Here is a 46,521-nt window from a genome sequence, read left to right as displayed (position 1 = left end):
TTTAAGTACTTCCGTATTTCCATGTACAGGCTATTGCATATCCTCCGCCTATCGGTTATCGCAGCACAGGACCGTCGGTGAGTCCGGTCCATCGGAAGCTGTTCCGCAACCGTCGCTATCCTGCAGCTCTCACTGTCCCGGAGTGGTAATGGTACACAGTCATAGCAGGCGGTCATGCAGTCATCACTGTGCTCAGTGGTAATGGTGCATCCTTGTGTAGCCAAGGGGCATTGTCATCTAAATACCCATCGATGAATGAAGTCCATTCAGCGGCTGCCCGCAACTACGCTGTAACAGTCCCTCCAGTTTTACAATGCATTCATCTTCCCGCTCATTTCATAAGCCAAATGGAAGTAAACGTTCCTTTTACGATGAAGGGCTTACAATAGGTTGGCTAGCCTGCAACATTATTATTGGACAATCGTTTGCATTCTATAATCTCTTTTTTACTTCGATTTACTATTGTATTATTGTTAAGTTAATTTAATGCATTATAAATCATACGCATGAAGATATCTTTTTGGAGCACAAAAGCACAAGTCTGTTTATTGATGGGGTTGGCTTCTCCTTTTATTTTTCAACCCACTCGAGTTGACGCTAAAGTAAGTACGATCAATTATTATAATACAATAGGTCGCGATCAAGGCAACCGTATTATCACGATTCAGAAAATTAATCCGACAACAGTCGAGATTGTATACGATAATGGTCAACGTCTGACTTTAGATTTCTACGGTAATCATATTTTTAGGATGTTCCAGGATGTTCATGGTGGTATTATCCGTGATCCCGAAGCAAAACCCGAAGCAAAAATATTGGTAGAGCAACCTCGGAAAACAGTCACCGGGCTTGAGGTAAAGGATGAAGGTAATAAGGTCAGCATCTCCACTAACGATATTCTTTTTTCAATGGATAAACAGACTTCTCAGTTTAGTATCCTCAATCGGAAAAGCAATAAAATTGTCGTTGAAAGCTTAAAACCAATTGTTTTCGAAGAGAAACAAGTAAGCGTTGAATTGAAGGAAAATGCGGATGAATACTTTTTTGGTGGCGGCGTTCAAAATGGGCGTTTTTCACATAAAGGAAAAGTGATTGCAATCGAAAATCAGAACAGCTGGACCGATGGTGGTGTTGCCTCTCCAACCCCTTATTACTGGTCAACCCAAGGATATGGTTTTATGTGGCATACTTTTAAGAAGGGAAGTTATGCCTTTGGAGCCAAAACCCCTGGGACAGTAAAATTGGCGCATGACACAGATTATCTGGATGTCTTTTTTATGATTAATGACGGGATAGTACCTTTGCTCAACGATTTCTATCAATTGACGGGCAACCCAATTCTTCTACCGAAATTTGGTTTATATGAGGGGCATCTTAATGCCTATAACCGCGATTTTTGGAAAGAAGATGAAAAGGGAATTCTATTTGAAGACGGCAAACGCTATAAAGAAAGTCAAAAGGACAATGGCGGAATCAAAGAATCGCTGAACGGTGAGAAAAACAATTATCAATTTTCGGCCCGCGCTGTAATAGACCGGTATAAAGCACATGATATGCCTTTGGGCTGGATTCTTCCAAATGATGGCTATGGTGCTGGCTATGGCCAAACGGAATCTTTAGATGGAAATATCCGAAATTTGAAAGAGTTTGGTGATTATGCACGTAAGAATGGTGTAGAAATCGGTTTATGGACACAGTCCGATCTCCATCCGAAAGATAGTATAAGTGCATTACTGCAACGTGATATTGTAAAAGAGGTTCGGGATGCGGGTGTAAGAGTCCTAAAAACGGATGTGGCCTGGGTTGGTCCAGGATACTCCTTTGGTCTCAATGGGGTCGCCGATGTGGGACATACTATGCCTTATTATGGTAACAACGCTCGTCCATTTATTATTTCATTGGATGGTTGGGCAGGCACACAGCGCTATGCCGGTATCTGGTCGGGCGACCAGACTGGAGGCGTATGGGAGTATATTCGATTCCATATACCAACATATATTGGCTCGGGACTTTCAGGTCAGCCCAATATTACCTCCGATATGGACGGGATCTTTGGTGGTAAAAATTTTAAGGTCAATATTCGTGATTTTCAATGGAAGACCTGGACACCAATGGAACTCAATATGGATGGCTGGGGATCGAACGAGAAATACCCACATGCTTTGGGTGAGCCGGCTACTTCTATCAATCGTCTGTATCTGAAATTGAAATCTCAATTGGTTCCCTATAGCTATAGTGTTGCGAAACAAGCAGTAGATGGACTGCCCATCATTCGTGCTATGTTTTTAGAGCAAGCAAATAGTTATACGCTTGGAAAGGCAACGCAATACCAGTACCTCTATGGTCCAAATTTCCTTGTAGCACCGATTTACCAGGAAACACGTGTGGATGAGAAGGGAAATGATATGCGCAACGGTATCTACCTGCCTGATGGTGAATGGATTGATTATTTTACGGGCGAAAAATACCAGGGAGGGCGTATTATCAATAACTTTAATGTGCCTATTTGGAAGCTGCCTGTTTTCGTGAAAAATGGAGCCATTATTCCGGTGACCAACCCAAATAATAATGTGCTGGAAATCAAAAAAGATCAACGTATTTATGAAGTATACCCTTATGGAAACTCTAGTTTCCTGGAATATGATGATGATGGAAAGACAGAGGCTTATCGTTATGGTAAGGGGGCAAATACATCCATAACTTCACAGTTAAACAACAATAAAGTTGTTTTTGCGATTGCTCCAACGCAAGGCGAATTTGACGGCTTTGAGAAAATGAAGTCTACGGAAATTCGTTTCAACGTTAGCAAAGCACCGAAGAAATTGACGGTAAAGGTCAATGGGAAAAATAGCAAACTTAAAGAAGTGAATAGCATAGATGCGTTTAATACTTCTGAAAACGTATATTTCTACGACGCACAACCAAACCTGAATCAGTTTGCAACCAAAGGATCGGAGTTTGAAAAAATACCACTGGTGAAAAATCCGATGTTGCTGGTACGACTAGCCAAACAGGATGTCTCATCGACCGCAATAGAAGTACAATTGGAGGGTTTCGAATATGCTCCTGCTGACAACTATCTGGCTCAGACTGGTGCTTTGACTTCGCCCAAAGCTGTTATCACAGATCAACATACACAAGCATATACCTTAACGCCAACCTGGGAAAAGGTTGCAAATGCTGATTATTATGAAATTGAATTCAATAATCTGATCTATTCGACCATCAAAGACAGTCAATTGCTATTCGAAGGATTGGCCGCGGAAACGGATTATCAATTTAAAATTAGGGCTGTCAATAAATCTGGTGTTTCAGATTGGAGTACATTTGCCGCAAGAACAAAGGCAAACCCGTTGGAATTTGCCATCGAAGGTATCAAAGCAGAGACTTCTGTGGATAACCAAGGTGGAAATGGTATCAATAAATTGTTCAATTATGATGAGGGGGATATGTGGCATACAAAATGGGGACAGACTGCAGTTCCGTTTGATATGACCTTAGATCTAAAATCCGTTAATCAATTGGATAAGTTTGAGTACCTTCCAAGAACCGATGGCGGAAATGGTATTATTTTAAAAGGAAAAGTATTCTATAGTAACGATAAGGACACCTGGACGGAAGCTGGTAGTTTTGATTGGAAACGTGATGGCGAAATGAAACGTTTTGATTTTGGAACCCATCCGGTGGCCCGATTTGTCAAAATTTCAGTTTCTGAAGCTGTTGGAGGTTTTGGTTCAGGAAGAGAATTATATGTGTTTAAAGTACCAGGATCGTCAAGCTACTTACCGGGCGATATTAATAATGACCGATTGATCGATCATAATGACTTGACTTCCTATATTAACTACACGGGATTGCGACTGGGAGATGGAGATTTTGAAGGTTATGTCAGCAATGGTGATGTCAATAAAAATAATCTGATTGACGCTTATGATATTTCCAATGTCGCTGTTGTCATTGAAGGTGGTGCAAAACCAAATAAAGAAGAAAAGGTCAGTGGTAAATTAAAATTGATTCCTTCAAAAACGACCTTAAAATCGGGTGATATTGTGGAGATCAGTGTTAGTGGAGAGAATCTTAAAGCTGTCAATGCACTTAGTTTTGCTCTTCCTTACAATCAAGGCGATTTTGAATATGTCGGTATTGAGTCCGTACATTTAAAAGAGATGAACAATTATAGCAACGATCGTCTTCACACCAATGGAAGTAAGGCTCTGTATGCTACTTTTGTTAATCTAGGCAACAAGGAGACTTTGAATGGCTCTGAAGTTTTATTTAAGATCAAATTGAAAGCAAAACGTAATGTCAACTTCAATCTGAAAGCAATAGATGGGATTTTGGTTGATAAAAAGCTGAATTCCGTTACTTTCTAAAATATAAATAGCCTTAACAAAAAGGGGAGCCTCATAGGCTCCCTTTTTTGTTAATTGATGTCTAAATAGTGCATCTAATTAGTCCAATATCATACTGAGATCCATCAGTAGGATTTCAGTATCTGCTGAGGTCACTTTCAGGTTAATTTCAGCGACATCCCATATTCCAAAGCCATCTCTGCTTTCTAATTCTTGTCCTTCGACAGTAACACTACCTTTTATTACAAAAACATATACACCATTTCCTGCCTTTTTGATCTGGTATTTTGTTTGGACGTCCTTGTCAAAATGCCCCATGGAAAACCAGGCATCCTGATGGATCCATACACCCTCGTCTTCTGGATTTGGAGAAAGAATTTGCTGGAATTTATTCTGTCTTTGTGTTATATCCAATGTAATTTGATCGTATCGGGGGCTCACATTCCGTTGATTAGGGTACACCCAAATTTGAAGAAACTTGACCGCCTGATCGGTGTTTTTATTATATTCACTGTGTATGATGCCCGTTCCGGCGCTCATGACCTGAATATCTCCCTTCCGGATAATAGCTTTGTTACCCATGCTGTCTTCATGTTGCAAATCACCTTCCAAAGGGATACTGATGATTTCCATATTGTCGTGAGGGTGTTTGCCAAAACCTCTTCCTTCAGCCACCATATCATCATTTAGCACACGTAACACACCAAAGTGCATACGTTCGGGGTTGTGATAATTGGCGAAGCTAAACGTATGATTGCTATCTAACCAACCATGATTTGCATGACCGCGTGTCGCCGCTTTGTGAAGGACACTATGGTTTTCCAATTTGTCTGAATTATAGTTTACAGCTTCGGCATCCAGCGTTTCAAGCGGCTCTATCTCGTCAATATCATTCTTCAAGATATCAGCTGAAGACACTGTTGATGCAAATATTCCGGAACCCAAAAGTCCCTTTTTTATAAAGTTCTGTCTGTTCATGATTCTATTATTTAGTATCCAAAATTAGCCTATTAGCCACCTATTTCTATTGATCTAGTTCAATAAAGAAAGAGTTTTAACGGTTTTCGGTTGTTTTTCTAGGGGGCTATTGCTATGGCCTATGCTTTATTAAACGGAGAGTAAGTCTGGAAAAAGACTATAGACTTCATTTTTTAGAAGCCCACTTCCACCGCCATAATGTTTGATCAGACCAATCGGATAGGTGAGCCGCGTAAGGTGATCTGTTATTTCATGCTCTTCCTGAGGAGAAAGTCCCGAACTCAATAATAAAACATCTACAGGGACATCTATTAGCTGTTTTTTACAGGCATCCAAATCGTATTGTATTGTTGCATTCCAGTTGGGCGTGTTTTCAATGATTCTCTTGAGCGTGAGGAGAATTTCTTCATTTTTACCAAATATGAGAAAGGTTAATATTTTCATGATGTTCTTGTTTAAGGATTTGTCCTGATGAGCGTATTGACAATGGCATTACCCTTTAAAATTTTTGAAATGGGACATTCTTCGGCAATTTGTTGCAGGCGTTCTCGGGTATCCTCTGCTAAGATTTGTCCAAAAGCTATCTCGCGATCAAAATATGTAACCACTTGTCCTTTTTCAATTTTGAGGTACATATTTGAACTGACTGAAATTTCTGGAATATCAAGCCCTTTTTTATCGATGTACATGCGTAAAGTAGCTAAGGTACAAGATACAAGCGATGAGATGAGAAGGGTGTAGGGGTCAGGACCAAGATCTTTGCCACCAAGTTTTTCAGGTTCATCCGTAATAAACTCTCCATTTCTCCATTGTATTGTGGTCTTATATTTCTGCTCAGTAATATGGCCAAGGATAGGGTTTTCCAATATATATTTCATACGGATTATTCTTTTGTTTGTAATACAACAAAAATAAGCCTGAATTGATTCATTTCCATTGATGTAGTTCAATAAATATAGTCATATTGTCTCCCGTATTTTTTTATTGGCTGATAAGATTGATGGATTTCCGCTGATGAATACACCTTATCGTTACAGAAAAAATAAAGATTGGAGTAAGTTGAATCACATAAATTTTCTTACTTTTAACAATCAAATTCACTCAATTTTTTAAAGGATTTTAATTTAATATTTCGGTTATGATGAAGAGATTTTTACTTGTCGGACTTTTTGCTGGTATAACCCATTTTATGGCTTTCTCGCAATCTCATGAACTACGTGTGGGTGTTACCTCAGGTGTATCCAATTTTACGGGATCGGGAACCGAAGCAAAGAGTACGTTGAATGGATCTACGCAACAGGACTATTATACCAATAATCCCTATGGAAAAAAATATGGAATCAATATTGGTGGCGCTTTAAACTACCGTTATGTTTTTGCCAACAACCTAATATTAGGTTTAGAGGGTGCATATGAACGATTGCAGACAAAGATTGATTTGGAAGGCAATGAGTTTATGAATGGAAGCCGTGGTCAGACCCGTCTAAATCAACAATTTATCAATTTTAATCCTTTTGTTGGCTATCGTGTCTTTTTTGAACCGATGACAATGGATATTCAGCTGGGTATGGATATTGCCAAAACGCTGAGCATCAAAGAAAATGGTAGCATTGAAGATAAACAGGGGAATAAAACAAGTTTTGATCGTGACCGCGGCAAGGTTATTGATTTGGATCTACGCCCTCGTTTACAGTTTAATGTAAATTATGACCGTTATACCGTGTTTGCCGGTTATTCATGGGGAGTGAAGGATTATAACAACGGGATGCTTGGTGCTGATCCCGGTGTGGCACGATTAAATGTATTTCGCTTAGGCCTGCAGTATCAGCTATTAACTCCGATCTTCAAAAATGACTAAAGGCAGGTTAGAAGCATTCAGTGATGGCGTTTTGGCCATCATTATAACGATTATGGTACTTGAATTAAAAGTACCTGAAGGATTTACTTTTGCTAGCCTTAAACCATTATATCCTAAAATTATCTCCTATATCGTTAGTTTTGTTTACGTTGGACTGTACTGGAATAATCACCATCATCTCTTTCAAATTGTTCGAAAAGTAAATGGAAAAGTTCTTTGGAGCAATTTGAATTTATTGTTTTGGCTATCATTAATGCCGGTTACAACAAATTGGATTGGTGAGTCACATTTTGAAAGGGATCCTATTATCGCTTATGGCTTTGTCCTGATCATGTGTTCCATATCATACAATATCGTTGAATATTTTGTGATTCAAATCGAAGGGGAAGAATCTGCACTTAAAAAAGCGGTTAAATCGAAGGTTAAGGAAAATATTTCTACAGCGCTGTATTTTTTGGGGATAGGGCTGTCTTTTATTAATCCCTATATCAGTTTGCTCATGTATGGAACAGTCGCTATTATGTGGCTTATACCTGACCGCCGTATTGAGAAAGAAATGCGGAATCAATAGTTTTGCTGTTCCAGGGCTTTCAGGATGAACTGAACGCGATCGTTTACCGTTGTTTTTGGAACCTCAATGGTTTCATAACCGAGTTGTGTATAGGTCTCTTTCATTATCTTGAAAGTGTTTTCGGCCTCCCGCCAAGTTTGTTTCCGCTCGTTGTCATTCGCATAGATCTCAGCCCAAGGCGGTAATATAAATACTTTTTTATGATAACGTCGACCTTTTGCTTCGTGAAGCAGTTCTTCTTCGATTGAAAGACCTTCCATCGCAATATATGCCAATGTATCTGGAATTCCGCGGTCAAAAAAAATGTAGTTTTGGTGATCTTGCCTCACCTGCATCAAATAGCTGGTTGATGAAGCGGCCAACATGAGTTTGGCATAGTGAATTTTATTTTTCCAGGGCAAACCATCGGCATCAGCTTCCAATTGTTCTCGGATGATGCGCCGGGCATCCTCTTCCACAATGCTGAATCCCTGCTTATTTAATTCATTTAATAAGGTAGTTTTACCGACTCCAGGTCCTCCTGTCAGAACGATAAAATAATGTGTTTGATCCATAATGATTAAAATGAAATGCTTCCCGAAATGGAGAAAATTGGGGTAATGACTGATTGTTGGCTACGATTTTAAAAATTAGCTGTATTGTTTTGCGATTTTCTTTTCGGGTTCGACGTAGAATGTATATAAGAAAAATAAAAATATATATTCTAGTGGTTTCATCAAAATATAAGTCACATTTGATGCGCTGTTGGAATTAATTTTGACGGAGATATTAAAACCATATTTATCGTAGCAATATCTGACATAGCGATGTAGTGCTGGTGATACATCGCTTAATATTTCTTCGAATGCGTTGGCCACCTGAAGCTGTCTATTGACAATGATCGTGTTGCCATGTCTTGTGCCCAGCCGTAGGGGTTTAACAAGGGCAGGATCTCCTTTTGCCGCAACTGTACAGAGGTAATGGCCCTGATGATCGAGGATAGGAGGGTGCATTTTTTGTGAAAAAGCCCAAGTAGTTGTTTCTGTGAAAACTTTCACCATTGAATCCCGATCCTGCCCCAATAGGACAAGGATGATAGTTAGTAGGAGAAAGACCGGAACAAGTAAAATAAGAGCCCATGCCGGATAATTCAGTTTTGAGGAAAGCAGGTTATTGATTTTATTGAGCGTGCTGTTGGCATAGCTTCTGTTCATAGCGTAACCCCGCTCTTCAACGATGATTTTACGGATTAGCCCAATGCCCATAATCAAGCAGCATATTGGCGTGAAAATAAAGAATAAAGTTCCTTCGTTGCCAATATACATATCCAATGTGGACGTATCGTGGTGACTGACCTGAAAGAGCACAAACAGACTGATAATATTACCTATCATTAACATAATCAGCATCAGAACAAGAGGAATAGGAGGGATTTTTCGTCCCTTGAGCCAAATCGCTATTGCTGAAATATTGAATGCAATAAAATAAAATGATAGCGATACAAGGTGTTTTCCGCCGAAGGGAATATAACAATCACCATCTACAGGATCTACGGCTTGATTATATTGACTCGAGTGGAATAATAGCCCTACTCCGCTTATCATTAATGAAATCAGGTAGCCGATGATAATGGCATACTCAGCAATTGTTATTTTCCGCTGTTGTTTTTTGACAGCCGAACGAAGCAGATATACAATCCCGAACAGCGTAAGAATAATAAGGAGAAGAATGATGATCATAATGGGGTGAGCAGTTATAGTTCTAAGACGAATATCGTCAAATCATTTGTTTAATTCAGATACAAGGCAATCAATTGTTATTGGAATATATCCGTATAACGGATTGAATCCAAAATTATTGAAGTGTTCAATGGGTCGGAATTCAAGATTTCTTCAACAGTGTAGATGCTATTAAAGGTATCTATAGTGCCAATGTCCAGCTGAGACCAGCGCCTAATTTTTACCGAATAATCTGTTCCAAAAATTCTTTTTTTTGCTGCTTTGAGAGCTGTCTGTGGTTTCAAAATGTTTAGGGTCTGCATGGATTGTCTCTGTTTTGACATTTGGTAAAATCTCATTTTCTGGAAGTCCATTGCGTTGTTCTATTTCCTGAATCTGTTTTAATGCTGTTGTCTGATATAAAAGTGGTCCTTCTTTGTCGCAGTTAAAAAGGTTGGAGTAACTTTTTGATTCATTCAGATCAAAAGGTTGTGGTTCTACAACTTCTGTTGCTTCCAAGAGACCCAGGTTACGATCTTTGGCATATTGCAGTGCATTGAGGAAAATAGAAATACGGTTATCAGAAAATAGCGTATCTAATTCAGCCTTGATCGTCGGGTCACTTTGGTAATCTATCAACAATTGCGCGACTTTTTCTGCGGGGATAAAGACACCGGAACAATAATTTTCTACAAGCTTATTTTCGATATTATTGGTTAGAAATTCTTGTTGAACAAATTGTTCCCACTGTTTGTAATAGCTGGATAAATGGTCATTTTTGGAGAAGGACAGTGCTCCACCTCGAACATAGAAGTATTTTTCGAAAAAACCTTGGACAACAGCAATGAAAAAACCATGGGTTTTGTCAAAATAATCATTTTTGTCGGTTTCCCGGCCCGCATTTAAGGTGTCTTGGTATTTGGTTTTATAGAAGTCTTCTAGTTGGTGAGTTGCAGAAACTTCCTCAATCTTTTCAGGATTTTTGAGCAAGTCAAAATACCAAGTTTCTATCTGCTGTTCTGAGATGGGGTGGTAACTAATATCATAGCCCATAATGACTGTTTTTAATCTCTTATGTTGTAATTGCTAATATATTAAAAATTAACATTTTGTGCAATATAAATCGCTCCGATATCGTGCTTTTTTGCCTAAAAGGAAGGGTTGATGACAGTTTTATAAAGCAGGAGGGCAGGGGCAGCATGTTTGCCTATTTCATGATAATTAATTACTTTGGTCACAAACAGAATTTATATATGAAGCACTTACTATTTATTATTTTTATGTCGATGAGCTTATTTTTTACAGCTTGTCAATCCCCAAGTCCAGAGACTTTTTTCGGAAAAGTTGTTTTAAACACAAATCTTGTAGCAGATTTTGCCCCTGAACGCTACGGCAAACAGCTCGAGCAGGAGACCGTAGAATTTGCGGATATGCCCTCCAGTAAGAAAGTAGGCGATGAAGCTCAAAAATCTGTCGGGATCAAAATTCAGGTTGTTGAAAAGGCCTTAAAGGATATTAAGGAACTGAATGTTTCCGATGCCGATGCAAAAGCACTGAAAGAGCAGTCTATTGCATTATTTGAAAAAGTGTTGCCTGTCTATAAAAATGAATATACCGCTTATGCCAAGTTATGTGACGGTAAAGGTTCGGCTGAAGAAAAGCAGGCATTACTCCAAAAGATCGAAAAAAACGATATGCCTTCCATTAACGAGGTGTTTGACAACGTATATGCTTTAGGAAAAGCTTATGCTGAAAAACATAACCTGAATGTTAACTGGGGAAATTAAGCAGATGAAGGAAACAAGCTTATACAGAAATAAAAAGAAAACAAGTCAGCTACTGTCAATTTCGGGAGGCCTATGTTTGTTGCTTCTGATCGTTTTATTGTACAGTATCGGTTTATTTGATGGTGTATTTAAAGCCAAACCGACAGTTTTCTCTGCAGGAGCATTGCTAGTACTCTTAATTTTATTGTTTTCCAGCCTACTGAGCCTTCGGGATAAAACAGCGCAAATTGTTTTGAACGACCGATATTTTCTTGGAAAGACAACACCAGTATCGAAAGCTTTTGGCCAAGGCGACTGGCAGGATGTCAAAAGCATCGACTTACAAAAAGTCGGTGGTGATACGATGGTCATTGTTACATTGGGTAATACCCCTAAATATAAAGAGCAGCTTTCGTCGCTGTTATGGAAAATGGCTTATCAAGAATCCACTCAAGAACTGTGTATCATGTATTCGTCCTCAACTATTGATTTGGAGCCCTCGGAGCTATACCAACTTTTTGTATCCTATTGGAAAGGAGCAAAAGTAATCGATAAGTAGTAAACAAATTAGGCCATTGCAGACTTTATAGCATCAATCTTCTGTTGGATGATCTCTTTTTCCAATGTTGTTTTAGCCAGGATTTTTGCTTTGTTAAAGTTTGCGATGGCTTTGTTTTTATCCAGTTCCTTATAGAGTTCTCCCAGCAGCACAAAATAAAAATGATTGTCTTCTAGTTGTAAGGTTTTTACTTCGACTAATGCAGCTTTAACACCTTTTACTTTATACAGTGCAAATATTCTATTCAATGCAGCTGCCGGGGAATAATTGACGACTAATAAACGGTCATACCATTGCAGTATTTCGGCCCATTTTTCTGGACTGTCTTCCTTTATACAATGGCATTGAGCAATCTTAGCCTCCAGATGGTAGGATGTGAGTTCATCGCCCGATGCAGCGTTCTTGAGAAAATGAAGCCCTTGATGTATAAGTTCTTGATTCCAGCGTTCCTCATCCTGTTGCTCATACAAAATGAAATCACCTTCATTGGTCAGCCTTGCCTCGAAACGGGAGGAATGAAAACAAATCAGCGCAATAAGCGCATTGGTCTTAGGTGTATTTGTTTTTTCATAAGTCGAAAGCATTAGCGCAAGGCGTAACGCTTCAATACAGAGCTCCTTTCTTAAAATTTGATTTTGGGTTTTAGAATAATACCCTTCATTAAATAAGAGGTAAATAATATGGAGTACGTTATCGAGGCGTTTAATAATTTCTGCTTCGGAGGGCAGTTCGAGTTCGATTTTTTCTGAACGTAGTTTTTCCTTTGCTCTGAATAGGCGCTTATTGATGGTTTCTTTGTTGGAAAGAAATGCCTCGGCAATTTCGTCTATACCAAAACCACAGAGGATTCTAAGGGCAAGACCTATTTGAGCCTCACTGGCAATTGCTGGCGTGCAGATTGCAAACAGCATTTTTAATTGGCTGTCTTTGATATTTTCCTGCGAGAAATTAAAGTCGTCGAAGCTTTCTGCTTCCGGCTCGCTCTGCCGCACTGCAGGGATGATTTTATCTGTAAATATTTTATTTCTTCTAAAGTGGGCCAGTGTCTTTTGTTTTGCAACCGTGTAGAGCCAAGCCGTAGGATTTGCAGGAACGCCTTTGGTCTGCCAAGATTCTGTGGCCAATAAGAAAGTTTCGCTGACTATATCTTCGGCGATTTCGATGTATTGAAGACCAAAACTTTTACTGATGACAGCGACTATTTTGGTAAATTCTTGCTGGAAAAGCTGTTTTAGAAAATCCGGATCCATAAGTCTAAATTAGGGGCGGCTGTGCGCGTGTACAGCTGCCCCGTATATGATTAGTTGAGCAGTGCACGTATCTCTACACTACCATTAAATTCGAGTATAGGACAGCCATGGGCCAAGGTTGTTGCTTCGTCAAGATCGTCTGCTGCGACGACAATAAAACCGCCGAGTCTTTCCCTAATCTCCACAAAAGGTCCATCCGTAACGATACCGCCTGGCTTTAATACCTTTCCGGCTGGCTCAAGACGGGAGCCATGATCCTTCAGTTTACCTTGCGCATCGATGTCACTGATCCAGTCGTACCATCTTTTGTTTACAGCTTTTGCTTCTTCTTCTGTCAGTTGACTTGGTTCATTGGCCCCCTGACGAAATAATAAGATGAAATCTTTCATTTTTATGGTTTAATTTATCGTATAAATATCGACCTCGTGTTTATGAGGTTGGCTGTACTTTGTGCTGCCCAACTTTGTAGCTTCCTGCTTGTGTGCGGAAGGAAATATTGATCCTGTTATAAGAATTGATTGCTGTAATGGCCAAGGTCAGGTCGATAAGTTCTTCTTCCGAAAATACAGCAGTTGCTTTCGTATAAACCTCGTCCGACACATCACCATGCGTAATTTTCGTCACGGCTTCGGCCCATTCCAGCCCAGCACGTTCACGTTCGCTATACAGAGGTGCCTCCCGCCAGGCATCCAATAAGAACAATCGTTGTGGTTGATCTCCGGTCGCCAGTAGATCTTTTGAATGCATGTCAAGACAATACGCACAGCCATTGATTTGTGATACACGGAAATAAATAAGATGCAAAAGCTCTTGTTCTATCGAACAATTGCTCAGATATGTACCTATTCCATACATTGATTTCATGGCGTTTTGCCCTTTTGCGAAAAAATTGATGCGTTGTTTCATTTTTTTATTGTTTTTAGTGTAACTGATTTACACCACAACAATGCTTGAAGTTAAAGAAATTGGACAGCTTGATCTGTAAATTTTAGACTTAAATTATAAGTAACTGTATTACAGTTTTTTAATTTGATTATTTCTCTAATAAAATTCTAATAATTTTCTAAAAGATCTCTAACGGATCATGGAGGTAGGAATGCGCACCTTTGCAGGCAAAGGAGGACAAAGAGATGAGTGTTTTTGAATTTGCCATACGATTATTTGTAGCATTGCTTTTGGGGGCTGCTGTGGGAGTAGAGCGCCAATGGCGCCAGAAAAATGCGGGGCTTCGGACAAATACTTTAGTTTCGTTGGGAGCAGCAGCTTTTGTGCTGCTTTCGATAGAAATTGGCGGTGATGCTACCGGACGGATTGCTTCTTATGTGGTCAGCGGAATTGGTTTTCTTGGCGCTGGTGTGATTATGAAGGACGGTTTGAATGTGCATGGTCTAAACACGGCGGCGACGATTTGGTGTTCGGCTGCAGTAGGGGCGCTCTGTGGTCTAGGTTTGCATGCCCAAGCATTTGTGGTTGCGTTCGCTATTATTTTTACACACCTGATCTTTCGTCCAATCGGGCAAAAAATGGCCTTCCTGACTTTTAATAAATCTGCAGCATCACAAACCGAATATCTACTGACCATAGGCTGTGGGATAGACATCGAAAATCATATTCGTGTTTTATTGATGCAGATGCTGAGCAGTAACGAAAAACTGTTGTTGTCTTCGCTTTCGAGTGACGATACCCTCGCTACAAACGGCGTTGTCATTAGGGCCATCGTTAGAGCCATCGGTCAGCAAGACAGTCTTATCGAACGGATGGCTAGTCGATTGACCATCGAGGAAAGAGTAACAAAAATAAGCTGGGAAATTATAGGTACAGAGTCGGACCTGTAATAAGAATCGGATCTATAATAAGAACGGGATTTAGGGAAATTAACATGAAAGGGGCTATAGGGTTATGATTAAAATGAACAATAAAACAACAAAGAATCCATTGCACAATATGATCAGTTCCAATGGAATGAATGTGGGGACCGTGACCAAGTTGCAGGGGGTGGCCAGTCAGGATGAAAAGCTTGCCTGCGCGATGTTAGAAACGAGCAGAGAGGGGATTACAGATGAAATGGCTAAGGAACGTCAACAGAAATTTGGATTAAATGAGGTGAAACATCAAAAGGCCCCAAAGTGGTATGTGCAGCTATTGAAATCTTTTGCCAACCCCTTTATATATATTCTGGTATTGATTGCCACTGTTTCCTTTATCATCGATGTAGGGCTTCCAGAGGTTGGCGAACGAGATTATAAAACAGTTGTTGTGGTGTCCATTATGATTTTGGTCAGTGCGCTGCTTCGTTTTGTACAGGAGTATCGAAGTAATGCCGCGGCAGAAAAATTAAAAAGTATGGTCAAAACTACGGCAACAGTATTGCGGAAATTTAAAGGGAAAAGAGAGATTCCTATTGTCGAACTGGTGCCGGGAGATATTGTATACCTTTCTGCTGGGGATATGATACCTGCAGATTGCCGTATTGTTCAGAGTAAGGATCTTTTTGTGAGTGAAAGTATGCTGACTGGAGAGGCGCTTCCGGTAGAGAAGAATTATTTGCCTATCCGGAATGCGGCGGAAAAATCACCTATTGAACTTTGTAATATTTGTTTTATGGGGACCAATGTTGTTAGTGGATCGGCGATAGCCGTGATTGTGACGACAGGAAGTTACACCTATTTTGGGAGTATCAGCAAATCGATTACCGGCGAACGTCCCGAAACAAGTTTTGATAAGGGTATAAATAAGGTGAGTTTCTTATTGATCCGTTTTATGCTGGTCATGGTTCCGCTGATCTTCTTGATCAATGGATTGATGAAAGGGAACTGGACAGAAGCGCTACTGTTTGCCATTGCTGTCGCTGTAGGTTTAACTCCCGAAATGCTGCCCATGATTGTCACCGCTAACTTGGCTAAGGGGGCTGTCAATATGAGCAAGCGTAAAGTCATCGTCAAGCGGTTAAATTCTATCCAGAATATAGGTGCCATGGATATTCTGTGCACCGACAAAACAGGAACGTTGACATTGGACAAGATCGTCATGGAAAAACATCTTAATGTGTATGGGGTCGAAGATGATGAGGTGCTCAAATGGGCCTATCTCAATAGTTTTCATCAGACTGGTCTCAAGAATTTGATGGATAAGGCTGTGTTGGAACATGCCGAATTACACGATTACCTGAAAGTGGAGGATCAATATCTGAAAATTGACGAGATTCCATTTGATTTTCAGCGGCGACGGATGTCTGTGGTCCTCAAACAGCATAATGGTAAACATTTGCTGATCTGTAAAGGGGCCGTAGAGGAAATGCTTGAGCTTTGTACACACGCTTTTGATCCGGGAGATGACCGTAGCCTGCATGTCGAAAATGACCGTACTGTACCGATGGACGATACGATGCGTAAAATTGTATTGAAAACCTCGAAAAAGATGAATGAGGAGGGATTACGTGTTTTACTGGTTGCCATCCGCGAATTTGAAGGTGCTCACCCCTTGACCTATGCTGTTGCAGATGAAGCGAAATTGACGTTGACGGGATTTATCGGCTTTTTGGATCCGGCCAAACCATCTTCACAGCCGGCTATTGAAGCCTTACAAAAATTGGGAATCGGGATCAAAGTGTTGACAGGAGATAATGAGATTATCACACGCAAAATTTGTATGGATGTCGGCATTCCGGTGGATCGGATTGTCAATGGAAATGAATTAGATAGCATTCCGGACACCGAGTTAAATCAATGTGTTGATGAGGTATCGGTATTTGCAAAATTAAGTCCTCTCCAAAAAGTTCGTGTCGTAAAAGCATTGCGGGATAAGGGACATACGGTTGGCTTTATGGGCGATGGTATCAATGATGCGGCGGCACTTAAGGAGGCTGATGTGGGTATCAGTGTAGATACGGCTGTTGACATTACCAAAGAAAGTGCAGATATCATTCTGCTGGAAAAAGATCTTATGGTGCTGCGCAAAGGGGTTATTTATGGACGTCGAACTTTTGGAAATATCATTAAATATATCAAGATGACGGCAAGCAGCAATTTCGGCAATATGTTCAGTATGCTTGGGGCCAGTGCTTTTCTTCCCTTTCTACCGATGCTGCCGGTGCATCTGCTTATTCAAAATCTACTCTACGATATATCGCAGGTATCTATTCCTTGGGACAGCATGGATGAGGAATTTATCGTCGAGCCAAAGAAATGGGATGCTGGTAGTGTCTCTAAGTTTATGTTATTTATTGGCCCCATAAGTTCATTGTTTGATTTCGCCACTTTTGCGGTATTGTTTTTCGTGTTCAAGGCCAATACGGTATCGGATCAAACACTCTTTCAGACTGGTTGGTTTGTAGAGGGATTGCTTTCACAAACATTAATTATTCATATGATAAGGACCAAGAAAATACCCTTTATTCAAAGCTGGGCTGCTGCACCGGTTGTTGCCTTGACGAGTTTAATTATGATTATTGGTGTCGTTTTGCCGTTTACGCCATTTGCCGCTGCCTTAAAAATGGAAGCACTGCCTCTGACTTATTTTCCATGGCTTATCGGCATTTTGGTCTGCTATTGTTTACTTACACAGTGGGTCAAAAATTGGTTTATCCAAAAATTTCATACCTGGTTATAGTTTTAAATTATTGGAGTAAAATGCTGAAATTCATCAACAATAATGTTAATTTTAGACAAATTACTCCAATGAAACTTATAACATATACCCTTGCTATCGCTGGATTGGGCCTGATGGCTTCCTGTGGATCGGGAACTCATAACAGACAATCTGCTGCTGATACTGCTGTGAATGAAAAGTTTAAATCGTATGAGGACCGCTTTATTCAGCAGCTTTGGAAAGAAAATCCGGAATGGGCTACCCAAGTAGGGTTCCATCAGTATGATTCCTTGTTGACAATTCCGGATGCCAATACGCGAAAACTACGTATGGAGTTTTCAAAGCGACATTTGGACAGCCTCAAAAGTTTTGATCTGAGCACCTTGAATCTTTCTCAGCAAACAGATTATCATCTGATTCAAAACTATCTTGAATCCAATGTTTGGTCTATTGAGAAGGAGCGCGCGTATGAGTGGAATCCTTCTTCGTACAATGTTGGGGGGACGATCGCTTTTATGCTTGCCGAGAATTATGCACCATTATCGACCCGACTTAAAGCTATTTATCAACGTTTGACGAAGATTCCAGCCTATTATGAGGCCGCGAAAGGACAGCTTAAAAATCCGGCCTTGGTATTGACCGATTTGGCAATTCAACAGAATTTGGGCAGTTTATCTGTTTTTGAAAGCGATTTACGGGATTCACTGAAAAAATCCGATCTGCCGGCTTCAGAAAAGGAGGCCATCCAGAAGGCTTCACAACAAGCTATTGCGGCGATCAACGGGTATGTTCAATTTTTAAAAGTGACACCTAATCCTTCTCCGCGAAGTTTTAGATTAGGAAAAGAACTTTACGACAAGAAATTTGATTTCGATATCCAATCGGGGGCAACAGCCGAACAGATTTATCAGGCTGCGCTAGCAAGAAAAAGCTATTTACATGGTGAGATGTATAAAATCAGCAAAGAGCTGTGGCCTAAATATTTTGGAAAATCGTCCTTGCCGTCAGATAGTTTGCTTGTCATTCGAAAGATGATCGACACCCTGTCTGTCAAACATGTTAAAGCAGAAGAGTTTCAATCCGCTATCGAAACACAGATACCGAAGTTGGTTGCGTTTGTCAAACAAAAGGATTTATTGTATATCGATGATAGCAAGCCGCTCGTGGTGCGTAAAGAGCCTGCTTATATGGCTGGTGTTGCGGGAGCTTCAATCAGTGCACCCGGTCCTTACGATAAAGGTGGGAATACCTATTACAATGTGGGCAGTCTAACAGGCTGGACCAAAGAGGCAACAGAGAGTTACCTTCGGGAGTATAACCATTACATTTTACAGATACTGAATATACACGAAGCTATTCCGGGGCATTACACCCAATTGGTGTATGCGAACCAATCGCCGAGTCTCATCAAGAGTATTTTAGGTAATGGTGCAATGATTGAGGGCTGGGCTGTCTATACCGAACAAATGATGCTCGAAAATGGTTACGGTGACAATGCCCCTGAAATGTGGTTGATGTGGTACAAATGGCATCTGCGTACCGTTTGCAATGCTATACTCGATTATAGCGTCCATGTGAAAAATATGAGTGAAAAAGACGCCATGCATTTGTTGGTCGATGAGGCGTTTCAACAACAGGCCGAAGCAGCCGGTAAATGGAAACGTGTGTCTGTGAGCAGTGTGCAGCTGACGTCTTACTTTACGGGATATAAAGAAATTTATGACCTCAGGGAAGCTGTTAAACAAAAAGAAGGGAAACAGTTTAATTTGAAGGCGTTCAACGAAAAATTCCTGAGTTTTGGTAATTCACCCGTGAAGTATATTCGGGAAATGATGTTAAAATAAATATAAGGAATTCGAGCAATGATAAAGCCACTCCTCAGAGTGGCTTTATTGTTTATCACCGCTTATTGCTCAATGGCGACATCAGCAGTTACCTTCGCAAATTTGTTTCGATAATCTATTGGTGTAAGGCCTGTAATTTTTCGAAAAATATCCCGAAAGGCTTTTGTATCGGTATAGCCTACATCAAACATCACCTCGGAAACGTTTTTTCGTGATGCTTCGAAGAATTTTTTTGCAGCTTCGATGCGTACGCGTTGGAGGTATTCGACAGGCGTGTTGTTGGTTGCTTCTTTGAATCTCCGTTCAAATGTTCGCCGCCCAATATTGACATGATTGGCCAGTTCTTCGACTGTAATTTTCTCCTCGTACTTCTTCTCGATATAGTCTTGAGCTTGTTGGATATCCAGATCAGCATGATTACGTTGGCCTCTGAATATGGCGAATTGCGATTGATTATCCCGGCTGATATCCAGCGCAAAATATTTGGCTATGAGTACGGCTGTTTCCCTGTCGGAATACTTTTCCACTAAATAGAGTATCAGATTCCATAAGCTGCTCGCGCCACCACTGCTGTAGATATTTTCATGTTCAGTGATCACAGCGCCATCCTCAATTTCAATGTGAGGGTATTTTTCCTTGAACTCTTCGATATGTGCCCAGTGTGTCGAACATTTTTTTCCATCTAAAAGACCTGTCTCAGCGAGTAAGAAAGCACCCACACATAGACTGGCAAGACTAGCCCCTTTGTGGTACAGTTTTGTAAAATAAGGGATCGCTTCGGCATTATCACGTATTCCTTTTTCTATGTTGCCAAAAATAGGCGGTATAATAAGCAGATCTGTTTTCTGAACGTCCTGTAGTAGCCGGTTTGTCTTAATGGTATACTCCCCGCTATTGGCTGGGACGTAGGTCGTTAAACCTACATATTCGACTTCAAAAATAGGCTGTTTTCCAAAGGCCGTAAGAAATTCATTGGCTGTATGAAAGGTTCTGAATGCAGGGGTAATACCTTCGATAGTGCCGTATTCGGGAACAAAAACAGAGATTTGCATATCATTTTTGGTTTATGATATAAAGGTACAAATAGTTTTTGTCGTAATCTACCCCTAAAGTTGTCGTCTTTGCAACAGCCGCAGTGTTGTGATCCTTTGCATCTTTGTTATATCAATATAAATAATAGAAAAACAATGGAAAGACAGACAAAAATTACAGTTGAAGCAACGATTAATGCTCCTGTAGAAAAAGTATGGAAATTATGGAACAGTCCGACGGATATTATGCGATGGAACTCGGCAGACCCGAGCTGGCACTGCCCAAGCAGTGAAAATGATCTTCGCGTGGATGGTACTTTTAAAAATAGAATGGAGGCAAAAGATGGAAGCTTCGGATTTGACTTCGAAGGAACCTACCATACGGTAAATTTATACCGGGAAATTGCGTATACCATGGCTGATGGAAGAACTGTAAATACGCTTTTTTCAGAAGTGGAAGGGAAAACCAGTGTGATTACAGTTTTTGATGCAGAACAGGAAAATGATCCTGAATTCCAAAAATCGGGCTGGCAGGCTATTTTAAATAACTTCGTAAACTATGTAGAATCTGCGAATTAGTAATTCAAGGATTCAAGGCTGATTATCGCTGAGATTATACACTTACACAAACGACTTATACAATGAAAAAGAACAAGATTGCTTTTTGGATAGCAACGGTATTTATAGTTCTCTGGGAAGGACTGATGCCACTAGGAACACTGTTATTTGCGCCGCAATATATCAATGCGGGCACAAAACCATTGGGATATCCCGACTATTTTGCCTATGCTTTAATTATCTGTAAGCTGTTGGGTGTTATTGCAATTGCAGTACCGCAGGTTCCGACCAAATTAAAAGAATGGGCCTATGCTGGATTGACATTCAATTTAATATTTGCTTTTATCAGTCACGCATGTGTTGACAAAAATGCAGCATTTATGATGATGCCCATTTTAGTATTGGGGATACTTGCTGTTTCTTATTTCTATCAGGCCAAGATTGCTCGTTTAAGCAACAAGGAGACAGCTGGTACAGGAGCATATCATCAGGCTTCAGTAGTGTAGCAAGTTTACCGGATTGTATTGGACTGAAAGAATGTACTGAGAGCGAGTAAAACAAAAAATAAGCAATAGTTATTCACTTATAAACAATATAGATATGAAAACGAATCAGGTTTCTTTACATCGAATTATTCAGGCGAGTCCTGAAAAGGTGTTCCGTGCTTTCGCAGATCCGATAGCACATGCCAGCTGGCTGCCTCCTTATGGTTTTGTCTGTACAGTACAGCAAATGGATTTTAAAGTAGGCGGAAGTTTCAAAATGACCTTCATTAATTTTAGTACCGGTCATAGCCATTCTTTTGGTGGTGAGTACCTTGAGATTGAACAAGATACCTTTATCAAGTACGTGGATCGATTTGATGATCCCAATTTACCGGGTGAAATGACTACCACTGTCTCCTTGCGTAAAGTGATCTGTGGTACAGAACTTAAGATTGAACAGACTGGAATTCCTGAGGTTATTCCTGCCGAGATGTGCTACCTTGGATGGCAAGAGTCGTTGGAAAAAATGAGAAAACTTGTAGAGCCTGAAATACCGGATGCATAGCCAATTGATATGATGTTAGTTCAGCCAATGGAACGCTTGCAAAGCGGAATTTTTATTACATTCTCAGGAAATTGTAGAGCGGCACTTACGTTTTATCAGACCTGTTTTGGGGGAACGTTACATTTTGATATGTTCGAAGAACCCTTGCAGGGCTGTGCTGAAATGCCTGTAGTGAGTGCCACTCTTATTTCCGAACGTGTCGCAATTTACGGCTCTGATTTGGTGCACAACGAGGGACGGAGAGTAGGAAACTACGTCGCTGTGTTTTTGCCCTGTCGGGATATTTCCGAGCGTGGGGAATTGATTGAAAGACTTACATCCCAACAAAAAAGAAGAATAGATTTTGATATGCAGCAGAAATTTATTGAAGTAACTGATTTGTTCAATGTGCACTGGGTTCTAGGAATTTAGGTTCGGCTTTCCTATACATTTGTTTTTTTTGATAAAAAAAAGCAAATTGGACTTAAAATCAGTGCTATGATCTTTGTAGAAAATGAGTTTGCCCCTTTAAAGAAAGTTATTCTTACGGTTTCTGAATTTGGCTTTCCGGAAATGATGAAGGTTGAAGATCTTCGGTTTTTATCTTCCACTGCGCTGGAGGGAGACGATGCCAATGCAGGAAAAGATTTTGGAGAAGTGTATCCCGAATTGCAAAAGGCATGGGAACAAGAGCGCCATAATTTTGCTTTGCTGTTGGAGAAATATGGCGTTGAAGTGTTGCGGCCACGTAACCTAACAACACCTGAAAAAGTATCCGGAGGAGAACACGGTTATTCTAATTTCTTTGTCCGAGACCCATTTTTCACCATCGGAAATGCCGTTATTGAGGGGTCAATCCGTTTTATGCAGCGCCGCAATGAAATATGGCCCATCCGGGATGTGTTGGAACGTGAAGTTTATCAAAGTGACTGCCTTTATGTGGCTGCGCCAAGACCCGCCATGGCGGAGCAGGAGGAGTTGGGATTATGGCATGGCCCTTTTCTAGAAGGAGGCGACATCCTGGTATACGGTAAACATATTTTTGTCGGCAACTCTGGGCTTTCCTCGAATAGCCTAGGGATTAAGTGGCTCTCTAAACTATTACAGCCTTATGGTTATCAGGTTGAAGAGTTGAAACTTCATCCCAATATACTTCATTTGGACTGTGCACTAGGGCTGATCCGCGAAGGATTGATGATCGTTTGTGAGGAAGCATTACCCTATGGGATACCCCAAAAACTGAAAACATGGGACAAAATTGTGGTCAATTTGAAGGAGGCGAGCTTGCTAGCAACCAATGGTCTGCCTATTAATCCGACAGTCTATGTGACAGATCCTGTTTTTGGCTATATTGGAGATAAGCTCTCCGCTTGTGGTGTCCATGTTGAATACGTTGATTTCCAGATCAGCCGTAGCTTTGGCGGATCCTTTCGATGTAGTACACAGCCATTATTGCGAAGTTTTTAGTAGATCTTTTAATGCTATCTAACCCGCTTGGAGACTCATCTTTTTAGGGTATTTGTCCAAAAGCAAAAACAGTTTTTTTGTCTGCAGATGTGTCCATTGGAAACCTTTCATTTTCGTTTGTTTTTAACTTTTACTATCTTGATGTAACATATCCTTGTTTTGGTATACTAACATATTATTAACAGTTAAAATAAATTATGAATTTATCCATAGAGACCCTTAGTAAGACCTATTCTAATGGAGTAAAAGCTTTAGATGGCGTAAACTTAGAAATTAAGCCCGGGATGTTTGGTTTACTTGGACCAAATGGTGCTGGCAAGTCTTCTTTAATGCGGACAATTGCTACGCTTCAAAAACCCGACAGTGGCCGTATTACTTTTGGTGATATCGATGTACTCAAAAATCAGCTCGATTTGCGGAAAGTTTTGGGTTATTTGCCACAGGAATTTGGTGTTTATCCCAATCTCTCTGCATCAGATCTGCTGCAATATTTTGCAAAGCTTAAAGGAATTAAATCGAAAGCCGATCGGGATGCCATTATCAATCGTGTTCTTGAGGTAACCAATCTTTGGGACGTGCGAAATAAAAGCGTAAGTGGTTACTCGGGCGGGATGAAGCAACGTTTTGGTATTGCGCAATTGTTGCTGAATGATCCCAAGTTAATCATTGTAGATGAACCGACTGCAGGGCTTGACCCAGCGGAAAGACATCGTTTTTTGAACGTTCTTCGGGAAATAGGTACAGATCATACCGTCATTTTTTCTACGCATATTGTGGATGATGTGCGTGAACTGTGTCATGAGTTGGCCATTCTGAACGGGGGAAAGATTCTTTTGAGAGGCACTCCTAAAGAATCCATCGATCAATTGGATGGTAAGATCTGGGTACGTATCATCAGTCGGGATCAACTGGATGAGTATACACAAAAATATAACGTTATTTCAACCAATTACAATCAGGACAACACACTCAATATTCGGGTGTACAGCGATGTGCGTCCCGATGAATCATTTGTGAACGCTCAAGGCCAATTGGAGGATGTCTATTTTGTAGCGCTAAAAAATGATCAACGCCATGTTTAAAGCCATCTTTCATTTTGAGTTTGCGCGTTGGTTTAAGAGTTCTGCCGTCTACATCTATATGGCACTCTTCTTTGCGCTTTCGCTGTTTATTATGTTGTCTTCACTCGGCATCTTCGACGGTATAACAGCAACGACCTCATCCAATACCATTATGAATTCTCCTTGGGCGATTAATGGCATGGTTAATGGCATGTCGACTATTATTTATTTTTTGATACCGTCCATTGTTGGAGCCTGCGTCTACCGGGATTTTCAATACCAGGTGCATACAATACTTTTCAGTTACCCTTTCTCAAAAACGGACTATCTACTTGGTAAATTCTTTGGATCAGTAGCTGTTGTATTGGTTATTGTACTTGCTTCAACCTTGGGTATTATCGTCGCACAATTTGTGCCGGGTATCAATCAATCCTTATTGGGACCAATTCATGTTTGGGCATATTTACAGACCTATCTTGTACAGGTTATCCCAAATCTCATTATTTTTAGTGCAATTATCTTTGTGCTGGTGACATTGACACGAAACGTATACGTTGGTTTTGTCGCGGTGTTGATCCTTATTATTCTTCAGGTGCTGGTTCAGAATCTGGCGAACAATATGGATAATCGTTTTGTGGGGGCATTGATAGATCCTTTTGGGGATAGTGCCATCTCATACTATACCCAATACTGGTCTCCAGATGAGAAGAATGTCAATAATCTTCCCTTTACCGGAGCTGTTATTTATAACCGGTTAATATGGCTCGCTGTCGCAGCCTTATTCATTGGCGGATTTTATATGTTGTTTTCTTTTTCACAACATTCGATTTCCTTTAAATCATCGAAAAAAGGATCCCGTTTAACCAAAAATAACTTTGATAGTATCTTCAAAATCAATCTACCTAAAGTAAACTATGATTTTTCGACCTTTCATTATTTGAAAACGACTTGGACAATGGCACGGTACGACTATCGCTATATCGTCAAAAATCCGGTGTTTTTAATATTGACTTTGGTAGGGGTATTGTTCATCATCTTGATGGCAAGCACCATTGGCTCGATATTCGGAACGTCAACCTATCCGGTGACCTGGAAAATGCTGATGATACCGGGGACTACATTTAAGTTTTTCCTGCTGATCCTGACGTTTCTTTTTACAGGACTTCTTGTTCACCGTGGAAGCATTACGCGGATGGGGGGATTGTTAGATACAACAGCGACGCCCAACTGGGCTTTTATGGGATCGAAAATTATCGCAATTCTTTTGATGCAATTGACTTTGCTGGCCGTTGTGATTGCGACCTGCATGGGGTTTCAGATGTACCATCATTATTATAATTTTGAAATTGGACAATATGTGATGCATCTGATGGTGTATGGTATGTTGTCAAATTTGGTATGGCTATTTATTTCACTTTTTGTACATACGCTTTTCAAAAATTACCTGGCTGGATTTTTTGTGTTATTGACCCTCTTTATTGGATTACCCTTTTTATCCATGGTCGGTGTAGAACAGGAGATCTATCAGTTTAATCAGGGACCGGATCTGGATTACTCGGATATGGATGGATTCGGCTATGTTCTTCCGTTTTTAACGTATCGGGTTTATTGGCTGCTTTTTGCGGTGTTTTTTGCTGTCATCGCCCTGCTGTTATGGCGAAGAGGTGGTTTTTCGGGAGTTAGGGAGCGTTGGGGTATTTTTAAGGCGAATTTGGGACCGGTAACAACAGCGCTGCTCATTTTTGCCTTTGCGGGCTTTATTGGCATCGGTGCTGCAATATATTACGAAAACCACATTAAAAATCCATATTATACCAGTTTAGATCATGAAAAACAAGCTGTAGAATGGGAAAAGAAATATAAGAAATACCAGTACAGGCCGCAGCCCCGTGTCGTGGATATTAAGTTTAATCTGGATATTTTTCCCGATACGCGAAGTTTTAAAGCGCATGCGGACTATGTATTGAAAAACAAGACCAATACGCCTATTGATTCTATTTTTGTCAATTACAATAATTACGATTATACATTTTCTTTAAGTGTACCAAATAAATTGATCTCTGCCGACGATAAATATAATTTCAATATTTATAAACTCGAGAAGCCGATGGCTCCGGGCGATTCTATTGTGTTGAAATTTAGTACTGTTAGTCCGGCCAATACCTGGATAAATGAAAAGTCGCCTGTGAAGGGCAATGGTACGTTTATCAACAATATGCTGTTTCCGAATATAGGCTATCTTGACCGTGGCGAGTTGGTAGACAATGATGTCCGCAAAAAGTATGGACTTCCGTATCGCGATAGAATGGCTGCGCAGACTGACAAAAGGGCCCTGCAGAATAACTATATATCCAACGATGCCGATTGGATCCGTTTTGAAGCTACGGTAAGTACGGCCAAGAATCAGTTGGCTATTGCTCCGGGTTATCTCACAAAACAATGGGAGAAAGATGGTCGTAAGTACTATCAATATAAAATGGATTCGGAAATCCTGAACTTTTTTGCATTTAATTCGGCCGAATATGAAGTCAAAAAAGATAAGTGGAACGGGGTAAATTTGGAGATTTATTACCATAAAGGACATACTTATAACCTCGATCGGATGATGGCTTCCAGCAAGGCTTCTTTGGCTTACTATACGAAAGAATACAGTGCTTACCCGCATCGACAATTGCGTATTATTGAATTTCCGCGCACAGCGGGAACTTTCGCACAGTCCTTTGCAAATACAATTCCTTTTTCCGAAGCGATCGGTTTTATTGCTGATGTCAATGAGAAGAAGGAAGATGCGGTCGATTATCCCTACGCGGTAACAGCCCATGAGATTGCACATCAGTGGTGGGCACATCAAGTGGTAGGAGCCAATGTGCAGGGGGCTACATTGATGTCCGAAAGTATGTCTGAATATTCATCGCTCAAGGTTTTGGAAAAAAGATATGGTAAAGGGCAGATGCGTAAGTTTCTCAAAGATGCGCTCGATGGCTATTTGCAAGGACGAAGTGCCGAAAAACTAGGTGAAAAGCCGTTGATGTATAATGAAAATCAAATGTACATCCATTACCAAAAGGGATCCCTGGTGCTTTATGCCTTGAGCGATTATCTGGGCGAGGATCTTTTTAACAGGACAGCCCAATCTTATTTACAACGTACAGCGTTTCAAAACCCACCGTATACAACTTCATCTGAGTTTGTGGATAGTTTTAGACAGGCTACTCCTGACTCATTACGTTACCTGATTAAAGATATGTTTGAAACGATCACCTTGTATAACAATAAAATAGAAAAAGTAAGTTCTAAAAAACTTAAGGATGGTAAATACCAGGTTGATATCCAATTTGAAGTGTCCAAGTACCGCGTAGATGGCAATGGGAAAAAGAGCTACAATGACGAAGGTGGACAGCCGTTGTCCTTTAAGAAATCAGATCGTGTGACCCTGAAATCATTGCCATTGGCAGACTATATTGAGGTTGGTATTTTCTCAGATAAGAAAAGCAAAGACGGGAATAAACGTCAGGAGCTTTATTTAAAAAAGCATAAAATCGATCGAATCAACAATACGATGACGCTAATTGTTGATCAAAAACCCGAACAGGTAGGTATAGATCCTTACAATAAATTGATCGATATTGAATCGGACGATAATCGAAAGGAAATATAAGGAGAGCCCGGTAAAAAAAATCCCCATCATGCGATGGGGATTTTTTTATGGCTTTGTGCTGCCTTCGTTTTTTACGCTGTTCATTTAAAGCGATAAGCACATGTTATTTTAAGAAGACTAGGTTGACACCTTATTTATCTTCGTATTAATGCTGGATTTCTCTTTTTATTTATTTTGGTTTATTCGGGCAATTTTGGCATCGCTATACGTTGTTGTGTACTGCTACTGATAGCCCCTAGAAATTTAAGCACAGCATTAATTTCTTCATTTGTGAGGTTCAGCTTTTTCAGCTTCGCCGAATGAATGGGTTTGGTTTTAGGATCTATCGTAACGCTACGCTGTATCGGCTCAGGATTACCGAGATTATAAAGTTGTACGACGTCCAGTAATGTTGGAAAATTACCATGGTGCATCCAAGGTCCTGTAAGGGTGATTTCCCGTAAAGAGGGCGTTCGAAATGCACCTATATCTTCCTGCTTGCCACTGATATGGTAATGTCCAAAGTCCTGCTGCCTGGTACCATACAATGTTTGACCATCATTATGGAACTGATTATCTGAAAATAACGGTGTATTGTGGCAGTTGATGCAGCGTGCTTTAGTCCGAAAAAGATGAAGCCCCCAGACCTCGTCATCCGTCATGGCATCTTTATTTCCTTTAATAAAGCGGTCAAATTTGCTATTGTAGCTACGAATACCGCGCTCAAAAGTTGCAATAGCCTGTTGAATACGCGAGATACTTATCGTACTGTCTCCAAAGGCTGATTTGAACAAAGGCCTGTAACCAGCTATTGCCTGAATATGACGTACAGCTACTTCCGGAGCGGTGTTCATCTCAACGCTATCGGTCAATGGGAATAATACCTGGGCTTCCAAGGAGGGAGATCGTCCATCCCAAAAGAAAGTATGGTAGTATCCAACATTATACAAGGTCATTGCATTTCGCTTTCCTACCCGTCGATTGTGCCCATTTGCTAAGCTTTTGCCGTCGCCCCAGCCCAGTTGCGGATCGTGGCAGCTTGCGCAGGCCAGCTGTTTGGTAGCAGAAAGTCTGGGATCGAAAAACAATAATTTTCCCAGCGCTGACTTTTCCTTGGAAAAGGGATTGTTCAAAGGGTATTCTACATCGGGCAGTGATCCGATATCCACAAAATTTGTTTTTACATCATCATCTAGGTGGGGAGTCGGCCATTGCCTGCTGTCGCCGGAAGCATACAGTCTGCGCCATAGCGCAATATCAGGAATATCCTGATCCTGCACAAAAGCCAGCAAGATCAGGACGACTCCCAATAAACCAAATACAAGTACTCTTCGTATCATTCGTTGTTTTATAGTTCTAACGCTTTGGTACTCAATTTGTATTTACGGGTTACCTTATTTGCTCCTCCGATCGCAGACTCGTTAAAATTCACTTCCAAGTCGATTACACCTTCATTTAGATCATAGGTTCCCGAGCCACTGATACCAACCTCAAAGAACTCCATATCTTTCCGTTCTTCTGCGGATTCGGTTTTCTTATAGATTTTTACCTGTTGTTCTTTTACAGTCACTTTACCAATTTTATTATTATTCTCATCTGGTAGAAATTGCAATACCTGATCGACATTTATACCCGCCGTTTTGATATTTGTTGAGCCGATTTTATCGCTGTAAAGCGTGACCATCTGGAAAAGGTTTACCCCGCTATCTGTCACAAAAGGATTGGTAAAGCCCATATAGGTTGGGTCTGTTGAAGATACCGTTGGGTAGTGGGACCGGATACGTTTGCCCCATGTTTGTGTGACATCATCGAAGCGATAGATATAGAGTTCGAAATAAGCATCTGTACTGGTAAATGCAGCTACGGCATTATTATCTGGTTTAGGGACATACTCGGGCTCAGGAGTCACGGTACTGTCCTTGCTACAGGACATGGTAAAAAATAAGATGCTGAAAATAGTGACGAGCTTGGATAACTTAAGGATTGCTTTTAAACTGTTCATGTGTTGTTTTATTAATTTGTGTTTTATTGAGTGATTAATAGCCGGGATTCTGTCTCATCAGTGAATTGGAGAGTACAGACTGTTGTGGAATAGGCAGTACCATATGATCATTTGGATAAGTGACATTACAGTTTGCACCAGTACAGTCATTGCGCATAACGGATTGACCTCTACGCATCAGATCTAGGTATAAGAAGCCTTCAAGACAGAGCTCACGACGACGTTCGTCAAGGATCTCCTTGATTAGCAGGTCTTTTGTGTTGAAAAGATAAGCGCCGAGCTGCGGATTCCCGCGTAGTCTGATGACATTTAGGTCTGAAACAGCTTCATTAGCATAGCCAAGTTCAGCTGCCGCTTCGGCATGAATCAAATATATTTCCGAAAGACGGATCAACTTGATGCTTGTTACTGCAGTTTGTAGAGTTGGATATTTAAATATTCCACCCTGAGCACGCACATCATTTTGCCCATACAAACGGAGTAGATCCTGGCTTGGTCCAAACTGATAATAGGAGTTGCCTGAATCATTGACATAATAACTACCGATTGAGTTACTGGAATAATTGCTCGGTACAGCCAATTCGAATATAGATTCTTTGGTGTTGGCCTGTTTCCAACTGTCGATATACTCAGCATTGGTATATAGCGAATAGTTCGCTTTGAGCAGTTCGGCACTTAGCTGGTAAGCTTTTTCCCAGTTGTTGCGATTTAATGCTAACCGGGCTTGGAGTGCTTTACTTGCCTGTAAGCTCATATATATTTTGGCATTGCCTTCAAATACAGCTTTGCTATTGGCAAATAAAGAATCAGCGAGGGACAAATCAGCCTGTATAAATTGATATACATCTGCCACTGTAGAGCGTGCAATCTGTGCCTCATTGGGTACAATTGTCGTTTTGGCCAATATGATGCCCGGATGTGAAGCATCTTCGGTGTAACGATAAGGCTGGGCATATAACTGCACAAGATCGAAATGAACCAATGCCCGCAGACCATAGGCCTGGGCCATTACGTTATTACGTTCGAGTTCACTGACATTCTGCATCGCTGGGACACGCTTTATGATATTATTGATCGCATTGAGTAGCGTATACTGATAGCTGTATAGACTGTTCATCGAACCATTTTCGGCATCTGTTTCAAAGGAATAAACATCCGAAAGTGTTGTTTTGCTCGCTACGGTAAACGTTAAGTTTCCGCCAAGCAGATCTGGGTAAACCATACGCAAGCCATTGTAATAAGTTGACTGAAATAGGTCTTCGTAAACTCCCGCCAAAGCCGACTTAGCACCCTGCATATCTGAAAAAAGCAGGTCGACCGATACTTTGTTTTCCGGTTCTTTATCTAAAAATTTTGAACAGCCCGTTGTGCCCAAAGTGACAAGAAAAGCAATACTTAGCGTCTTTATGTTCATAGCTCAAATTATTAAAGGATTAAAGTGTGGTGCGTAGGCCAATCGAAAAATTACGTGTCTCGGGATAGACAAACCTATACTCGCGGATACCGTTTCTGCCAGCGGGGCTTTTGTCTTTGAACCAGTAAAGTACATTTGTAACATTGAAGCTCAAAGCTGTCTGCCCTATGCCGATGCGCTTGGTCAATCGATCTGCCAGGCGATAGCTTAAGGATACGTTGCTCAACTTGAGATAAGTCATGCTGTACAAATAGCGGGAGGAATTGTTGAGTGGTGAGCTTGAATTAAGTTTGGGGATTGCAGTGATATCGCCCGCATTCTGCCAACGATCCAGTAGATTGACCGACATATTGGAGTTTGCTAGATTATTGCCATCCCGTAAATAGGTTGTCGATACAAACTTGTTGCCACCAAGATTATACTGTATATTGAAGGTGAACTGAAAACCCTTCCAGCCCAGGTTGTTGATGATACTTCCTTGAAAATCAGGCATCGAATTGCCTAGTAATTGGTAAGCGTTCTGACCCATTGCCCGTATTTCAGTCCGATTTAACAGCTCTCCATCAGGGGTATAGAATTGTTCCACTCCGGTGCTTGGATCTACACCGCCCCATTTGATACCCCAGAGCGAAGTTGAACTGTATCCCACACGCTGACCTATACCTACATTATCGGAGGAGTTTGCTGCATATTGTTCAATGAGTGGATTATTAAAGGAGGTCACCTTATTTCTATTCCAACCACCGATAAGGGTACTGTTCCAGGTTACCTTAGACTGTTTAAGCCATTGATAGGCAATGCTTAAATCGAGCCCTTGATTGTACATATTGCCCGAATTGACTGGCATTTTGCCATATCCTGTTTCTAATGGCACACTGATGTCTGTAATGAGATTGCGGATATTATTCCGGTAAAGGTCCAATACAAGACGTAATCTATTGAAGGCATTCAAGTCAAAACCGAAGTTGAATTTGATATTCGTTTCCCAACCTAGATCTGGATTTTCGGCAGCGGAAGAAGAGGGAGTTGCACTCATTTGTCCACCATAGGTCACGTTGTTTAATTCATAAAGCCCTCTGGAAGCATATGATCCAATCCGCGAATTCCCTGTGGTTCCGAAGCTGGCTCGAAGACGTAAGAAATCAATTGCTGCAACGGGTTGCATGAATTTTTCGTTGCTGATATTCCAGCCTAATCCAAGCGCTCCATTGAGTGCGACCTGTTTGTCGCCACCAAACATGGACGACTGATCTGCACGGCCACTCAGAGAAGCATAAAATCGCTTGTCATAGTCGTAATTCATTTGTACATAGTTGGATACTGTCGCATCCGAAATTTTAGAGGAAGACGACTGTGTCGAACTTGCGAGGCCGAGTGAGATGACCCTATCGTAAGTAAAGCCGGTACCTTGGCCCACTAATAATTTGCTGTATTGATCTTTTAGTTCTATCCCTGCAATACCAACAAAACGATGCCCGTTTTGCCATTTTGGGCTATAGGTTAGCTGTAACATGGAGGTCCAGCTGTACGTCGTGCGATCGTTGATGCGGAGGCGCCCATCTTTAGCTGTGGAAGCACCGGCTATGCCTGAAAGAAAAGTTTCCTGCTTGGATTGCAGCATATTCCCGCCGATAGCTCCGCGCAGGCTTAAAAAGGGTAACAGTGCATATTGCAGTTCAATCCGTGCAGTCCCTGTAAAAGCCAAGGCTTTATCTGTATTTTCAGCCAGCGCTGCGACAGGATTCACGAGCCCTAAGAAGGTACTGTAAGTTCCGTCTTCCTTGTAGGGATTTATATTGGGAGGCATGTAAGCAGCATTTGCAAATTGGTCGAGCCCCTCACGCTGCATCAGTGTCGGCGATATAGTCGTGGTCATTTGCAGTTTATCACTAAACTGATTGTAATAACGCATGGAGCTTGTGTATTGCTTCAGTCCATTTCCCGGACTGGCATTTTGTTGATTGCGGTAGCCCATAGAGAGGTAATACGTATCGTTACCTTTTCCGCCCGAAAGTGATAGATTTACATTATCATAGCGTGCATTGCGTGAAGTCAGTCCAAACCAATCTGTATCAATGGTATTGCTGCCCGCCAGACGCGTTGCTTCGCTCTCGGTTTTGCCCGTATTGATATGGAACTCCCGTAGTAGCTCATAGTATTGCGGCCCGGAGAGCAATTTCATTCGATTGATAAATGTGGATACACCGGTATTGTATGACGCTGTCAACTGCGGTTTGCCGCTCCGCCCAGACTTGGTGGTGATTAAAATCACACCGTTTGCTGCATTAGCACCATAGATTGCGGTTGCGGCAGCATCCTTAAGTACCGAAATGGATTCAATATCTAACGGATTGATTCCTGCAATTGGGTTCAGCAATGTTTCGCCATTAAAAAGCGAACTGGCGTCGCCAATCTCCTGTTCTTGGACAACGACACCATCCACCACGTACAAAGGCTGCGATGAGGTTGATCGTCCAGTATTGCTTGTCAGGTTTGTCAATGTTCCCTGTCCTCGGATATGGAGCTTAACGGATGTGCCCAAGGAAGTGCTGGGTTCGACATATAATCCCGGTACCAATCCTTCCAACATCTTATCGACACTCTCTATAGGGCGATCGGCCTGTAAATCCTTTGCGCTGACGGTATAGACACTTCCGATCATCTCTTCGCGCAGTTTAGGCGCTTCGTAAGTACTGCTGACGAATACTTCTTCAAGCTGTTGATCTAAAGGTGACAGATTGATCTGCTGTACAGCGGTATCCACCTTGAAGTCGTAATTCTGATAACCTAAGTAACGTACGCCTATTCCCTCGCCGCGATTTTGGGCTGCTGTCAGTATGCGATATCGCCCTAAACTATCGGTGAAATAGGTTTTGTTTTCTTTGCGTAGCATAATAGTCGCACCGGCCATAGGCAAGCCTGTTTTGGCATCTTTCACTACACCTCTTAATTGTATGGGTTTTGGCGCCTTGCTGACGGCTATCAGATTTGAATGTTTAATCCGCTGAAAGCGCAACTGAAGCGTTGAAGCAAGTCTCGACAAATACGTATCGATATTCTCTTTTGCCGTGGGAAGTGGAACACGTCGCTGCAGTCCGATGGATGCATCGTAGGAAAAATGTACAGCATGTTGCTGCGTCAGTAATTGAAAAGCAGTTTCCAAACTCCCTTGGTTGGAAGCATGTTGAGCTGAAACAGCGCCAGCGAATAATAGAAAAAAAGTATTCAATAAACAGGTTCGTCTTACTGTTTTTTTAATAAAGCACATAGGTATCTGTTGCTATTTTTTTTGATGACAATTCTTTTGAAAAACAAATCGCGGCGAGTGCGGTCTCAACAGGCAGCTTCTCAAAATGCCCGCTATACCGCCATCGTGCATTTGGTTTGCTGAGAGAGATGTGGACACCATAATATTGCTCCATTTTTCGCGCGACTTCAGCAAAAGAAGCATTTTGAAAATGCAAAATACCTTCTGCAAAATTATTGATCTGTGTTGGTGTAAATTTATCGAGATGGATCTCCTGATTTGTGACATACCCCTGTTGTCCTGGACTGAGTAGGGCTTGTTTGTTGTTTAAGTGGTTGGTTAGTTTAATTTTTCCAGAAAACAAACTGACTCTGGTATTTTTAGTGTCAGCTTGTTCTACCAAAAACTGTGTTCCCAATACTGTTACCAAGGTATTGCCTGTTTTTACAGCAAATGTGCGATCAGGCTTTTTTGCAATGTTAAAGCGTGCATCGCCATCTAGTAGGACATACATTGTATCCTTACGGAAATGTTTGGGGTATTTTAGTGTGCTACCACCCATCAACGTAATCTGGCTGCCATCAGTTAGATTGACTTTAACCATTTTGCCATTTTGGGCGACGACACTGAGCCATTGTTCAGCGGAAACTGTATTTACAGCTAAAGTACGCTGAGGTGAGTCTTTGTAGAAAAACTGACGGAATGTAAATGTTCCTATGAGTAGGATTGATGCTGCGGCGATCCAGCGCCATCTCGTTGTCAGTCTTCGAGTTTTTGTAGGCACTTTGCTTTCGAGTGTCGCAAATAGTTTGTCTTTTTCAACTTGATATTCCGTTTCGGTGATATGCATTTTTAGGGTATCGAGCATCTTTCGCGCGTCTGCAACAAGATCCAATTTATCCGGATTTTCTGCGATCCATGTATCCCAAAAATGAATTTCCTGTTTATTTGCGGTTCCATTATGATAAGACACAAAACTCTCGTCACTGAGCAAATCAACGCTGTCGTTATAAATTTTTTTCATGTATATATGAAGGTAGAGGGAGCAATTCCGTTTTTTTACCGGATTATTTTTATTTTTTTTCTTTTAAAATCTTAACAGATTCATATACAATATTATAGATTGTACGCTGACTATTGCCTGTTTTGGAAGCGATCTGTTCATAGGACATATTTTGAAAAAACCTAAGGTCAATCACCTGTCTTTGTTTAGGTGTGAGGGATTCCAATGCTTTTGATAGACGCGCAGTGGTTTCGTTTACGGTTTCCTGTTGTATGAGTAAAGCTTCATGTGAAGGTGTATTATCATTGGGCTGATAATTTCCTGAATTTAATTTTTCATTCAATACGCGATGGTCATTCAGGACACGGCGTAGCCATGTCATTAAATAAGACTTGATATTATCAACATCGGGCAGACGGTCACGTTTTTCCCATAGTTCTAAGAAAAGATGTTGTATACCGTCTTTTACGGATTCGCGCGAATACCCCAACATAACGCCATAAGCGAAAAGCTCTCGATATACTAAGTCATATAAGGATTCAAAAGCTTCAGAAGAACCTTTTAATGTAGCTGTCCAATGTTGTTTCATGGTAAGAATAGCGCAAATCTACATTTTTATTTAGAATAATTACAAATAAGATTCTCGTTTGTGTTTTTTTGAATAAATATTTCTAGAAAAATGAAGGAATAGATTGGCATCTGCTATATGATTTGGCCTGTTTATTTCGTCAGATTTTTTGTACTGTTCTTAAATTTTTGGCATATAGATGGCTATTTTTTTGCTTTAGCAATCGTAAGGTGTGGTTACTTTTTTGTTCTGGGCTCCCACCTGGGTTCGAACCAGGGCCCAAAAGATTATGAGCCTTTTCTTCTGTACCTCATTACTAATTGGAAGAGCTTGGACGCTGCTTTGATAACGTAGTTAGTCGAATATTTTTTACTTATCAAAATTTAGCTCCGTTACACTATCTTTACAAAATTTGTGATAAAAATTGTCTCCTCCGATTTTAGGTTTACATTCTGAACTTTGTATATGGAAAATAATTAATGGAATTAACAGTAGTTTAATATTGGGTTTACCTTGTGTAGGTTAATTTTGGAAGATGAAAGGTCGGTTTTCTGAAGTAAAATAGATCTAATGATTTGCTAAATCGAAATGAGTATTCTCGAAGAATTAATAAATAAAAAACATCAGGCGCTGAAAAAAATAGTTGTTTGCTATGGCCAAGAACTGTATAGGTTAGCTTTTCGTATCGTGAAAAATCAGTTTGCGCCCTTTATACATATGAAAAATAATAGACTATATATGAAAAAATTACTGCTGTCTTTGATGCTCTGTTATGCTACAATTGCTGGAGCGCAGACCGATCGTGTAAACGTCTTCTTGGGATCTTCTGGCGACCACGGCCAGCTTTCACCAGCGGCTTCTTCTCCTTTCCATCAATTGAGCATTGTGCCTTATACTAATCCGGGAACGCATACGGGCTATGAGCATCTTGCCAAGGAAATTAAAGGCTTTACACACAATCGCCTTGAGGGAGTAGGTTGTATGGGCAGTGGTGGACTGATCCTTATTAGACCATTTATAAAAAATGATATAAAGCCGCTGAATAAAATTGACGAGCATGCCCAACCTGGGTATTATGCTTTAAAAACCGCAGAGGGTATTCAAGTTGAAGTGGCTGTGAATAATGATTTTGGTCGTGAACAATATACTTTTCCCGTGGGTAGAAAAGGTCTTTTTATTGATTTTGGGCATGCTTTCAATGGCGCTTTTGTTGACAATGAATTTACACAGGAGGGTAATCTGCTATTCGGTAAAGTACGTGCAAAAACGACCTGCCATGTGGGAACATATACCATTTATTATGCGCTGGAAATTCCTACAGCGAGCGGATGGCGAAAGGAGGGGAACAAAATCTGGGTAGACCTGAAGGAGGAAAGCCTTATAGCAGATGTCAATATTGCATTTTCGGCTGTGGATCAACAGGACGCAAGAAAGACACTTGCAGAATATGATAAGCTAGATTTTTCAACGGTAAAAAAACGTGCAGCTGATCGTTGGAAAACTGCCCTGTCGGTACTGCAGGTAAAGGGCGATTCGGATAAGGTAGATTTATTCTATTCCTTGCTCTACCGCAGTTTACAATCTCCTTTTGTTATCAGCGATGAGCAGGGAAATTTTAGGGGGACAGACGGGAAAATACATCGTTCCAAAGAAACACGTTATCATGGATGGGCAATTTGGGACAATTATAAAACACAACTACCGCTTTTGGAGCTGATAGATACTGAAATGTATCAGGGCGTTGTCTCCTCGATTGCAGACCTGTACCGTTATGGGAAATTTGACTTTGCAGGAGCTCATGAACCAGCAAATTCGGTCCGGACAGAACATGCCGCTGTCGTTCTTTTGGATGCGGTCAAGAAAGGATATCGGGTCGATATTGATGGAATAAAAGATTCGTTAATATACGATACCCTTCGCTATGATTTTAAGAAACCGGACAAGTACCTTGAAGCATGTTATGATATGTGGGCAATGTCCAAGCTTTTTCCGCAGAACAGCAAAACCTATCTGGAGCGAGCAAAATCATATCAGGCAATTTGGAATAAAGATTTTAAAGATCTGACCAAACGGGATGTCGACCGTATGTCGGCACGGGATATGTATCAGGGAACAATTAGGCAATATCGTTGGAATGTACCTTTTGATGTTATGGGATTAAGAAAGCTAGCAGGTGGTGAAGAAAATTTTACACAGCAACTGGATGAGTTTTATGACGGTTATTATTTCAATAGGGCGAATGAACCGGATATGCAATCGCTGACCTTATATAATGCGAGTAAGACCCCTTGGCGCTATCAGGAGTGGATACATCGAATTGCATTGGACACCATCATACAATATTACTTTAATGACAACAGCCGTGGAATCGGAGCACATATCGACCGGATCTATAAAAATGAGCCTAAAGCCTTCGTAAGAACCATGGACGACGATGCTGGTGCTATGTCGAGCTGGTGGGTGCTTTCTGCGATCGGATTGCAACAACCTTTGGTCGGGGAACCTATTTTTAATATCAGCGTGCCATTTTTTGATCAAATCAGATTGGAAAATAAAGGGAATCCACTGACCATTGAGGTGCCGAATCGAAGCGACAAAACGCGTTATATCAAATCGATTAAGTTGAATGGAAGGGATTTGAAGAGGTTATGGATCACACATGAAGAGCTTAGAAAGGGAGGAACGCTGCAGATTGAATCGTCGGAAATACCAACCGATTATGGAAGGGATGATCCTTGGATAAGTCACATGGACAACAATTAAACATGATTTGATCAGAGATTGTAGACTAAATTGGCGTTTTTTACTACTTGGAGATTTAAAAGTACTGGCCAAAGAGATTGGAAAATCGATGAGCAGTTAATTCGCTCCTGAATGGAATGGCTTCATACTAAAATAATTCAGTTACAAAATTTGCGATAAAAACCACGAAACTCAATAGTTGTTAATATCAAAGTACGATTGATCAGAGAGTCAGAGTTATTTGGATACTCTTATTTGAGGTATTGAATATGCGATTGGGGAGATAAGTTCTGTATTTTCAAGGTGTATATTTCTATATACTTTTGGGGTCAGACCTTTATGGTTTTTAAAAAATTTGTTTAAATGGCTTTCATCGGTAAAACCAAATTCATATACGATCTGCGATAGTGAAACGGTCGGAACAGTTAATCGAGTTTGAATTAAGTTTATGCGGTATTCGTTGACATAATTTCGATAACTTATACCAAACTTTTTTTTGAAATAATCACTGAAATAACTATTCGCAATAGAGAAGTGAGTGGCGATGTTTTTAATCTGAATAATTGACGGTTGGTAGATATGTTGATGTATGAAGGAAATGAGCTCTTCTTTACCGGGCTGACCATTGTCAATTCTTATATGAAGTTTAGCAGCAGCTTCGCTAATTAAGACTAAGATAGATCGTATCTGATAAAATATGAGCGCTGAACGAGAGATATCCTTCGAAAATTTGTACAATACTATATTCTCAATAATATTTCGAAGTATAGCATTGGAAGGTTCATCTATTTTTAATTTCACTTCCTTTAATAACTTATTCTTCATTATTCGGACAGGTTCATATAAATTGAAATTATCTACTGTATGCTGTGAGTGTTCTGATAGATATGCGTCTGTGAACTTTATAAATGTGAAGTGAGTACTTTTGTTTATCTCAAAATAATGTTCGTCTTCTGGACTTATTATAAACAGATCTCCTTCCCCATATTGAAACCTATTATTGTTCAGTAAATGAATGCCACTACCTTTGTGGATATAAACCAGTTCATAATAAGTATGGCTATGAAGGGGTAAATGAAAAATCTTTTCTTCATAATCATGAATAACGAGTTGATCAAACTGTATTTTCTTCATTTTAAAAAGTGCTTACGATAAAAATACAAAAAATACCTTTAAATATACCTGGGCGTGGCGCCGGTAATATGCAATCTTTGTAATAGAAGATTTATCATTTTGTATCAATTACTTTATTTCACATTTATGCAAGATAACATTGATTTTTTGCCTTTTATTACGGGCTCTTTTGCCAAACCAGCTTCTGAGAATCCAACTGTAATGATGATTGAGGCAGCTTATAGATATCACAGTATCAACGCTCGTTATCTGAATTGCGAGGTTGAGCCTATACATCTGGCAGATGCTATCAAAGGTGCAAAAGCCATGGGATGGATTGGTTTCAATTGTTCTATTCCACACAAAATAGCTGTCGTTCCATATCTTGATGAATTAGGAGACTCTGCACGATTGATAGGTGCGGTTAATACTGTAGTTAGAAGGGGGGACCTTTGGATAGGTGAGAATACAGATGGAAAAGGATTTTTAAAAGCGCTGGAAATGATTGAAGATCCTAAGGACAAGTGTATTACAATATTTGGTGCTGGAGGAGCTGCTCGCGCAATTGCAGTTGAATTGGCGTTAGCGGGAGCCCATACAATTATTATTGTAAATAGGGACAAATCTAAAGGGGAAGAACTTGCCGATCTGATAAATAGTAATACTAAAACCAACGCGTTATTTAACTGTTGGGAAGGAAGGTATAAGATAGAATTATCAACGAATATTTTGATCAATGCAACTAGTGTAGGGCTGTTTCCCAATGTGGATCAAAAACTCGATATTGAATTTGATCTTATCGGAAAGGAGATGATTATCGCAGATGCTATACCCAATCCCCCAGATACTCATTTTATAAGAACCGCTCGAGAAAAGGGATGTAGAGTTTTAAATGGTCTTGGTATGCTCGTTAATCAAGGCAGAATAGCAATTAAATATTGGATGGATATGGACGTCGAGCCTTCTGTTATGCATTCAGCGTTGGCCAATGTTTTAAAAATACACTAATGATCAAATTTAAACGTGTAGATCATATACTCATAAGTGTTCCTTTAGGCGGGCTAGCTTCAGCGCAAAGGTTTTATGCTGAGATATTGCGTTTGAATCAAATCCTTGGTAATCATCCAAGGGGGGCTATTTGGTTTGAAATCGGAGATATCCAGCTTCATATTCGTGAAGAAAAGTACCATCAAACAAATTCTGATATACATCCTGCGTTTGAAGTTTTCGACTTATCCCATGCTAAATTATTTTTGAAGAATCAGAATATAATCGTAAAATACTCGTCCAAGATAGATGGTCGAGAACGATGTTTTTTTCGAGATCCATTCGGAAATAGGTTTGAATTGATCGAATATCTAAGATGCTAATATAGTGTAGACTTTACATAAAAGGTATTATCTCCACGTCGTAGGTACCATCTGATTTCTTGTGGTGTTCATAAACTTTTGCGTTGACGGTTGCTATAATTTTTTCTTTAGCATGTGAAAAATCCCGTTAGATATCTTTTTACGTGAAGTTCAATAAAAAACTATGCAAAATAGGCCGAAGTAGAGTGATTCTCTTAGGCTGTTACATCGTCTGAAAACGATGCGTAGAAACGCAAAAAAGTCGCTTTTCTATATAGAAAAGCGACTTTTTTGTTCTGTGCTCCCACCTGGGCTCGAACCAGGGACCAAAAGATTATGAGTCTTCTACTCTAACCGACTGGTCGCTTGTAAATCAGTGATTTATCTAGATATTCTTTGTGTTGCGCCAAAAATGCGCCAAAATGGAATATTATGATTTAAAAGTTTGCACCACCGATGATTTGAATCACAGGTCTTATGTCCTCGTCAAGTTTAATGGTAAAAGGATCAAGGAGTACAGCGGAAAAGCCATAGGGCTGGATCTAATGCCTAATTCAGCCAGAACTTTAAAGGAAAAAAAATCGCTCCTTCTCAAACTAAGTAATGAGCTGTCAAAGGCGATTGAAGTCGGAAATTATCGTAATCAGAAGGAGAGTTCCGAAGCTATTCTGACTGTCCAGTTTGCTTTCGAGGAAGCATTGAATAGTAAAAAGAATTCCAGCTTAAATAAGTTATACAAGCGGAACTTACAGCGGGTGTTTGATGATCTTTTTGAATTTCTATCAGATGACTTGAAACGTTTACCAATTCAGTCTCTTCAGTTGAGAACGATTCAAAATTTCTTGAATACATATCATACATCAAATACATATTATATGGATAAGCGAAGGGATCTTGGTGTATTATTTTCCCAGATTAATACCTTATTTGATTTAAATATTGATCTGATTAGGAAGACAGACAGGAGAAAAGGTAAATTAAAATTACATCAAATTTATGAAGAGAAACAGTTGCATCAAGTTTTGAATTTTCTGTCATTAAATCATCGCAATCTCTATATATGTTGTTTATTGAGCTATGGATGCTTTTTACGCCCTCATATTGAAATACGGAATCTTAAAGGAAAGCACTTTAAAAATGATTGTACAGAAATTCATCTGTCGGGCGATGAGAATAAAAGCGGACGAATAAGGGTGACATTCATACCTCCATACGTCCGGAAGGCAATTTTTGAAAGAGTTAAGGGACTCAAGCCTAATGAAAATTTGTTCACATTGAATAGTACCGTTTATAATGATGACTATTTTAGTAAAGCTTGGACGAGAATTGCCAAGAAAATGCGTGATGCAGGTATTCTTTTTGAGAACCAAACGATCTACTCATTTCGTCATACAGCTTCTGTAAATGTCTACAAGAAGACAAAAGATCTTCATATACTCCAACAACTGTTAGGTCATTCCGATATGATTGTAACGCTTAAATACCTTCGGGGCTTAGGTGTTCATAGCCTAAATGTATCAATCCAATATTTAGATGGCAATATTTCTCAATTAAAATCAAGTTATGATGTCACACAAAAATTTATGCCAACTTATAATTCAAAGGAAGAAAGAGTTCCTTATTCAGAATCAATATTTAATGCATTTGATGAATGGGGAGTAACTGCAATGATAGAAGATGCTGTTTTATATGAGCAGGGCTATTTCGGAAATAAGATAAAGAATCAGATCACAGGAGTAACAACTGGCTATGGCGGGAATAATTCTTATTCATACACCAAAGATGGCGAAGGAAAAATTATCAATGCGAAAGCTGGAAACTCAGTAACTGCATATACATACACTTGTTCTCAATAATATACATGGATACTTTTAGCTTTTCAGAGATTATTTCTAATATTGATTTTAAGGAACTACATTGGATTTCAATTGTTGCTATTATAATAGGAATTCTTTTAATTCGGAATTCTTTTTCACTTTTCAATGAAAATCAAAGCTTTGGAGGCTTGATTAGTTTATTTGTTGGATTGATATTTTTAAGTATCGTATTTTATTTTCGGTACGAAAGATCGGAGAACTTATTATTAATAAAAGCCAACCGAAAAAAGGAATTGATAGAACAGCAGAAAGCAAAAGAAAGACTTGAAGAAATTGAGAAAGAAAAACAAGACTGCAATATCGAAATGGCTTATCTTAAGGCTTTTGAATTCTTAGAAAGAAAACAGCTTCCTATAATAGAACTCATTTCGAGTAATTTCCTAGATAATTTACGTTGCGAAGTTGTATATGTTTTCCGCGTGAAGAAAATGGTCTATAATGGTCATGCTTATGTACAGGGCGATAAAATGTATCATGCCACATTGACACTTGGTAAATTTTCAGGAACGTACGAATTTATTGACGGAGATCTCTATGACCCAATAACAAAAACAGTACAACAAATATTAAAGTAAGTTACATTAGAATCAGATCCTACATCTACCTTTATAATTCTTCCTACATCTAACTAAAAATCCCACTCACTTGAAACTTGGAGGGTTTCGTGAGTGGGATTAATTAAAAGCTGTTTTCAATTAAATAACGGGATTAAACATCGTTATTCATCTGTTAATATTTAGAGAAATCTATTTCATAATTTAACGATATAGACGACAATTGTTTATGTTTATCTTGAGTACTAGATAAAGTGGCTATGTAATTGTTGACGAGCTCCCGATCAATTTTTGCTATATCTTCTAGTGTCAATACTGTATTACCTTTTGTATCAAAAGTAATATAATAAACTTCTCCTGTAGGTTTTAAAGTGAAACTTAATCCTAAAATTTCGGTGTTTTGTTTTAGTTGCTGAACTTTTTGAGAACCTAAAAGACTTATTACTCGATTTTTCCAAACATCTCCATTGGTGATCTTTGCCCTAATAATGTCCATAGGAAATCCATCGATATCTTTCCATGCCGGAATATTTGGTTTCTCATTCCTCCAAATTCCATACGATTTATCATAAACGGATGGTTTTGATACATAGTACTTTATGTTGTTTACTGTATAAGCCCCCTGACGAATTGGAGTCTGAGCAGAAGAATAACAGCCTATCAACATACACAGTACCAAAAGAAGAAAATAAACTGACTTATAATTTTTCATAACTAATCTTTATTTGCAATTTACAGAACCATTAAATAATTTTTTGAGTGCTTCAGGACCAAGAGATTCAATAACATTTGATTTTGCTGTATAACCAGTGTGACCAACCTAGCTTGAATGATCTAGCGCTCACCACTAAAGCACTAGAAGCAGGAAATTGTTTAGACATACAAGTTTGCGGTCACTTAATTCTAATTCCTGATGGATATTTCAGCTTTTCAGATGAGGGCCTAATTTAATAACGAATATGAAATATCATCGTTATCCATACTCTAGCTTCAAGGAAATGGGTATGTCAATTGTAATGGAAATAATCAGATACATTCTGCTATTTCTAGTTTCTGCTATGTTTATTTCTATACCAATAACCTGTATATAGATGATACTGAAAACTCCGAAGCAAAATTTCTAAAACTTACTTACTCAAAAAGTAAATATAATCATCCCACTCACTTAAAACTTGGAGGTTTCGTGAGTAGGATTGATTCCAAGCATTTATTAACGTTTTCGATTTGCTCTTTCAACTTCCTTTCTCAGTTTTTTCTGGTCCTGTTTTGGGCCTATTTCTTCTATATATACTAACTGTTTTGGCAATTTCATTTCCAAATAATAATCTTTATAATTTGCACCTATTCGAACATAATTAAAAGTCATATTCGTAAGAAGCGAATGGATTTCAATTGTTCCAAAGAAACCTTCTGTATTGAATTTCTTAGAAAATTCACCATTTTTGTCTGCGACTAAATTAGCAACAGTGTCTTTTCCATTCTTAAGAAATAAAATATTTGCATTCGGAATCTTCTCGTTCCCATCACAAAATCTTATCTTGCCATGCACAGTTGGAGGAATTTTCCCATCCGTATATCCTTTACCTCTTTGAGTAAAACTACTGCAGTTTTTTCGATCTATTTCAGTAAAGTCATCAAAATTCCTTTGCGTTGAACAACTTACCATTGTTAAAAATAATAGGATCTTAACAACCCAAGCGAACTCCTTTTTGTGTAACACCTTTGTCTCTTCTAGTATCATATTGTTCGGACATTATTCTATCTGTAATTCGAGATTTATCTATATCAGAAAGACTTTTAAACGCATCTGTGTCTAACAGCCCCTTCCAAGCTATATCGTCATATATCTGTTTATCTAAATGATAACCTTTTAATTCTCCATAATTTTTAATGGAGGCAGCGAGATCTGTAATAAAATCTTTAGCAATTTTCTCGTGCTGAACGCCATTTGAGAAGGCTTTCTCTTTAGAATATTTCTCAAATAATTCAGGATATGTCATTGTTGCTGCAACTGGATCATTATCATAAAATGCATATAGATAGGCATGTATTGATTCATGCAACATCGTAGCACCAATTGCCAAATCTGATACATTACCGATAACTAATGGGTTGGTATTTAAACCTATGATCATATCACCATTATTATCTGGGGTGGTTACCGCGAATTTCATCGGATCACTTAAATTTTGCGTAATAAATTTAAGCTTATAACCAGGCACATATCCTGCAAACTTTTTTATCATATCAGCTACAGAGTTTCCATTAAGCATTTTAAGTGTATCCAGTACACCTTTCATACAATCTGGCAGGTTAGTGTCATCGATTGATTCATTAAATACATCAATTGCAAGTTGTTCATAATCTACATCATCGACAACAATAGGAGGGGTATTATTACTGCCAC

The 46,521-nt window shown here is 39.8% G+C and carries 39 protein-coding genes, 1 tRNA gene and 1 pseudogene; 20 read left to right on the top strand and 21 right to left on the bottom strand.

The genetic code is table 11. From position 1 onward, the window contains the following. Nucleotides 1–506: 506 nt before the first annotated feature. A complete protein-coding gene (locus ACHWSC_RS20295) occupies nucleotides 507–4,373 on the top strand; it encodes a TIM-barrel domain-containing protein (protein ID WP_394677956.1) in 3,867 nt (1,288 codons plus the stop codon). A gap of 78 nt (nucleotides 4,374–4,451) precedes the next feature. Here ACHWSC_RS20295 and ACHWSC_RS20290 read toward each other — a convergent pair whose 3' ends face one another. The 3 genes from ACHWSC_RS20290 to ACHWSC_RS20280 form a co-directional block, all read right to left on the bottom strand. Beyond that, nucleotides 4,452–5,330 carry a pirin family protein gene (locus tag ACHWSC_RS20290; protein ID WP_120336198.1) on the bottom strand — a complete coding sequence of 293 codons (879 nt, stop codon included), beginning with the start codon at nucleotides 5,328–5,330 and terminating at the stop codon, nucleotides 4,452–4,454. Nucleotides 5,331–5,459: 129 nt separating this feature from the next. Continuing rightward, the gene (locus ACHWSC_RS20285; protein WP_201669488.1) at nucleotides 5,460–5,774 is read right to left on the bottom strand and encodes a hypothetical protein; all 315 of its coding nucleotides are present in this window, start codon (nucleotides 5,772–5,774) and stop codon (nucleotides 5,460–5,462) included. Nucleotides 5,775–5,785: 11 nt separating this feature from the next. Next, the gene (locus ACHWSC_RS20280) at nucleotides 5,786–6,208 is read right to left on the bottom strand and encodes an OsmC family protein (protein WP_075993955.1); all 423 of its coding nucleotides are present in this window, start codon (nucleotides 6,206–6,208) and stop codon (nucleotides 5,786–5,788) included. Between the two features lie 260 nt (nucleotides 6,209–6,468). Here ACHWSC_RS20280 and ACHWSC_RS20275 point away from each other — a divergent pair, with 260 nt between their 5' ends. Together ACHWSC_RS20275 and ACHWSC_RS20270 are read left to right on the top strand one after the other, a co-directional pair. After that, complete coding sequence (locus ACHWSC_RS20275; RefSeq protein ID WP_182983496.1) at nucleotides 6,469–7,188, top strand: outer membrane beta-barrel protein; 720 nt, start codon at nucleotides 6,469–6,471, stop codon at nucleotides 7,186–7,188. Then, on the top strand, nucleotides 7,181–7,759 hold the full coding sequence (locus tag ACHWSC_RS20270) for a TMEM175 family protein (protein WP_120336201.1): 579 nt from the start codon (nucleotides 7,181–7,183) through the stop codon (nucleotides 7,757–7,759). The genes ACHWSC_RS20275 and ACHWSC_RS20270 overlap by 8 nt, the downstream gene beginning before the upstream one ends. Here ACHWSC_RS20270 and ACHWSC_RS20265 read toward each other — a convergent pair. The 3 genes from ACHWSC_RS20265 to ACHWSC_RS20255 all read right to left on the bottom strand — a co-directional run bounded on the left by ACHWSC_RS20265 (nucleotide 7,753) and on the right by ACHWSC_RS20255 (nucleotide 10,509). After that, complete coding sequence (locus ACHWSC_RS20265) at nucleotides 7,753–8,313, bottom strand: AAA family ATPase (protein ID WP_394677955.1); 561 nt, start codon at nucleotides 8,311–8,313, stop codon at nucleotides 7,753–7,755. The genes ACHWSC_RS20270 and ACHWSC_RS20265 overlap by 7 nt on opposite strands. A 75-nt stretch (nucleotides 8,314–8,388) precedes the next feature. Beyond that, nucleotides 8,389–9,477 carry a DUF6688 family protein gene (locus tag ACHWSC_RS20260; RefSeq protein WP_394677954.1) on the bottom strand — a complete coding sequence of 363 codons (1,089 nt, stop codon included), beginning with the start codon at nucleotides 9,475–9,477 and terminating at the stop codon, nucleotides 8,389–8,391. Nucleotides 9,478–9,690: 213 nt separating this feature from the next. Further along, on the bottom strand, nucleotides 9,691–10,509 hold the full coding sequence (locus tag ACHWSC_RS20255) for a hypothetical protein (RefSeq protein ID WP_394677953.1): 819 nt from the start codon (nucleotides 10,507–10,509) through the stop codon (nucleotides 9,691–9,693). 200 nt (nucleotides 10,510–10,709) lie between these two features. On the opposite strand from ACHWSC_RS20255, the gene ACHWSC_RS20250 reads away from it, so the two are divergent. Both ACHWSC_RS20250 and ACHWSC_RS20245 read left to right on the top strand, forming a co-directional pair. Beyond that, nucleotides 10,710–11,243, top strand: coding sequence for a hypothetical protein (locus ACHWSC_RS20250; RefSeq protein WP_147420985.1), 534 nt, complete (start codon nucleotides 10,710–10,712; stop codon nucleotides 11,241–11,243). After that, nucleotides 11,224–11,781 (top strand): hypothetical protein, encoded by a 558-nt coding sequence (locus tag ACHWSC_RS20245; RefSeq protein WP_120336206.1) that lies wholly within the window; start codon nucleotides 11,224–11,226, stop codon nucleotides 11,779–11,781. Before ACHWSC_RS20250 ends, ACHWSC_RS20245 begins: the two co-directional genes overlap by 20 nt. An 8-nt stretch (nucleotides 11,782–11,789) precedes the next feature. On the opposite strand, the gene ACHWSC_RS20240 is transcribed toward ACHWSC_RS20245, so the two are convergent. The 3 genes from ACHWSC_RS20240 to ACHWSC_RS20230 are packed head-to-tail and all read right to left on the bottom strand — an operon-like array spanning nucleotide 11,790 to nucleotide 13,937. Next, a complete protein-coding gene (locus ACHWSC_RS20240) occupies nucleotides 11,790–13,031 on the bottom strand; it encodes an RNA polymerase sigma factor (RefSeq protein WP_205400551.1) in 1,242 nt (413 codons plus the stop codon). Between the two features lie 50 nt (nucleotides 13,032–13,081). Then, a complete protein-coding gene (locus ACHWSC_RS20235; RefSeq protein ID WP_075993946.1) occupies nucleotides 13,082–13,420 on the bottom strand; it encodes a YciI family protein in 339 nt (112 codons plus the stop codon). Between the two features lie 40 nt (nucleotides 13,421–13,460). Further along, nucleotides 13,461–13,937 carry a carboxymuconolactone decarboxylase family protein gene (locus ACHWSC_RS20230; RefSeq protein ID WP_394677952.1) on the bottom strand — a complete coding sequence of 159 codons (477 nt, stop codon included), beginning with the start codon at nucleotides 13,935–13,937 and terminating at the stop codon, nucleotides 13,461–13,463. A gap of 224 nt (nucleotides 13,938–14,161) precedes the next feature. Here ACHWSC_RS20230 and ACHWSC_RS20225 point away from each other — a divergent pair, with 224 nt between their 5' ends. The 3 genes from ACHWSC_RS20225 to ACHWSC_RS20215 all read left to right on the top strand — a co-directional run bounded on the left by ACHWSC_RS20225 (nucleotide 14,162) and on the right by ACHWSC_RS20215 (nucleotide 19,462). Then, a complete protein-coding gene (locus tag ACHWSC_RS20225; RefSeq protein WP_394677951.1) occupies nucleotides 14,162–14,866 on the top strand; it encodes an MgtC/SapB family protein in 705 nt (234 codons plus the stop codon). 73 nt (nucleotides 14,867–14,939) lie between these two features. Continuing rightward, nucleotides 14,940–17,639 (top strand): magnesium-translocating P-type ATPase, encoded by a 2,700-nt coding sequence (mgtA, locus tag ACHWSC_RS20220; RefSeq protein WP_394677950.1) that lies wholly within the window; start codon nucleotides 14,940–14,942, stop codon nucleotides 17,637–17,639. Between the two features lie 68 nt (nucleotides 17,640–17,707). Then, entirely contained in the window at nucleotides 17,708–19,462 is a 1,755-nt protein-coding gene (locus tag ACHWSC_RS20215; protein ID WP_394677949.1) for a DUF885 domain-containing protein, read from the top strand. A gap of 62 nt (nucleotides 19,463–19,524) precedes the next feature. On the opposite strand, the gene ACHWSC_RS20210 is transcribed toward ACHWSC_RS20215, so the two are convergent. Beyond that, the gene (locus ACHWSC_RS20210; RefSeq protein WP_088162733.1) at nucleotides 19,525–20,514 is read right to left on the bottom strand and encodes a GlxA family transcriptional regulator; all 990 of its coding nucleotides are present in this window, start codon (nucleotides 20,512–20,514) and stop codon (nucleotides 19,525–19,527) included. 135 nt (nucleotides 20,515–20,649) lie between these two features. Here ACHWSC_RS20210 and ACHWSC_RS20205 point away from each other — a divergent pair, with 135 nt between their 5' ends. From ACHWSC_RS20205 to ACHWSC_RS20175, 7 genes are all read left to right on the top strand, one after another. Continuing rightward, nucleotides 20,650–21,072, top strand: coding sequence for an SRPBCC family protein (locus ACHWSC_RS20205; RefSeq protein ID WP_120336209.1), 423 nt, complete (start codon nucleotides 20,650–20,652; stop codon nucleotides 21,070–21,072). 62 nt (nucleotides 21,073–21,134) lie between these two features. Continuing rightward, the gene (locus ACHWSC_RS20200; protein ID WP_333626967.1) at nucleotides 21,135–21,557 is read left to right on the top strand and encodes a DoxX family protein; all 423 of its coding nucleotides are present in this window, start codon (nucleotides 21,135–21,137) and stop codon (nucleotides 21,555–21,557) included. 94 nt (nucleotides 21,558–21,651) lie between these two features. Next, nucleotides 21,652–22,101, top strand: coding sequence for an SRPBCC family protein (locus ACHWSC_RS20195; protein WP_120336211.1), 450 nt, complete (start codon nucleotides 21,652–21,654; stop codon nucleotides 22,099–22,101). 27 nt (nucleotides 22,102–22,128) lie between these two features. After that, nucleotides 22,129–22,512, top strand: coding sequence for a VOC family protein (locus tag ACHWSC_RS20190; protein WP_394677948.1), 384 nt, complete (start codon nucleotides 22,129–22,131; stop codon nucleotides 22,510–22,512). Nucleotides 22,513–22,578: 66 nt separating this feature from the next. Beyond that, complete coding sequence (locus ACHWSC_RS20185; protein WP_394677947.1) at nucleotides 22,579–23,547, top strand: dimethylarginine dimethylaminohydrolase family protein; 969 nt, start codon at nucleotides 22,579–22,581, stop codon at nucleotides 23,545–23,547. Between the two features lie 197 nt (nucleotides 23,548–23,744). Next, nucleotides 23,745–24,629 carry an ABC transporter ATP-binding protein gene (locus tag ACHWSC_RS20180; protein WP_075993939.1) on the top strand — a complete coding sequence of 295 codons (885 nt, stop codon included), beginning with the start codon at nucleotides 23,745–23,747 and terminating at the stop codon, nucleotides 24,627–24,629. Then, complete coding sequence (locus ACHWSC_RS20175) at nucleotides 24,622–28,266, top strand: M1 family aminopeptidase (protein ID WP_394677946.1); 3,645 nt, start codon at nucleotides 24,622–24,624, stop codon at nucleotides 28,264–28,266. Before ACHWSC_RS20180 ends, ACHWSC_RS20175 begins: the two co-directional genes overlap by 8 nt. Before the next feature lie 179 nt (nucleotides 28,267–28,445). Here the strand turns inward: ACHWSC_RS20175 and ACHWSC_RS20170 are convergent, their stop codons facing one another. The 6 genes from ACHWSC_RS20170 to ACHWSC_RS20145 are packed head-to-tail and all read right to left on the bottom strand — an operon-like array spanning nucleotide 28,446 to nucleotide 36,500. Continuing rightward, nucleotides 28,446–29,585 (bottom strand): cytochrome-c peroxidase, encoded by a 1,140-nt coding sequence (locus ACHWSC_RS20170; RefSeq protein WP_394677945.1) that lies wholly within the window; start codon nucleotides 29,583–29,585, stop codon nucleotides 28,446–28,448. An 8-nt stretch (nucleotides 29,586–29,593) separates the two neighbouring features. Continuing rightward, entirely contained in the window at nucleotides 29,594–30,247 is a 654-nt protein-coding gene (locus ACHWSC_RS20165) for a hypothetical protein (RefSeq protein ID WP_201669479.1), read from the bottom strand. Between the two features lie 34 nt (nucleotides 30,248–30,281). Next, nucleotides 30,282–31,661, bottom strand: coding sequence for a RagB/SusD family nutrient uptake outer membrane protein (locus ACHWSC_RS20160; RefSeq protein WP_394677944.1), 1,380 nt, complete (start codon nucleotides 31,659–31,661; stop codon nucleotides 30,282–30,284). A 19-nt stretch (nucleotides 31,662–31,680) separates the two neighbouring features. Further along, nucleotides 31,681–34,890 (bottom strand): SusC/RagA family TonB-linked outer membrane protein, encoded by a 3,210-nt coding sequence (locus ACHWSC_RS20155; protein ID WP_394677943.1) that lies wholly within the window; start codon nucleotides 34,888–34,890, stop codon nucleotides 31,681–31,683. A gap of 25 nt (nucleotides 34,891–34,915) precedes the next feature. Beyond that, nucleotides 34,916–35,932 carry a FecR family protein gene (locus ACHWSC_RS20150; RefSeq protein ID WP_394677942.1) on the bottom strand — a complete coding sequence of 339 codons (1,017 nt, stop codon included), beginning with the start codon at nucleotides 35,930–35,932 and terminating at the stop codon, nucleotides 34,916–34,918. 49 nt (nucleotides 35,933–35,981) lie between these two features. Further along, nucleotides 35,982–36,500: an RNA polymerase sigma factor gene (locus tag ACHWSC_RS20145; RefSeq protein ID WP_182983514.1), complete on the bottom strand. Its 519-nt coding sequence runs from the start codon at nucleotides 36,498–36,500 to the stop codon at nucleotides 35,982–35,984. Between the two features lie 717 nt (nucleotides 36,501–37,217). Here ACHWSC_RS20145 and ACHWSC_RS20140 point away from each other — a divergent pair. Continuing rightward, nucleotides 37,218–39,242 carry a glycoside hydrolase domain-containing protein gene (locus tag ACHWSC_RS20140; RefSeq protein ID WP_394677941.1) on the top strand — a complete coding sequence of 675 codons (2,025 nt, stop codon included), beginning with the start codon at nucleotides 37,218–37,220 and terminating at the stop codon, nucleotides 39,240–39,242. 216 nt (nucleotides 39,243–39,458) lie between these two features. Here ACHWSC_RS20140 and ACHWSC_RS20135 read toward each other — a convergent pair whose 3' ends face one another. Continuing rightward, nucleotides 39,459–40,355 (bottom strand): helix-turn-helix domain-containing protein, encoded by an 897-nt coding sequence (locus tag ACHWSC_RS20135; RefSeq protein ID WP_394677940.1) that lies wholly within the window; start codon nucleotides 40,353–40,355, stop codon nucleotides 39,459–39,461. 126 nt (nucleotides 40,356–40,481) lie between these two features. On the opposite strand from ACHWSC_RS20135, the gene aroE reads away from it, so the two are divergent. Next, complete coding sequence (gene aroE / locus ACHWSC_RS20130) at nucleotides 40,482–41,342, top strand: shikimate dehydrogenase (protein WP_394677939.1); 861 nt, start codon at nucleotides 40,482–40,484, stop codon at nucleotides 41,340–41,342. 640 nt (nucleotides 41,343–41,982) lie between these two features. Here aroE and ACHWSC_RS20125 read toward each other — a convergent pair. Beyond that, a tRNA-Met gene (locus ACHWSC_RS20125) sits at nucleotides 41,983–42,049 on the bottom strand. Between the two features lie 56 nt (nucleotides 42,050–42,105). On the opposite strand from ACHWSC_RS20125, the gene ACHWSC_RS20120 reads away from it, so the two are divergent. Together ACHWSC_RS20120 and ACHWSC_RS20115 are read left to right on the top strand one after the other, a co-directional pair. After that, the gene (locus ACHWSC_RS20120) at nucleotides 42,106–43,539 is read left to right on the top strand and encodes a tyrosine-type recombinase/integrase (RefSeq protein ID WP_394677938.1); all 1,434 of its coding nucleotides are present in this window, start codon (nucleotides 42,106–42,108) and stop codon (nucleotides 43,537–43,539) included. Between the two features lie 5 nt (nucleotides 43,540–43,544). After that, on the top strand, nucleotides 43,545–44,135 hold the full coding sequence (locus tag ACHWSC_RS20115; RefSeq protein WP_394677937.1) for a hypothetical protein: 591 nt from the start codon (nucleotides 43,545–43,547) through the stop codon (nucleotides 44,133–44,135). A gap of 154 nt (nucleotides 44,136–44,289) precedes the next feature. Here ACHWSC_RS20115 and ACHWSC_RS20110 read toward each other — a convergent pair whose 3' ends face one another. Beyond that, nucleotides 44,290–44,826, bottom strand: a complete 537-nt coding sequence (locus tag ACHWSC_RS20110) for a hypothetical protein (protein ID WP_394677936.1) — start codon at nucleotides 44,824–44,826, stop codon at nucleotides 44,290–44,292. A 77-nt stretch (nucleotides 44,827–44,903) separates the two neighbouring features. Here ACHWSC_RS20110 and ACHWSC_RS20105 point away from each other — a divergent pair, with 77 nt between their 5' ends. Then, nucleotides 44,904–45,065 (top strand): JAB domain-containing protein, encoded by a 162-nt coding sequence (locus ACHWSC_RS20105; protein WP_394677935.1) that lies wholly within the window; start codon nucleotides 44,904–44,906, stop codon nucleotides 45,063–45,065. 259 nt (nucleotides 45,066–45,324) lie between these two features. Here ACHWSC_RS20105 and ACHWSC_RS20100 read toward each other — a convergent pair whose 3' ends face one another. Continuing rightward, nucleotides 45,325–45,855, bottom strand: coding sequence for a hypothetical protein (locus ACHWSC_RS20100; RefSeq protein WP_394677934.1), 531 nt, complete (start codon nucleotides 45,853–45,855; stop codon nucleotides 45,325–45,327). Then, nucleotides 45,800–46,521, bottom strand: a pseudogene (locus tag ACHWSC_RS20095) (hypothetical protein); the annotation flags it as partial. The gene ACHWSC_RS20100 and the pseudogene ACHWSC_RS20095, both read right to left, overlap by 56 nt.

Origin of the sequence: uncultured Sphingobacterium sp., from assembly GCF_964277905.1 — a bacterium.
Taxonomy (GTDB): domain Bacteria; phylum Bacteroidota; class Bacteroidia; order Sphingobacteriales; family Sphingobacteriaceae; genus Sphingobacterium; species Sphingobacterium siyangense.
The sequence above is the reverse complement of the archived record's forward strand: the minus strand, read 5'-3'. Positions and strand labels throughout refer to the sequence as shown.

Bases quoted from the DNA above. Each gene is read 5' to 3' on its own strand.
- ACHWSC_RS20265 (WP_394677955.1), bottom strand. From the start codon at position 8,313: ATGGATCAAACACATTATTTTATCGTTCTGACAGGAGGACCTGGAGTC.
- aroE (WP_394677939.1), top strand. From the start codon at position 40,482: ATGCAAGATAACATTGATTTTTTGCCTTTTATTACGGGCTCTTTTGCC.
- ACHWSC_RS20295 (WP_394677956.1), top strand. From the start codon at position 507: ATGAAGATATCTTTTTGGAGCACAAAAGCACAAGTCTGTTTATTGATG.
- ACHWSC_RS20150 (WP_394677942.1), bottom strand. From the start codon at position 35,932: ATGAAAAAAATTTATAACGACAGCGTTGATTTGCTCAGTGACGAGAGT.
- ACHWSC_RS20230 (WP_394677952.1), bottom strand. From the start codon at position 13,937: ATGAAACAACGCATCAATTTTTTCGCAAAAGGGCAAAACGCCATGAAA.
- ACHWSC_RS20270 (WP_120336201.1), top strand. From the start codon at position 7,181: ATGACTAAAGGCAGGTTAGAAGCATTCAGTGATGGCGTTTTGGCCATC.
- ACHWSC_RS20255 (WP_394677953.1), bottom strand. From the start codon at position 10,509: ATGGGCTATGATATTAGTTACCACCCCATCTCAGAACAGCAGATAGAA.
- ACHWSC_RS20160 (WP_394677944.1), bottom strand. From the start codon at position 31,661: ATGAACATAAAGACGCTAAGTATTGCTTTTCTTGTCACTTTGGGCACA.
- ACHWSC_RS20100 (WP_394677934.1), bottom strand. From the start codon at position 45,855: ATGATACTAGAAGAGACAAAGGTGTTACACAAAAAGGAGTTCGCTTGG.
- ACHWSC_RS20195 (WP_120336211.1), top strand. From the start codon at position 21,652: ATGAAAACGAATCAGGTTTCTTTACATCGAATTATTCAGGCGAGTCCT.
- ACHWSC_RS20210 (WP_088162733.1), bottom strand. From the start codon at position 20,514: ATGCAAATCTCTGTTTTTGTTCCCGAATACGGCACTATCGAAGGTATT.
- ACHWSC_RS20245 (WP_120336206.1), top strand. From the start codon at position 11,224: ATGTTAACTGGGGAAATTAAGCAGATGAAGGAAACAAGCTTATACAGA.
- ACHWSC_RS20240 (WP_205400551.1), bottom strand. From the start codon at position 13,031: ATGGATCCGGATTTTCTAAAACAGCTTTTCCAGCAAGAATTTACCAAA.
- ACHWSC_RS20145 (WP_182983514.1), bottom strand. From the start codon at position 36,500: ATGAAACAACATTGGACAGCTACATTAAAAGGTTCTTCTGAAGCTTTT.
- ACHWSC_RS20180 (WP_075993939.1), top strand. From the start codon at position 23,745: ATGAATTTATCCATAGAGACCCTTAGTAAGACCTATTCTAATGGAGTA.
- ACHWSC_RS20260 (WP_394677954.1), bottom strand. From the start codon at position 9,477: ATGATCATCATTCTTCTCCTTATTATTCTTACGCTGTTCGGGATTGTA.
- ACHWSC_RS20285 (WP_201669488.1), bottom strand. From the start codon at position 5,774: ATGAAAATATTAACCTTTCTCATATTTGGTAAAAATGAAGAAATTCTC.
- ACHWSC_RS20235 (WP_075993946.1), bottom strand. From the start codon at position 13,420: ATGAAAGATTTCATCTTATTATTTCGTCAGGGGGCCAATGAACCAAGT.
- ACHWSC_RS20250 (WP_147420985.1), top strand. From the start codon at position 10,710: ATGAAGCACTTACTATTTATTATTTTTATGTCGATGAGCTTATTTTTT.
- ACHWSC_RS20290 (WP_120336198.1), bottom strand. From the start codon at position 5,330: ATGAACAGACAGAACTTTATAAAAAAGGGACTTTTGGGTTCCGGAATA.
- ACHWSC_RS20170 (WP_394677945.1), bottom strand. From the start codon at position 29,585: ATGATACGAAGAGTACTTGTATTTGGTTTATTGGGAGTCGTCCTGATC.
- ACHWSC_RS20275 (WP_182983496.1), top strand. From the start codon at position 6,469: ATGATGAAGAGATTTTTACTTGTCGGACTTTTTGCTGGTATAACCCAT.
- ACHWSC_RS20205 (WP_120336209.1), top strand. From the start codon at position 20,650: ATGGAAAGACAGACAAAAATTACAGTTGAAGCAACGATTAATGCTCCT.
- ACHWSC_RS20185 (WP_394677947.1), top strand. From the start codon at position 22,579: ATGATCTTTGTAGAAAATGAGTTTGCCCCTTTAAAGAAAGTTATTCTT.
- mgtA (WP_394677950.1), top strand. From the start codon at position 14,940: ATGAACAATAAAACAACAAAGAATCCATTGCACAATATGATCAGTTCC.
- ACHWSC_RS20215 (WP_394677949.1), top strand. From the start codon at position 17,708: ATGAAACTTATAACATATACCCTTGCTATCGCTGGATTGGGCCTGATG.
- ACHWSC_RS20140 (WP_394677941.1), top strand. From the start codon at position 37,218: ATGAAAAAATTACTGCTGTCTTTGATGCTCTGTTATGCTACAATTGCT.
- ACHWSC_RS20115 (WP_394677937.1), top strand. From the start codon at position 43,545: ATGGATACTTTTAGCTTTTCAGAGATTATTTCTAATATTGATTTTAAG.
- ACHWSC_RS20135 (WP_394677940.1), bottom strand. From the start codon at position 40,355: ATGAAGAAAATACAGTTTGATCAACTCGTTATTCATGATTATGAAGAA.
- ACHWSC_RS20280 (WP_075993955.1), bottom strand. From the start codon at position 6,208: ATGAAATATATATTGGAAAACCCTATCCTTGGCCATATTACTGAGCAG.
- ACHWSC_RS20200 (WP_333626967.1), top strand. From the start codon at position 21,135: ATGAAAAAGAACAAGATTGCTTTTTGGATAGCAACGGTATTTATAGTT.
- ACHWSC_RS20190 (WP_394677948.1), top strand. From the start codon at position 22,129: ATGGAACGCTTGCAAAGCGGAATTTTTATTACATTCTCAGGAAATTGT.
- ACHWSC_RS20175 (WP_394677946.1), top strand. From the start codon at position 24,622: ATGTTTAAAGCCATCTTTCATTTTGAGTTTGCGCGTTGGTTTAAGAGT.
- ACHWSC_RS20120 (WP_394677938.1), top strand. From the start codon at position 42,106: ATGGAATATTATGATTTAAAAGTTTGCACCACCGATGATTTGAATCAC.
- ACHWSC_RS20225 (WP_394677951.1), top strand. From the start codon at position 14,162: ATGAGTGTTTTTGAATTTGCCATACGATTATTTGTAGCATTGCTTTTG.
- ACHWSC_RS20110 (WP_394677936.1), bottom strand. From the start codon at position 44,826: ATGAAAAATTATAAGTCAGTTTATTTTCTTCTTTTGGTACTGTGTATG.
- ACHWSC_RS20165 (WP_201669479.1), bottom strand. From the start codon at position 30,247: ATGAACAGTTTAAAAGCAATCCTTAAGTTATCCAAGCTCGTCACTATT.